General features: G+C 71.1%; 51 protein-coding genes, 3 tRNA genes and 2 pseudogenes (2 of these 56 cut by a window edge). 30 read left to right on the forward strand and 26 right to left on the reverse strand.

The window, feature by feature from the left end; all coding sequences use genetic code 11:
* Both AQJ11_RS17845 and AQJ11_RS17850 read right to left on the reverse strand, forming a co-directional pair.
* On the reverse strand, positions 1-177 hold the 5' end (the start) of the coding sequence (locus AQJ11_RS17845) for an aminopeptidase P family protein (protein WP_014673694.1). 1,308 nt of this gene lie to the left of the window's left edge; the window shows 177 of its 1,485 coding nt (coding positions 1-177); it begins with the start codon at positions 175-177; the stop codon falls past the left edge of the window.
* Positions 178-331: 154 nt separating this feature from the next.
* Positions 332-1,717, reverse strand: coding sequence for a PP2C family protein-serine/threonine phosphatase (locus AQJ11_RS17850; protein WP_059263694.1), 1,386 nt, complete (start codon positions 1,715-1,717; stop codon positions 332-334).
* 612 nt (positions 1,718-2,329) lie between these two features.
* Between AQJ11_RS17850 and AQJ11_RS17855 the strand changes: the two genes are divergently transcribed.
* Both AQJ11_RS17855 and AQJ11_RS17860 read left to right on the forward strand, forming a co-directional pair.
* Positions 2,330-2,995, forward strand: coding sequence for a bifunctional DNA primase/polymerase (locus AQJ11_RS17855; protein WP_014673692.1), 666 nt, complete (start codon positions 2,330-2,332; stop codon positions 2,993-2,995).
* 55 nt (positions 2,996-3,050) lie between these two features.
* Positions 3,051-3,647, forward strand: coding sequence for a hypothetical protein (locus AQJ11_RS17860; RefSeq protein ID WP_398723011.1), 597 nt, complete (start codon positions 3,051-3,053; stop codon positions 3,645-3,647).
* A 262-nt stretch (positions 3,648-3,909) separates the two neighbouring features.
* Here the strand turns inward: AQJ11_RS17860 and AQJ11_RS17865 are convergent, their stop codons facing one another.
* The 3 genes from AQJ11_RS17865 to AQJ11_RS17875 all read right to left on the reverse strand — a co-directional run bounded on the left by AQJ11_RS17865 (position 3,910) and on the right by AQJ11_RS17875 (position 6,574).
* On the reverse strand, positions 3,910-4,872 hold the full coding sequence (locus AQJ11_RS17865) for a DUF5926 family protein (RefSeq protein WP_059263695.1): 963 nt from the start codon (positions 4,870-4,872) through the stop codon (positions 3,910-3,912).
* Between the two features lie 147 nt (positions 4,873-5,019).
* On the reverse strand, positions 5,020-5,661 hold the full coding sequence (locus AQJ11_RS17870; protein WP_079082340.1) for an ATP-binding protein: 642 nt from the start codon (positions 5,659-5,661) through the stop codon (positions 5,020-5,022).
* Between the two features lie 85 nt (positions 5,662-5,746).
* Positions 5,747-6,574 carry a glycerophosphodiester phosphodiesterase gene (locus AQJ11_RS17875; RefSeq protein WP_014673687.1) on the reverse strand — a complete coding sequence of 276 codons (828 nt, stop codon included), beginning with the start codon at positions 6,572-6,574 and terminating at the stop codon, positions 5,747-5,749.
* A gap of 238 nt (positions 6,575-6,812) precedes the next feature.
* Here AQJ11_RS17875 and AQJ11_RS17880 point away from each other — a divergent pair, with 238 nt between their 5' ends.
* The 3 genes from AQJ11_RS17880 (at position 6,813) to AQJ11_RS17890 (ending at position 9,021) form a co-directional block, all read left to right on the forward strand.
* Positions 6,813-8,228, forward strand: a complete 1,416-nt coding sequence (locus AQJ11_RS17880) for a S1C family serine protease (protein ID WP_059263697.1) — start codon at positions 6,813-6,815, stop codon at positions 8,226-8,228.
* A gap of 76 nt (positions 8,229-8,304) precedes the next feature.
* Positions 8,305-8,389: transfer RNA gene (locus tag AQJ11_RS17885), tRNA-Ser, on the forward strand.
* A 227-nt stretch (positions 8,390-8,616) separates the two neighbouring features.
* Entirely contained in the window at positions 8,617-9,021 is a 405-nt protein-coding gene (locus AQJ11_RS17890; RefSeq protein WP_059263698.1) for a RidA family protein, read from the forward strand.
* A gap of 95 nt (positions 9,022-9,116) precedes the next feature.
* Here AQJ11_RS17890 and AQJ11_RS17895 read toward each other — a convergent pair whose 3' ends face one another.
* Positions 9,117-9,989 (reverse strand): bifunctional DNA primase/polymerase, encoded by an 873-nt coding sequence (locus AQJ11_RS17895; protein WP_059263699.1) that lies wholly within the window; start codon positions 9,987-9,989, stop codon positions 9,117-9,119.
* A 369-nt stretch (positions 9,990-10,358) separates the two neighbouring features.
* Between AQJ11_RS17895 and AQJ11_RS17900 the strand changes: the two genes are divergently transcribed.
* The 4 genes and pseudogenes from AQJ11_RS17900 to AQJ11_RS17910 all read left to right on the forward strand — a co-directional run bounded on the left by AQJ11_RS17900 (position 10,359) and on the right by AQJ11_RS17910 (position 13,454).
* Positions 10,359-10,670, forward strand: a complete 312-nt coding sequence (locus AQJ11_RS17900) for a hypothetical protein (protein ID WP_014673682.1) — start codon at positions 10,359-10,361, stop codon at positions 10,668-10,670.
* Between the two features lie 159 nt (positions 10,671-10,829).
* A pseudogene (locus AQJ11_RS51090) lies at positions 10,830-10,955 on the forward strand (lipid-transfer protein); the annotation flags it as partial.
* 147 nt (positions 10,956-11,102) lie between these two features.
* Entirely contained in the window at positions 11,103-11,660 is a 558-nt protein-coding gene (locus tag AQJ11_RS17905) for a SigE family RNA polymerase sigma factor (protein WP_014673681.1), read from the forward strand.
* A 138-nt stretch (positions 11,661-11,798) separates the two neighbouring features.
* Positions 11,799-13,454, forward strand: a complete 1,656-nt coding sequence (locus AQJ11_RS17910; RefSeq protein WP_059263700.1) for a long-chain fatty acid--CoA ligase — start codon at positions 11,799-11,801, stop codon at positions 13,452-13,454.
* Positions 13,455-13,582: 128 nt separating this feature from the next.
* On the opposite strand, the gene AQJ11_RS17915 is transcribed toward AQJ11_RS17910, so the two are convergent.
* On the reverse strand, positions 13,583-14,788 hold the full coding sequence (locus AQJ11_RS17915) for an MFS transporter (protein ID WP_014673679.1): 1,206 nt from the start codon (positions 14,786-14,788) through the stop codon (positions 13,583-13,585).
* Between the two features lie 128 nt (positions 14,789-14,916).
* Between AQJ11_RS17915 and AQJ11_RS17920 the strand changes: the two genes are divergently transcribed.
* Positions 14,917-15,498 (forward strand): TetR/AcrR family transcriptional regulator, encoded by a 582-nt coding sequence (locus AQJ11_RS17920; protein WP_208616546.1) that lies wholly within the window; start codon positions 14,917-14,919, stop codon positions 15,496-15,498.
* An 18-nt stretch (positions 15,499-15,516) separates the two neighbouring features.
* On the opposite strand, the gene AQJ11_RS17925 is transcribed toward AQJ11_RS17920, so the two are convergent.
* Positions 15,517-20,748 carry a PAS domain-containing protein gene (locus AQJ11_RS17925; RefSeq protein WP_107120841.1) on the reverse strand — a complete coding sequence of 1,744 codons (5,232 nt, stop codon included), beginning with the start codon at positions 20,746-20,748 and terminating at the stop codon, positions 15,517-15,519.
* Between the two features lie 226 nt (positions 20,749-20,974).
* Entirely contained in the window at positions 20,975-21,445 is a 471-nt protein-coding gene (locus AQJ11_RS17930) for an SSI family serine proteinase inhibitor (RefSeq protein ID WP_058081108.1), read from the reverse strand.
* Between the two features lie 166 nt (positions 21,446-21,611).
* On the opposite strand from AQJ11_RS17930, the gene AQJ11_RS17935 reads away from it, so the two are divergent.
* Both AQJ11_RS17935 and AQJ11_RS17940 read left to right on the forward strand, forming a co-directional pair.
* Positions 21,612-21,702, forward strand: a tRNA-Ser gene (locus AQJ11_RS17935).
* A 205-nt stretch (positions 21,703-21,907) separates the two neighbouring features.
* Positions 21,908-21,980: transfer RNA gene (locus AQJ11_RS17940), tRNA-Arg, on the forward strand.
* Positions 21,981-22,063: 83 nt separating this feature from the next.
* On the opposite strand, the gene AQJ11_RS17945 is transcribed toward AQJ11_RS17940, so the two are convergent.
* The 10 genes from AQJ11_RS17945 to AQJ11_RS17990 all read right to left on the reverse strand — a co-directional run bounded on the left by AQJ11_RS17945 (position 22,064) and on the right by AQJ11_RS17990 (position 28,969).
* The gene (locus AQJ11_RS17945; protein WP_059263703.1) at positions 22,064-23,302 is read right to left on the reverse strand and encodes a site-specific integrase; all 1,239 of its coding nucleotides are present in this window, start codon (positions 23,300-23,302) and stop codon (positions 22,064-22,066) included.
* Complete coding sequence (locus tag AQJ11_RS17950) at positions 23,299-23,505, reverse strand: helix-turn-helix domain-containing protein (protein WP_059263704.1); 207 nt, start codon at positions 23,503-23,505, stop codon at positions 23,299-23,301. The genes AQJ11_RS17945 and AQJ11_RS17950 overlap by 4 nt, the downstream gene beginning before the upstream one ends.
* Positions 23,502-24,800 (reverse strand): replication initiator, encoded by a 1,299-nt coding sequence (locus AQJ11_RS17955; RefSeq protein ID WP_208616555.1) that lies wholly within the window; start codon positions 24,798-24,800, stop codon positions 23,502-23,504. Before AQJ11_RS17955 ends, AQJ11_RS17950 begins: the two co-directional genes overlap by 4 nt.
* Positions 24,801-24,940: 140 nt before the next feature.
* Entirely contained in the window at positions 24,941-25,186 is a 246-nt protein-coding gene (locus AQJ11_RS17960) for a hypothetical protein (RefSeq protein ID WP_059263706.1), read from the reverse strand.
* Positions 25,187-25,211: 25 nt separating this feature from the next.
* Entirely contained in the window at positions 25,212-25,406 is a 195-nt protein-coding gene (locus AQJ11_RS17965; RefSeq protein WP_059263707.1) for a hypothetical protein, read from the reverse strand.
* Positions 25,407-25,422: 16 nt separating this feature from the next.
* Complete coding sequence (locus AQJ11_RS17970; protein ID WP_059263708.1) at positions 25,423-25,614, reverse strand: mobile element transfer protein; 192 nt, start codon at positions 25,612-25,614, stop codon at positions 25,423-25,425.
* A gap of 11 nt (positions 25,615-25,625) precedes the next feature.
* Positions 25,626-26,246 carry a DUF2637 domain-containing protein gene (locus tag AQJ11_RS17975; RefSeq protein WP_059263709.1) on the reverse strand — a complete coding sequence of 207 codons (621 nt, stop codon included), beginning with the start codon at positions 26,244-26,246 and terminating at the stop codon, positions 25,626-25,628.
* A gap of 34 nt (positions 26,247-26,280) precedes the next feature.
* On the reverse strand, positions 26,281-27,657 hold the full coding sequence (locus AQJ11_RS17980; RefSeq protein ID WP_059263710.1) for an FtsK/SpoIIIE domain-containing protein: 1,377 nt from the start codon (positions 27,655-27,657) through the stop codon (positions 26,281-26,283).
* On the reverse strand, positions 27,657-28,013 hold the full coding sequence (locus tag AQJ11_RS17985; RefSeq protein ID WP_059263711.1) for an SCO3933 family regulatory protein: 357 nt from the start codon (positions 28,011-28,013) through the stop codon (positions 27,657-27,659). The genes AQJ11_RS17980 and AQJ11_RS17985 overlap by 1 nt, the downstream gene beginning before the upstream one ends.
* Before the next feature lie 167 nt (positions 28,014-28,180).
* On the reverse strand, positions 28,181-28,969 hold the full coding sequence (locus AQJ11_RS17990; protein ID WP_059263712.1) for a GntR family transcriptional regulator: 789 nt from the start codon (positions 28,967-28,969) through the stop codon (positions 28,181-28,183).
* A 109-nt stretch (positions 28,970-29,078) separates the two neighbouring features.
* Between AQJ11_RS17990 and AQJ11_RS17995 the strand changes: the two genes are divergently transcribed.
* Genes AQJ11_RS17995 through AQJ11_RS18005 form a run of 3 tightly spaced genes read left to right on the forward strand, consistent with a single transcriptional unit; the run spans position 29,079 to position 30,335 of the window.
* A complete protein-coding gene (locus AQJ11_RS17995; RefSeq protein ID WP_059263713.1) occupies positions 29,079-29,486 on the forward strand; it encodes an NUDIX hydrolase in 408 nt (135 codons plus the stop codon).
* Between the two features lie 46 nt (positions 29,487-29,532).
* Positions 29,533-29,961 (forward strand): ATP-binding protein, encoded by a 429-nt coding sequence (locus AQJ11_RS18000; protein ID WP_059263714.1) that lies wholly within the window; start codon positions 29,533-29,535, stop codon positions 29,959-29,961.
* On the forward strand, positions 29,955-30,335 hold the full coding sequence (locus AQJ11_RS18005) for a hypothetical protein (RefSeq protein ID WP_059263715.1): 381 nt from the start codon (positions 29,955-29,957) through the stop codon (positions 30,333-30,335). The genes AQJ11_RS18000 and AQJ11_RS18005 overlap by 7 nt, the downstream gene beginning before the upstream one ends.
* A gap of 348 nt (positions 30,336-30,683) precedes the next feature.
* Here the strand turns inward: AQJ11_RS18005 and AQJ11_RS49255 are convergent, their stop codons facing one another.
* The 3 genes from AQJ11_RS49255 to AQJ11_RS49265 all read right to left on the reverse strand — a co-directional run bounded on the left by AQJ11_RS49255 (position 30,684) and on the right by AQJ11_RS49265 (position 33,147).
* Positions 30,684-31,877 (reverse strand): hypothetical protein, encoded by a 1,194-nt coding sequence (locus AQJ11_RS49255; protein ID WP_159061670.1) that lies wholly within the window; start codon positions 31,875-31,877, stop codon positions 30,684-30,686.
* Positions 31,878-32,026: 149 nt separating this feature from the next.
* Positions 32,027-32,623, reverse strand: a complete 597-nt coding sequence (locus tag AQJ11_RS49260) for a hypothetical protein (protein WP_159061671.1) — start codon at positions 32,621-32,623, stop codon at positions 32,027-32,029.
* Positions 32,624-32,664: 41 nt separating this feature from the next.
* A complete protein-coding gene (locus tag AQJ11_RS49265) occupies positions 32,665-33,147 on the reverse strand; it encodes a hypothetical protein (protein WP_159061672.1) in 483 nt (160 codons plus the stop codon).
* A 1,074-nt stretch (positions 33,148-34,221) separates the two neighbouring features.
* Here AQJ11_RS49265 and AQJ11_RS51095 point away from each other — a divergent pair.
* From AQJ11_RS51095 to AQJ11_RS18030, 6 genes and pseudogenes are all read left to right on the forward strand, one after another.
* Positions 34,222-34,419: pseudogene (locus AQJ11_RS51095) on the forward strand (XRE family transcriptional regulator); the annotation flags it as partial.
* A 133-nt stretch (positions 34,420-34,552) separates the two neighbouring features.
* Entirely contained in the window at positions 34,553-35,671 is a 1,119-nt protein-coding gene (locus AQJ11_RS18010; protein ID WP_208616556.1) for a hypothetical protein, read from the forward strand.
* Positions 35,672-35,977: 306 nt separating this feature from the next.
* Positions 35,978-37,153, forward strand: coding sequence for a glutathione-independent formaldehyde dehydrogenase (locus tag AQJ11_RS18015; protein WP_059263717.1), 1,176 nt, complete (start codon positions 35,978-35,980; stop codon positions 37,151-37,153).
* Positions 37,154-37,336: 183 nt separating this feature from the next.
* Positions 37,337-38,275: an SRPBCC family protein gene (locus AQJ11_RS18020; RefSeq protein WP_059263718.1), complete on the forward strand. Its 939-nt coding sequence runs from the start codon at positions 37,337-37,339 to the stop codon at positions 38,273-38,275.
* Complete coding sequence (locus tag AQJ11_RS18025; protein WP_059263719.1) at positions 38,272-39,447, forward strand: zinc-dependent alcohol dehydrogenase; 1,176 nt, start codon at positions 38,272-38,274, stop codon at positions 39,445-39,447. Before AQJ11_RS18020 ends, AQJ11_RS18025 begins: the two co-directional genes overlap by 4 nt.
* A 259-nt stretch (positions 39,448-39,706) precedes the next feature.
* Positions 39,707-40,384: a GAP family protein gene (locus AQJ11_RS18030; protein ID WP_059263720.1), complete on the forward strand. Its 678-nt coding sequence runs from the start codon at positions 39,707-39,709 to the stop codon at positions 40,382-40,384.
* A gap of 40 nt (positions 40,385-40,424) precedes the next feature.
* Here AQJ11_RS18030 and AQJ11_RS18035 read toward each other — a convergent pair whose 3' ends face one another.
* The gene (locus tag AQJ11_RS18035; protein ID WP_059263721.1) at positions 40,425-40,916 is read right to left on the reverse strand and encodes a MarR family winged helix-turn-helix transcriptional regulator; all 492 of its coding nucleotides are present in this window, start codon (positions 40,914-40,916) and stop codon (positions 40,425-40,427) included.
* Between the two features lie 87 nt (positions 40,917-41,003).
* On the opposite strand from AQJ11_RS18035, the gene AQJ11_RS18040 reads away from it, so the two are divergent.
* From AQJ11_RS18040 to AQJ11_RS18080, 9 genes are all read left to right on the forward strand, one after another.
* Complete coding sequence (locus AQJ11_RS18040; RefSeq protein ID WP_059263722.1) at positions 41,004-41,381, forward strand: HGxxPAAW family protein; 378 nt, start codon at positions 41,004-41,006, stop codon at positions 41,379-41,381.
* Between the two features lie 66 nt (positions 41,382-41,447).
* Positions 41,448-42,518, forward strand: coding sequence for a BRO-N domain-containing protein (locus AQJ11_RS18045; protein WP_059263723.1), 1,071 nt, complete (start codon positions 41,448-41,450; stop codon positions 42,516-42,518).
* A 121-nt stretch (positions 42,519-42,639) separates the two neighbouring features.
* Positions 42,640-43,512 (forward strand): DUF2797 domain-containing protein, encoded by an 873-nt coding sequence (locus AQJ11_RS18050; protein ID WP_107120843.1) that lies wholly within the window; start codon positions 42,640-42,642, stop codon positions 43,510-43,512.
* A gap of 94 nt (positions 43,513-43,606) precedes the next feature.
* The gene (locus AQJ11_RS18055) at positions 43,607-44,347 is read left to right on the forward strand and encodes a response regulator transcription factor (protein WP_041665962.1); all 741 of its coding nucleotides are present in this window, start codon (positions 43,607-43,609) and stop codon (positions 44,345-44,347) included.
* On the forward strand, positions 44,344-45,948 hold the full coding sequence (locus AQJ11_RS18060; protein WP_208616548.1) for a HAMP domain-containing sensor histidine kinase: 1,605 nt from the start codon (positions 44,344-44,346) through the stop codon (positions 45,946-45,948). The genes AQJ11_RS18055 and AQJ11_RS18060 overlap by 4 nt, the downstream gene beginning before the upstream one ends.
* Before the next feature lie 14 nt (positions 45,949-45,962).
* Positions 45,963-47,447 carry a bifunctional glycosyltransferase family 2/GtrA family protein gene (locus AQJ11_RS18065; RefSeq protein ID WP_059263725.1) on the forward strand — a complete coding sequence of 495 codons (1,485 nt, stop codon included), beginning with the start codon at positions 45,963-45,965 and terminating at the stop codon, positions 47,445-47,447.
* Entirely contained in the window at positions 47,444-49,612 is a 2,169-nt protein-coding gene (locus AQJ11_RS18070) for an ArnT family glycosyltransferase (RefSeq protein ID WP_107120844.1), read from the forward strand. The genes AQJ11_RS18065 and AQJ11_RS18070 overlap by 4 nt, the downstream gene beginning before the upstream one ends.
* A 63-nt stretch (positions 49,613-49,675) precedes the next feature.
* Complete coding sequence (locus AQJ11_RS18075; RefSeq protein ID WP_244218282.1) at positions 49,676-51,061, forward strand: MFS transporter; 1,386 nt, start codon at positions 49,676-49,678, stop codon at positions 51,059-51,061.
* Positions 51,062-51,346: 285 nt separating this feature from the next.
* On the forward strand, positions 51,347-52,105 hold the full coding sequence (locus AQJ11_RS18080; RefSeq protein WP_208616549.1) for a TetR/AcrR family transcriptional regulator: 759 nt from the start codon (positions 51,347-51,349) through the stop codon (positions 52,103-52,105).
* A 76-nt stretch (positions 52,106-52,181) separates the two neighbouring features.
* Here the strand turns inward: AQJ11_RS18080 and AQJ11_RS18085 are convergent, their stop codons facing one another.
* The 3 genes from AQJ11_RS18085 to AQJ11_RS18095 all read right to left on the reverse strand — a co-directional run.
* Entirely contained in the window at positions 52,182-52,649 is a 468-nt protein-coding gene (locus AQJ11_RS18085) for a PPOX class F420-dependent oxidoreductase (RefSeq protein ID WP_059263727.1), read from the reverse strand.
* Positions 52,650-52,704: 55 nt separating this feature from the next.
* Positions 52,705-53,526, reverse strand: a complete 822-nt coding sequence (locus AQJ11_RS18090) for a YceI family protein (RefSeq protein ID WP_014673646.1) — start codon at positions 53,524-53,526, stop codon at positions 52,705-52,707.
* 103 nt (positions 53,527-53,629) lie between these two features.
* Positions 53,630-56,001, reverse strand: partial view of an MFS transporter gene (locus AQJ11_RS18095; RefSeq protein WP_059263788.1) — the 3' portion only. Its footprint extends 100 nt past the window's final position; the window shows 2,372 of its 2,472 coding nt (coding positions 101-2,472); its start codon lies beyond the right edge, outside the window — the gene reads right to left on this strand; its stop codon occupies positions 53,630-53,632.

Below are 56,001 nucleotides of genomic sequence, written 5' to 3' on the forward strand. Positions count from 1 at the left end.
CGGCTCCAGGTCACGCAGTTCCGTGTCGGCCCAGCCGGACTTCATGTTCTCGGCAAGCTCGTCGGACACGCCCGGGTACAGGCCGTTCTTCCGCTGCTTGACGGTCTCCTCGGCCTCGGTCTCCGGGCCCTCCGCGGTGGCGGAGTCGGGGACAGCCGGGTTGAGCTCGTCGGACACGTGATCCTCCTCGGTACGCCAGTGATCTCCCCCGGGGCCCGCGACGCTCCTGCTTGTGGCCGAGCGGGGACCACCATCATCGTACGGTCGCACCAGGAGCGGACGGCGGCGGATGACCTGTTATGCCCGGTCATGCCAGCCGCCCGGAGCGCGCTCAGTCGAAGCGGGCCGCCAGCAGGACGACGTCCTCCTCGCTGTCGGCCGCGTCCAGGCCGTCCGGCAGGACCGCGCGCAGGACGTGGTCGGCGACGGCTCCCGGATCCTGCCGCGCCGCGCGCGGGACGCTCGCGGCGGCCGCGTGCAGCCGGGCGAAGGCCCGGTCCATCGGGTCGCCGGTGCGGTGCAGCAGCCCGTCGGTGTAGAGCAGGACCGTCTCCCCGGCCTCCGCCTGGATCTCCACGCTGGGCGCCTCCCAGCAGGCGAGCATGCCGAGCGGCGCGGAGACGGAGGTCTCGGCGAACTCGGTGCGCCGCTCGCCGATCAGCAGCGGCGGGCTGTGCCCGGCACCGGCCAGGGTGACCTTGCGCACGGCGGGCTCGCAGTAGGCGAACAGGGCGGTGGCCGAGCGGGCCGGCTCGGTCAGCCGCAGCAGCAGCTCCAGGTCGGACAGGACGGCGACCGGGTCCTCGCCCTCCATCACGGCGTACGCGCGCAGGGAGGCGCGCATCCTGCCCATGGCGGCCACCGCGCTCGGCCCGGAGCCGGTGACCGAGCCGACCGAGAGGCCGAGGGCGGCCTCCGGCAGCGGCAGGGCGTCGTACCAGTCACCGCCGCCGCGCGGACCCGCGCGGCGGCGGGCGGCGAGCCGGACGCCGGGCACCCGGGGCAGCCGGGCGGGCAGCAGTTCGTCGGTGAGGGTCGCCACGCACGCGCGCGTGCGCTCCACCTCCAGCAGCCGGGCGAGGTGCTCGGTGGCGTGCCGGACGTACAGGCCCACGAGGTGGCGCCGGCGCTCGTGCGGCTCGGCCGGTTCGTCGTAGAGCCAGACGACGGCGCCGAGGCGGCCGGCGGACTCGGTGGCGAGCGGGACGGCGTAGCTGGCGGCGTAGCCGAGGCGGGCGGCCACCTCGCGGTGGCGGGGGTCCAGGCCCTCCTCGGCGAACAGGTCCGGGTGGACGATCTCGGCGGTGCCGCCGGGGTCGTACGGCAGGGCGCCGCGCGGCACGGTCTCGATGTGGCCGAGGTCGGCGCGGCCGAGGCCGAGGCCGAGGGTGGTGCGCGGACCGTCGCCGTCGGCGGGCTCCAGGACGACCAGGCCGCGGCGGGCGCCGACCAGGGCGGCGCCGGCGCGCATCAGCTCGTGCAGGGCGGGATCGAGGGCGCTGGTGCGGGAGAGCCGCTCGGTGAGTTCGTGGAGGGTCGTGAGATCGGAGACCCAGCCGGCCAGCCGGTCCTGGAGCAGGGCGCCCGGGGCGGGGCTGTGCGGCGCGGGGACCGCGGGGGCGGGGCCGGAGGCGGGAGAGGCGGGTGCGGCAGTGTGGGCGGGCGGGGGAACCGTGGGATCGATTCCAGCCACTTTCGGAGGGTGCGGGGCGTTCATGGCGTCCGGCCCTCAGACCGGTGCGTATTGCTGAAAAGCATCGCAAACCCCCATGTCATTCTGCGCCGCTAGCAGTGTCTCCACATGTACACGCAGTCGTGAGGGGATGTCCAGCATTGTCCTGCGGGGATTCCTGGTGTCCATGAGGTTGGTGAGGGTTTTGCTCGAACCCCTTGCCTTACTGCCAAGTTGGCTCAAAACTGCCTTAGGTATCGGTTCATTGCGGTCGACTGGCCTTGCTCCACGGAGCGTCACAGCGGTCGTGATGGGTACGTACTCGGAGAAGGCCAGGGGTGGTTGGGGGCCACCCGGAACCTGGCGACGGACCCGGGCGTCATAGCCACCGACGGCCGAGCCCCATCCTCCCGTGGCGGAGGCGGAGAGAAATACGCGCGACGGCAAAACGCCAGACTTCGCCACCCCCGCGCCGCAGCCGTGCTTTTGACGGACGCACTATGGACGCGGACGCGGCCAACGCTCGACCCCCTGGGGTTCCCTCTGCCGTGCGCGGGGGTGTGATGCGCCAACAGGTACGCACAGTGAAGTGATCGACACATGGTGTGATGTAGCCCACGGTGTTGCCAGCGGTGCAACGGAAAGGAACGAGCGCTCATGCGCGAGATCCTCGGAAGGCGACGCAGGCTTCTGTCCAGGCGGAACGACGGGAAGCCCGAACTGATCGGCGCAGCTCTGACCTTCGCGGCGCAGTGGCAGTGGCCGGTGCTCCCCGGTGTGGCGCCGGACCCGCAGGGGCGGGCCCGCTGCGCCTGCCCCGACCCGGAGTGCACGGTGCCCGGTGCGCACCCCTTCGACCCCGGCCTGCTCGCCGCCACCACCGACGCGCGCATGGTGCGCTGGTGGTGGACCAACCGGCCGGCGGCCCCGATCATCCTGGCCACCGGAGGCAGGGCGCCCTGCGCGGTCAGCCTGCCGGCGCTCGCCGCCTCCCGCGCCCTGGCCCTGCTCGACCGGCGCGGCATGCGGCTCGGACCGGTGATCGCCTCGCCCACCCGCTGGGCGCTGCTCGTCAAGCCGTACTCCATGGAGCAGCTCGGCGAACTGCTCTACGCCAAGGACTTCGTCCCCGGCTCCCTGCGCTTCCACGGCGAGGGCGGCTATGTCGCGCTGCCCCCGTCCGAGACCGGCCAGGGCGCCGTCCGCTGGGAGCGCGCGCCGCTGCCCGGCTCGGCCGCGCCCTGGGTGCCGGATGTGGAGGCCGTCGTGGACGCCGTGGTCGACGCCCTCACTCGTACGGGTGTGAGCGCGCCCGAGTTGTAGGGGTGTCGGGCGCGGGCGGGGCGGGCGAGCCCCGCTCGCTCGTTATCGTCCGCGTATGCAGCGTCCACCCGGCGGCCACCGCGCCCCACGGCCGCACCGCGGCCGGCGCCGGCGCACCCATCGAAGGTCCGACCCCCGGCAGCTCCGTCTGCTCGCCCTCGCGGGCTTCGTGGCGGCCATGGTCGCGCTGCCGCTGGCCGTGGCCTCCGCGCGGCAGGCGGGCGACACCGGCCGGGCCGCCGTGCCGGCCGCCTCCCGCGGTGACGCCCCGGCCCGCCCGGACACCGGCAGCCGCTCCCCCCGCCTGCTCGGCCTCGGGCTCACCACCGCCGCCCGCTGCGGCCCCGAACTCACCTCGCCCGACGGCATCGAGGCGCAGACCTGTGTGCTGACGCAGGGCGAGGACACCTGGGCGCGCACCTACTACCGCAATGCCACCGGCCGGTCGCTGGACTCCGTGCTGAGCCTGATGGGACCGGGCGACCGGACCGTGCAGATGCGCTGTGCCACCGGGGCCGACGACGAGCCCGCCACCTGTGAGACGCCGCGCGAGCGCAGCCGGGGCGTACCGGACGCCTACACGGCCGTCACCGAGTTCGCCGAGCGCGGCCCCGAGGGGGCGCTGCTGCTCCGCTCCGGCAGCAACTCCTGAGCCGTCGAGGGGAGTTGGCGGGCGGCTGCGCGCTGCCCCGCCGTACGCGGGCATGGAAAGACCCGGTTGCTGGCGACGGGGGATGCACCAGCAACCGGGCTACTGGAACGGTAACAAGAGATCGGCGGTTCGCAAATTCCGGGTTGGCGATTCGGACACCGATTTCCCTGTCGGAACCGGGAGTTGTGACAGGAGTCACCTGCCGCACGGCCCGGTGTCACGGCTGACCGGCCGGTCAGCCGTGACACCCGCGCGCGGCGCGTCAGCTGAGCGTGACCTGCCGGTTGGTCAGGCCGCCGCGCGCCCGGCGCTCGTCCGGGGTCAGCGGCTCCTGGACGGCGAGGGCGGCGGCGAGGCGCTCGGCGAACTCGGCGGCCGGCTTCTCCACGTCCTCCGCGGTGACCCCGGTCGGCAGGTCCCAGACCGGCACGGTGAGGCCGTGAGCACGGAAGGAGCCCACGAGCCGGGTGCCCTCGCCGAGGCTGGACCGGCCCGCCGCGTGCAACCGCGCGAGAGCGTCCAGAAGCTGTTCCTCCGGGTGGGGCATGACCCAGCGCAGGTGGTTCTTGTCCGGGGTCTCGCACCAGTACGCGGCGTCCACGCCGGACAGCTTCACGGTCGGGATGGCGGCGGCGTTGGCCCGCTCCAGGGAGGCCGCCACCTCCGGCGTGGCGTTCTCCGCGTCCGGCACCCAGAACTCGAAGCCGCTGTGCACGACCGGCTCGAACGCGCCCTCCGGGTCGAGCAGGTCCTGGAGGCGCGGACCCTCGGCGGGGGCCCGGCGGCCCTGCACCGGGGTGCCGGGCGCGGCCTCCAGCGCACGCAGCAGCGTGTCGGCGAGGTCGCGGCTGATGTCACCGGACGCCGTGTCGTTCTGGAGGCCGATCAGCACCGAGCCGTCGTCGCGGCGCAGCGCCGGCCAGGCCATCGGCAGCACGGTGGCCAGGGTGACCGACGGGACGCCCTCGGGCAGGCCGCCGCGCAGGCTCAGCCCGGCCGTCGCGGCCGGGACCAGCTCGCGCAGCGCGACCCAGTCGCACTCGCCCGGCAGCCCCTCGAACGGGCGCTGCACCAGCTCCGTCGCGGCGTGCGCGGCTGCCCGGCCGTGGCAGGCCTTGTAGCGCCGGCCGCTGCCGCAGGGGCAGGGTTCGCGGGCGCCGACAACCGGGACCTCCCCGTCGATCAGCTGCGGCTTGACCTTCGTCTGGGGTCGCTTTTTGGCCATGGTGGGTGTCTCCCGGTTACGGCTCTTCTCGTACGTCCGGAGCCTAGCCGTTCGGACCATGACCGACGGGAACCTGTGGACAACGCACGCGCGCTCGACGCCGGTGGGCGAATCCGCGGACGGTGGACGGGTGACACGCCGCCTGGTTCAGTCCAGGTCGTCGAACACGTCGGCGAAGTCGAGCCCGGACAGGCCGGGCAGCGGCGCGGAGCGGGTGACGCGCGTAGCGAAACCCTCGCGGCGGCACCCGGCATCGGGATCGTGGACGTCCTCGTGGACCAGCGCCCAGACCGTCACCTCGCCCCGGACGTCGTCCCGGACGCCCCAGTCGTCGGCGAGCGCCGTGATGATGTTCAGCCCGCGACCGCCGTGCGCGGTCACCGAGGGTGTGGCCGGCGCCGGGCGGGTCGGGCCGCCGCCGTCCGTGACCTCCACGACCAGCCGCCCGCGCGCGTCGACCCGCCAGGCGGCGCGGACGTCCCCGTCCCCGGCCGACGCGTCCCCCAGGGGGCGCCCGTGCTTGCAGGCGTTGCTCAGCAGTTCGGAAAGGATCAGTACGGCGTCGTCGATGACCGATTCGGATACGCCACCGCTGCGCAGCTGCGCCCGCATCCGGTGCCGCGCCTTCCCCACGCCCGCAGGGCCATGGGGAACGGCCATGCTCGACGACGTGGGCACCTCCTGTGCCACCACCAACGCCACCCCCGAGACCTCCTTCGCCCCACGCCATGGGGTGGATGCCCTCTTGGCTTGTACCGGAAACCGGCCAATCCTCTTCCGGTGTCGCATTCGGTACGGGCGGACACGCGGCGAACGCGCCGGAGCACACCCCGTGACGGGCCCGCACGGGCGAGGGGGTACGGGGCCGGCCGGCTCAGCGGCCCAGTTGCCGCAGCACCGCGCGCGGGCGGTTGGTGATGATGGCGTCGACACCCAGTCCGACACAGAGGTCGACGTCCTCGGGCTCGTTCACGGTCCACACGTGGACCTGGTGACCGGCCCGCTTCAGCCGCTCCACGTAGGCGGGGTGACCGCGCACGATGCGGATCGAGGGGCCCGCGATGCGCACGCCCACGGGCAGCCGTCCGTCGCGCAGCCGGGGCGAGACGAACTGCATCAGGTACACCGTCGGCAGCGTCGGCGCCACGGCCCGCACGCGGTGCAGCGAACGCGCCGAGAAGCTCATGACCCGGACCGGCGACTCGGCGGCGGAGGCCGGCGCGTCCAGTCCGAACCGTTTCAGCAGGGTCAGCAGCCGCTCCTCGACCTGCCCCGCCCAGCGCGTGGGGTGCTTGGTCTCGATGGCCAGCTCCACCCGCCGCCCGGCGTCCGCGACCAGCCCCAGCAGCCGCTCCAGGGTGAGCACGGAGGTCTCCTCGCGGTCCTCCGGCCGGTGCTCCCAGTCGGGTTCCTCGTCCCGCCCGCGCCAGGCCTCGCGCGTCTTCCAGGAGCCGAAGTCGAGGGCGGCCAGATCTGCCAGTTCCAGCGCGGAGACCGCGCCGCGGCCGTTGGAGGTACGGTTCACCCGCCGGTCGTGGACGCAGACCAGATGGCCGTCCGCGGTCAGCCGTACGTCGCACTCCAGGGCGTCCGCGCCGTCCTCGATGGCCTTCCGGTAGGCGGCGAGGGTGTGTTCGGGTGCGTCCTCGGAGGCACCGCGGTGGGCTACGACCTGGAGGGAGTGCTGTCGGGCGTGGGTCACCGCGTCATGGTGCCACCGTCGCCGGGTACACGTGGCGGCGCGGGCGCGTCCGTGCGACGGACGGGGCATGCGGCATGCACGTTTATGAAACCTTTGCCCGGAAGATCCTCTATAAACCTATATAAAGACGGTCGCCGGACCCACAGCCACCGCTTATGGTGCTCTGACGGCCCGTGGGAAAAGCTGACCGCAGACCAGTGCGACCGATGACACCAGGCGTGGATCGAGGAGAAGACCTGTGAGCACCGAGAACGAGGGCAACGCGGTACCCCCGGCGCCGTCCGCGCCTCCCGTGCCGATGGCCTCTCCCGCCGCGTCCCCGCAGGGCCCCGCGCCCGAGGGGAACGCGCCGACGGCTCCGCTCCCGCCCGTGCCCCACGAGGCCCCGGCGGCGGACCACGGCCCCGCGTACCAGGGCGGCCCGGCCCCCGACGGCTCCTGGCCGCCTCCGCCGCCGGCCACCCCGGCCTACGCCGACGGCGGCTCCGGCGGCGCGGGCGCCGGCTGGGGAAGCACCTACCAGCAGCCCGCCCCCAAGCAGCGCGGCGGACTGGTCGCGGCGGTCCTGGTGGCCGCGCTGGTGGCGGGCGGCCTGGGCAGCGGCCTCGGCTACACCCTGGCCAAGGACCGGGACGACCGCGGCTCCACCACCGTCTCCGCGTCCGACGGCGGCGTCACGCAGGTCAAGCGCGCGCCGGGGACGATCGCCGGCGTGGCCTCCAAGGCGCTGCCCAGCACGGTGACCATCGAGGCGGAGAGCACCGACGGCGAGGGCGGCACGGGCACCGGGTTCGTCTTCGACACCCAGGGCCACATCGTCACCAACAACCACGTGGTGGCGGACGCCGTGGACGGCGGCAAGCTGACGGCCACCTTCCCCAACGGCAAGAAGTACGACGCCGAGATCGTCGGCCACGCGCAGGGCTACGACGTCGCGGTCATCAAGCTCAAGAACGCCCCCTCCGACCTCAAGCCGCTCGCCCTCGGCGACTCCGACAAGGTGGCCGTCGGCGACGAGACCATCGCCATCGGCGCTCCCTTCGGCCTGTCCAACACGGTCACCACGGGCATCATCAGCGCCAAGAACCGCCCGGTGGCCTCCAGCGACGGCAGCTCCAGCAGCAAGGCGTCGTACATGAGCGCCCTGCAGACCGACGCGTCCATCAACCCCGGCAACTCCGGCGGCCCGCTGCTGGACGCCTCCGGCGCGGTCATCGGGATCAACTCCGCGATCCAGTCCACCGGCAGCGGCGGCTTCGGCACCGGCCAGTCCGGCTCGATCGGCCTGGGCTTCGCCATCCCGATCAACCAGGCCAAGTACGTCGCCCAGCAGCTGATCAAGACCGGCAAGCCGGTGTACGCGCGCATCGGCGCGTCCGTCTCCCTGACGGACTCCAGCGACGGCGCGCAGATCACCGACCAGGGCACGGGCGGCTCCGCCGCGGTCGAGACGGGCGGTCCGGCGGACAAGGCCGGCCTCAAGCCCGGTGACGTCATCACCAAGCTGGACGACCACGTGATCGACAGCGGACCGACCCTGATCGGCGAGATCTGGACCCACAAGCCGGGCGACAAGGTGACGGTCACCTACAAGCGGGGCGGCCAGGAGCACACGGTGGACCTGACGCTGGGTTCGCGGGTGGGCGACAACTGACCCACGGGGGCCGTGCCCCCACACCCCGGCCCGCGCCCGGTACGCTGTACCCGCTCCGCCCCTGGTGGGCGGGCGAGGTGGGTTGCCCGAGCGGCCTAAGGGAACGGTCTTGAAAACCGTCGTGGCGCGAGTCACCGTGGGTTCAAATCCCACACCCACCGCAGGGGTCGTGGACCTGCTGTTCAGAAGGGGTGTCCCTCGTGAGGGGCACCCCTTCTTATTTCCTGGGGTCAAGCGAATCGCAACCGATTTCGTGCACGCAGAGTACATTTCGGCTTCGCTATGGAGCAAGTATTGCTTGCACGGGGAGTAATTGAACCGATAACTTCTTAGGGCAGGGGCCTGTCTTCAGCTCAAGGTCTCGCGCACTGTTCAAAGGGAGTGAGGCATGGGTTCTCAGATGAAGGCATTCGGTTTCGGTATGCCGTGGGAGTCGGCCTACGGGTACAGCCAGGCCGTTCAGGTCGGTGAAACGGTTTATGTTTCCGGGCAGTTGTCCCATGACCGTGACGGCAATTTCGTGGGCGCGGACGACTTCGAACTACAGGTCCGAACCACGCTGGAGAATCTGGACCTGGTGCTGAAGCAGTTCGGGGCCGAGCGCAGCCAGATAGTGGAAACCACGGTGCTGGTGAGGAACCTGCGGGAGAATTTCGACACGACAGCACGCCTCCACGCCGAATACTTCGGGGAACACCGGCCCACCAGCACGGTCATGGGAATTTCCGACCTGGCACTGCCGGACCAGCTCGTGGAGATCGGCGCGCTCGTACGTCTGGACGTGAAGCCATAGGCGGGCGGACGGACTGATTCCTTCGGAGGGCCGTCGCTGCTGGGACGGCCCCTCTGGGCTCCTGTTCCGGAGATGCCCGTGGCCCGGCGCCGGCCTCAGGGCCGGTGCCCCGTCAGCCGGGCCGCCGACGCGATCGTGGCGCGGGCCTCGCGTTCGGTCAGGCCGGTGTCGCGGGCGGCGGCCACGAGGGGGTCCGCCAGGGCGGGCCCGATGCCGTTCTCGTAGGCTCGGCAGGCCGCCCAGAACAGGCGGGTGTTGCGCTGCCCCTCGTGCGCGGCGAGCACGAACTGCACCAGTCCCTGTCCGTGGTCGCCCGCCGCCGGGCGGGTGGGGTGGGGCGCGCGGGGCGGGGGCAGCAGGAGCCGCAGGAGGGACGGGGGGCAGGAGGCCGGGGCGAGGCCGGCCGTGCCGGGCGCGGCGGTGTAGACGCCGTGGTCGGTGCGGGAGCCGGGGCCGACGAGGTAGCCGCCAGCGCCGCGGATGTCGATGCCGGGGGCGAGCCGGCCGGCCGAGTTCGGTACGACGGTGTCGGGCGGTCCGGTCAGCCAGAGGTGACGTCCGCCGCTCGGGGTGAGGACGACGACCGTCTCCGGGATCGTGAACAGATGGCGCAGGGCCAGTTCGCGCAGGGCGGCCGAGGAGTCCGTGCCGGACTTGGTGTCCAGGTCGACGCCGATCAGGTGGTACGGGGGCAGCCCGCAGGCGATGCCGTAGCCGGTGGCCCAGGGCGCGGCGGCGAAGAGCTCGCGGATGCGGACCGGGTCGGTGGAGGCGTCGTACACGCCGTGGCCGAAGCGGCCGCACTCGCCGTGGCAGGGCCGCCCCGGCGGGTTCGGGTCGTCGCGGTGCGGGGAGCGCAGGGCCGGGAGCTTCGTCCGGGACAGGGGGATCACGGCCAGTCCGCGTTCGGCGGCTGACAGGGCGTGTGCGAGGGCCAGCGTCGTGGCCTGCCGGTCGATGGTGGCCATGCTTCCATGTTCGTACACGCGTTCGAAAATGGGAAGGGCGGGAAGGCGTGACGCGCCGGTGACGGGTGGAGGGGGCGGAAGGGCGCCGGAACGGTTCATCCCCTGTGTCGCTTGAGGCCGGGAGGTCACGCGGAGCGTGGCTCAGGGGGCAGATGTGCCTAAAGGTGGCGATAGGGGTTTATCGACTTGCCGTCACGCTTGCGTGCGAATCGCTGCTTCCAGGACGGTTCGCCGGGGATCGGGTGGGCAACTCTGGAGGCGCGACGTCGTCCACGACAGTCCAGGCGGTCGGCCAACCGCCCTGTCACCAGCCGTAGTTCATGTACGTCCGGCCCTAGGGCCGCAGAATGCTTGGTTCTGGAGGAACACATGGCAAGCATCCGTACCGCCCGCGTTCTCGCCGCCGTCTCCGCTCTCCCGCTCGCAGCCGCCCTCTTCGCCGGCGTCGCGACGGCGGACAACGGCGCCCTCGCGGACGACGGATCGAACTCGGGCGTGGCGTCCGTCCTCGGCAGCGGCGTCGGCGACGACAACAACGGCAACTCGTCCACCACGAACCAGAACGCGGCGGGCTCCGGTGCCTCGAACCAGAGCAACACCGCCCAGGTCAACGGTTCCGCGCTCACGGCCATCCGGCAGGGCAACGGGAACGTCGACGTCAACTTCACGCGGCTCTGGTGAGCCGGGGGCGAGGGTCCTCGTGAGGAGGGCGCTCGCGGGGTGTGCTCCGGGGTCGCGACACGTCGGCGCGGCGGTGCTTCGGTACCGCCGCGCCGGCGTTTACCCGGTCCGGTCCGGCCGTCGCCGGCGAGGGCAAGGACCCGGTGAACGCGCCGATGGATTGCCGAGGCGGTCCGCCAACTGCGGGGCACGGCCGTGAACCAGGTCCCTGGGGCGGCCCGCACCCTGGTGACGGCCGGTACCGGGGTGCCGACATCGGGGCTGGTCCTGACGGCGGACGGCTGACCTCCTCAGGGTCGTACCCGCAGACGGGGCGCACCCGCACTCCACCTTCAGGAGGTGGAGGCAGCCCCACCCCTACAACCTGAGGGGGACCCCCCTTCGGGACCTGCGGCCGATCCGCGCCGGGGCCCGCGCTCCTAGCGTGGAGCCATGACCACACCCGTCTGCACCAGCGCCTCGGCCGCCGCCGCACCCGGGCGGCGGACTCCCGCCTACCCGTCGTTCGCGTCGTACGTGCGGGCCCGTCAGCCGGTCCTGCTGCGCACCGCGCGCTCGCTGACCGCGAACCCGAGCGATGCCGAGGACCTGTTGCAGACCGCGCTCGCCAAGACCTACGTGGCCTGGGAGCGGATCGAGGACCAGCGGGCGCTCGACGGCTATGTGCGCCGGGCGCTGCTGAACACCCGGACCTCGCAGTGGCGCAAGCGCAGAGTGGACGAGTTCTCCTGCGACGAGCTGCCCGAGCCGGAGCCCGTGCCCGGCGGCGACGACCCCGCCGAGCGGCAGGCGCTGCGCGACGCGATGTGGCGGGCGGTCCTGCGGCTGCCGGCCCGGCAGCGGGCGATGGTGGTCCTGCGGTACTACGAAGACCTCAGCGAGGCCCAGACCGCCGAGGTGCTCGGCGTGTCGGTGGGCACGGTGAAGTCGGCGGTGTCCCGCGCGCTGGGCAAGCTGCGCGAGGACCCCGAACTGGAACTGGCGCGCTAGCCGGGACCGGGCGGCCCGCCGGCCGGGATTTTCCTCCCGCTCAGTGACCCACCCCCTAGTGACATACCGCGTGGTATGTGCGCAGAATCAGCGCACCCCCCTACTACCGCGTAGGCAATGTCGCCCGGGAGGAACGCCGTGCTGGCCACCATGCAGGACGTACCGCTGCTGATCTCCAGGATCCTGACCCACGGGTCGACGGTCCACGGCTCGTCGCGGGTGACCACCTGGACCGGGGAACCCGAGCCCCACCGGCGCACCTTCGCCGAGGTCGGGACCCGCGCGGCACAGCTGGCGCACGCCCTGCGGGACGAGCTGGGAGTGACCGGCGACGACCGGGTCGCCACGCTCATGTGGAACAACGCCGAGCACGTCGAGGCGTACTTCGCGATCCCGTCCATGGGCGCGGTGCTGCACACGCTCAACCTGCGCCTGCCCGCCGAACAGCTGGTGTGGATCGTCAACCACGCGGCCGACAAGGTCGTCCTCGTCAACGGCTCGCTGATCCCGCTGCTCGCGCCGCTGCTGCCCAAGCTGCCCACCGTCGAGCACATCGTCGTGTCCGGGCCCGGCGACCGCGCCCCGCTCCAGGGCGCCACCGCCCGGGTGCACGAGTACGAGGAACTGCTCGCCGGCCGGCCGACCGGCTACGACTGGCCCGAGCTGGACGAACGCCGGGCCGCCGCCATGTGCTACACCTCCGGCACGACCGGAGACCCCAAGGGCGTCGTCTACAGCCACCGTTCCATCTACCTGCACTCCATGCAGGTCAACATGGCCCAGTCGATGGGCCTGACCGACCAGGACACCTCGCTCGTGGTCGTCCCGCAGTTCCACGTCAACGCCTGGGGCCTGCCGCACGCCACCTTCATGACCGGCGTCAACATGCTGATGCCGGACCGCTTCCTCCAGCCCGCCCCGCTCGCCGAGATGATCGAACACGAACGGCCCACCCATGCGGCGGCCGTCCCGACCATCTGGCAGGGCCTCCTCGGCGAGCTGCACGCCACACCGCGTGACGTCTCCTCCCTCACCCAGGTCACCATCGGCGGCTCGGCCTGCCCGCCCTCCCTGATGGCGGCCTTCGACGAGCTGGGCATGCGGGTCTGCCACGCCTGGGGCATGACGGAGACCTCCCCGCTCGGCACGATCGCCCGTCCGCCCGCCCACGTGGCGGGCACCGACGAGGAGTTCGCCTACCGCCTCACCCAGGGCCGCTTCCCGGCCGGCGTCGAGGCCCGCCTCACCGGCCCCGCCGGCGAACGCCTGCCCTGGGACGGCGCGTCGGCGGGCGAGCTGGAGGTGCGCGGCCCCTGGATCGCGGGCGCGTACTACAACGGCCCCGACGCCGAACCGCTGCGCCCCGCCGACAAGTTCAGCGAGGACGGCTGGCTGAAGACGGGAGACGTCGGCACCATCTCCCCCGACGGCTTCCTCACCCTCACCGACCGAGCCAAGGACGTCATCAAGTCCGGCGGCGAATGGATCTCCTCCGTCGAGCTGGAGAACGCGCTGATGTCCCACCCGGACGTCGCCGAGGCCGCCGTGGTCGCCGTACCGGACGAGAAGTGGGGCGAGCGCCCGCTGGCCACGGTCGTCCTGCGGCCGGGCGCGACCGCCGACTTCGAGACCCTGCGCGCCTTCCTCTTCGAGGAGGGCAACATCGCCAAGTGGCAGCTCCCCGAGCGCTGGACGGTCGTCGAGGCGGTACCGAAGACGAGCGTGGGCAAGTTCGACAAGAAGGTGCTGCGCCGGCGGTACGCGGACGGCGCGCTGGAGGTGACCACGCTCTGAGGCACCGTGGATCGGCCGGGGCGTCAGAGCCGGCCGAGGCCTCTCTGACGCTCCGCGGCCTGTGCGCGGCCGTCAGGAACTGGTGCTCCAGGTCCGCCCCACCCCTCCGCGAGCAGGTGCCGCGCGGCTCACCGCCCCCGCGCTGTCGTGGTCCAGCCCAGCACCAGCCACACCCCCGCCACCGCGCACACCCCGGTCCAGCCCCAGTGGCCGAAGGCCGGCCCCGCGACGGCGGAGGCGAGGGCGCCGCCGGCGAACCCGGAGACCACGTAGGCCGTGTTGGCGGTGGCCGGCGTGGACGTCGTCGTCAGCGCCAGGGTCTGGTTGGCGACATGGGAGGCGACCAGGGCCGCGTGTATCAGGATCGCGGCGGCGAACAGCGCCGCCAGCACATGCTCGCCGAACCAGAACAGCGGTACGGAAACGGCGGCCAGCACATACGCGGTGCCCACGACCCGCGCCGCGCCGAACCGGTCCACCAGGCCCCCCGCCAGCGGCGCCACCGCGCTGGCGGTCAGGCCGAAGAGGCCGAAGAGCCCGGCGGTCGCGGTGGACATGCCGTAGCCGTGGCCGGTCAGCAGCAGCGCGAGAGAGGTCCACAGGGCGCTCCACGCACCGAACATCCCCGCCTGCCGCAGGCACGCCCGCCACAGGTCGGGCGAGCGGCGCAGCAGCCCCGGCAGCTCCGCGATCCCGGAGAACAGCCCGCCCGCACGCACCCGCCGCTCGGCCGGCAGGGCCAGGGCGGTCGCCAGCCCGAGGGCGAGCGTCAGCACGGCGGACCCGCCGAACACCCAGCGCCAGCCGAGGGCCTGTCCGGCCAGACCGCCGACGACACGGGCGGCGACTATGCCCGTGAACAGCCCGGCGATCACGGCCGCGACATGCTGGGCGCGCCGGTTCTCCGGGGCGCGCGCGGCGACGAGCGGGACGAGCAGCTGCGGTACGACGGTCGCCGCGGCGGCCACGAACACGGCGGCGGCGAGGGCCGCGGTACCCGGAGCCACGGCCGCGACGAGCAGCGCGACGGCGGTGGCCACGGAAAGCCAGGCGACGAGCCGGCGCCGGTCGACCCGGTCGCCGAGCGGGGCGAAGAAGAGCAGGCCGGCCGCGTAGCCGAGCTGGGCGACCGAGGCGATCCAGGCCACGGCCGAGGGGGTCGTGCCGAAGTCGTGGGCGATCAGCGGCAGCAGCGGAGCCGCGAGGTAGATGTTGGCGGCCGTGACGGCGGTGCAGACGGCGATCAGCAGGAGGAAGAGGGAGCCGGAGGCGGACCGCTCGCGGGCGGGGGCCCGGAGTCCGGGTGCCTGGCGGGTGGTGAGGGCTGACGGCATGGGCGGGAGCTGCTCCTTAGTCGGTAACCAACCCGTTGGTTACTACCCTCCAACAGCCCGCACCGCCGTCGGAATTCCCCGCCCAACCAACTCGTTGGTCACCGTCTCGCCCGGCCTACCCTGTCCTCATGGCATCAGTGAGGGACCCCGAGGCCACCAAGGCCCGGATCTTCGAGGCGGCAGCCGCCGAGTTCGCCCGGCACGGCATCGCGGGCGCCCGCATCGACCGCATCGCTGCCGAGGCCAAGGCGAACAAGCAACTCATCTACGCCTACTTCGGCAACAAGGCGGAGCTGTTCAGCAAGGTCCTCGGCACCCGCTTGACCGACCTGGCGGCGGCCGTGCCCGTCGACCCGGACGACATGGACGGCTGGGTCGACCGCCTCCTCGACTACCACGCCGCCCACCCCGAACTGGTGCGCCTGCTCTTCTGGGAGGGCATGGAGTACGGCAGCGCCGAACTGCCCGACGAGGCGGCCCGCCAGGACCACTACGCCAGGAAGATCGCCGCGATCGAGGACGGCCAGGACCGGGGCGTCATCACGGACGCCATCCCGGCCGGCCACCTGCTGATCCTGCTCACCGCGCTGACCAACTGGATGACCGTGGTCCCGCAGACGCGACGCATCCTCGCCGGCACGCAGGACACCGACCACGACCGCCTGCGGGCCTCCATCAAGGAGGCGGCCCGCAGGCTGATCGCCTGTTAAACCGCTACCGCCGACCGGTCAGTTCGTGCCGATCCGGGCCAGCAGGTCCACGATCCGCGACTGCACCTCGCCGCTGGTCGACCGCTCGGCGAGGAACAGCACGGTCTCGCCGGAGGCCAGCCGGGGTAGGTCGGCCGGGTCGACGGCGGCGGTGTAGACGACCAGCGGGGTGCGGTTGAGCTGCCCGTTCGCCCGCAGCCAGTCCACGATCCCGGCGCGCCGGCGGTGCACCTGCATCAGGTCCATCACCACCAGGTTCGGCCGGAACTGCCCCGCCAGCGTCACCGCGTCGTTGTCGTTCGCGGCCCGCGCCACCTGCATCCCGCGCCGCTCCAGCGTCGCGGTCAGCGCCAGCGCGATCTCCGCGTGCTCCTCGATGAGCAGCACCCGCGGCGGATGCTGCTCGCTGTCCCGGGGAGCCAGCGCCTTCAGCAGGACGGCGGGGTCGGCGCCGTACGCCGCCTCCCGCGTCGCCTGCCCGAGCCCGGCCGTGACCAGCACCGGGACCTCGGCGGCCACGGCGGCCTGCCGCAGCGACTGCAACGCCGTCCGCGTGATCGGCCCGGTCAGCGGGTCCACGAACAGCGCGGCGGGGAAGGCCGCGATCTGGGCGTCGACCTCCTCGCGCGAGTGCACGATCACCGGCCGGTAGCCGCGGTCGCTCAGCGCCTGCTGGGTCGTCACGTCCGGCGCGGGCCACACCAGCAGCCGGCGCGGGTTGTCCAGCGGCTCCGGGGGCAGTTCGTCGTCCAGCGGCTGCGGACGCGGGGTGTCCGCCACCTCCACGGCCCCACCGGGACCGTCCAGCGGCTCCGGCCCCTCGGCGGCATCGGGCTCCGGGGCGCCTATGGCGTACGACCGCCCGCCCCCCTCGGTGCCCTGCGCCGGCCGCGCCTGCCCACCGAGCGAGGACTGCGGCACGGGTGCCGGGGCGGTGGGCGAGGGGTGCGGCAGGGACGGCTGCCCGGCGAGCGAGTTCTGGCCGCCGGGTGACGGCTGCCCGGTCGGCGTGGGGTGCGCGGACGCGGGTTCGGCGGACGGGTGCGGCCGGGCCGCCTGGTCCGGCTGCGACTCCTGGCCGTTGGGGGCCGGGTCGGGGCGCGTGCCCAGCTTGCGCCGCCGGCCCGAACCGCCCGGCGCGTGCGGCGGCGGGGTCGCCGTCGGCTGCTGCACCTGAGCGGCCTGCCGCGCGAACGGCACGCCCTGCCCGAGCGTACGGACGCTGATCGCCCGTCCCTGCGTCGAGTCCGGGTCGACGGGGGTGCCGGGGGCGGCTTCGGCGGGCAGCGGCGCCGCGACCCGCTGCGGCCGGCCACCGGCAGGGGCGCCGGGGGCGGGGATCCCGGTGCCGGAGGTGTCCCCGGTGCCGGGCCATTGCTGCGGGACGTCGGCCGCGGGGGTACCGGGGGCCGGGCTAGGGGTCCCCGCGCCGGAGGTGTCGCCCGAGCCGGGCCACTGCTGCGGGACATCGGCGGCGGGGGCGCCCGGAACCGGTGTGCGGGTCCCGGTGCCGGAGGTGTCGTCGGCGCCCGGCCACTGCTGCGGGACGCCGGGCGGCACAGGGGCGGCCGGCGCCCCCGCGGGCACCTGACCCGTGCCGGCCTCGGCGGGCAACGGCAGCGCACCCGGGGACGCCACCGGAGTGCCGGCGGCCGGGGTGCCCGGCTGTGCGGGCGCGAGGTGGGGAGCAGTGCCCTGGCCCTGCGGGGCGTGGCCGGGCGTGCCGTGGGCAGGCGTGGCCGAGGCCGGAGCCGCCGGGGCGGGCGCGGGCTGACCAGGGGCGACGGCGGCGGACGCGGGGTGGCCCGGCGCGCCCGGCGCCGTGGCACCGGGCTGGACGCCGGGGCCCGCGGGCACGGCACCCTGCGCCTGGGCGGCCGGCTGCCCGGCGGGAGCGACGGGGTTGCCCGGCCCGGCCGTCCCCTGCGCCGGAACACGGTGGGCCGGGGTCCCCTGACCGGGGCCCGGGGGTACGGCCGTCCCCTGCGGAACCTGGCCGGAAGCGGCCGGCGCCGGAAGGGGCTGCGCCGGGGTCTGCCCGGTCGCGGGCGCCACCGTCCGGGCCGCCTCGGCGGGCTGGGCCACGGCCCGGCGGCGCCGGCCGGTCGGGGCGCTGGTGGGATGCGGCTGCGGCGGGGTGTGGTCGTCGGCCTGGTCGAGCGGTACGGCGTCGTGTCGGCCGTCGTCACCCGGGACGCCCTCGACGGACACCGGCATCCGGGCGGGAACCTGCACCTGACCGGGCAACGGCCCGGCACCGGCCACCGGACCGGCGACGCCGGGCCTTCCGCCGGCTGCGGGACCGGCACCGGGGACGGCGGGTCCCGCACCGGGGACGGCCGGGGCAACGGCACCCGGAGCCACGGGCACGCCGGCGTCGGTGCCGGAGCCCGTGGGCGCGCCGGCACCCGGAGCGACCCCGGCACCGGGCGTCACGGGGCCAGCGGCAGGAACCCCGGCCCCAGGAGTCGCAGGAACACCGGTCCCAGGCGCCACCGGAACCCCGGCACCCGGAGTCACAGGGGCGCCCGTACCAGGAGCCGCGGCGGCGCCCGTACCAAGAGCCGCCTGGCCCCCAGCACCGGGAGCCACAGGAACACCGGTCCCAGGGGCCACCGGAACCCCGGCACCAGGAGCCACAGGGGCGCCCGTAGCAGGAGCCACAGGGGCGCCCGTACCAGGAGCCGCCTGGCCCCCGGCGCCCGGAGACACCGGCACCCCGGCGCCCGGGCCCGTGGCCGCGCCGTCAGCCGGCGGCAGCGGCCCAGCCGCACCCGCGCCCGTACCGGTTGCCATGGCGTCGGTCGCGCCACCGTCCGGGCCCGGCGTGTCCGGGGACCGGTCCGCCTCGGCCGGCGGGAGGGCGAAGACGGTACGCGCGCCGCCCGCCTCCTGTGCCGCGGCCCGCTCCGCCGCCGCGGCCAGCGCCCGTCGGCGCCGTCCCGTCGGCTGCGCACCCTCGGCCGTAGCCGCCTCGCCATCCTGCGCCGGCGCCACGGAGGCACCCTCGGCCGGCACCGCCCGCGCACCCGGCTCGCTGCCCGCCGCCGGAAGCGCCGCAGGCAGCGCGGCCTGCGGGGCACCGGAGTCGCGGCGGGCGCGTCGGCCCGTCGGCACGGGCACGCCCTGCGGCGGCACGGTGCCACCGAGTCCCGTACCCGAGGCGGCGGCCCCCGCGCCCTGCTCGGCCGAGGTCACCACGGACCCCTCGGACACGCCCTCGGCGGTGCCCTCACCGGCCCCGGCGTTGTCCGAGGGCCGACCACGGCGGCGTCCGGTCCCGCCGGAGGCGGTCTCCGCGCCCTCGGCGGGGACCGCGGCACCCTCCTCGACGGGCGCGGCGGCACGCCGCCGGCGCCGTCCGGTCGGCACGGGCGCCTCCGCCTCACCGGCGTCACCGGCGCCGGTCATGTCACTGTCCAGGAAGGCGTCCGTGGAGGCCCGCCGGGCACGCCGCCGGCCACCACCGGGGCCCTGCCCGGCCGCACCGGTGTCGTCCGCGCCGCCCTCACCGCCGTCCGGCACCCGAACGGCGACCGGTGCCGCGGCGGCACCGGCAGCCCCTGGCGCCCCTGCCGCGACCGCGCCCGCCCCGCCGCCGAGCGGTACTTCGAGCACGTACGCGCTGCCGCTCATACCCGGCACCTCGTGCGTCTGGAGCACACCGCCGTGGGCCCGCACGATCCCGCGCACGATCGGCTCGTGCACCGGGTCTCCGCCGGCGTACGGGCCGCGCACCTCGATGCGCGCGACCTCGCCGCGCTGCGCGGCGGCCACGACGACGGTGTTGTCCAGGTAACCGCCCGCCGAGACGGGCGTGTTGCCGGTGGCGTCCACCCCGGCGACGTCCGCCACCAGGTGCGCGAGCGCGGTGGCGAGCCGCTGCGGGTCGACCTCGGCCTCGATGGGCGGCGCGTGGACGGCGAACTGCACCCGCCCAGGCCCGATCAGCTCGACGGCCCCGTCCACACCGGCGGCGACGACGGCGTCCAGCATCACCTTCGTACGGGTGATGTCCTCGCTGCCCGCGTCCAGCCGCTGGTACCCGAGGACGTTGTCGATGAGGGTGGTGATGCGGGAGTAGCCGGCCGAGAGGTGGTGGAGCACCTGGTTGGCCTCGGGCCACAGCTGCCCGGCGTCGTCGGCGGCGAGCGCGGACAGCTCGCGGCGCAGCTCGTCCAGCGGCCCGCGCAGCGACTGCCCGAGCAGCGTGAGCAGCTGTTCGTGCCGCCCGGCGAGGGCCTCGTACCGGTCCTTCTCCCGCTCGGCGAGCGCCGCGTACCGCTCCTCGCCGGCCGCCAGCTCCTCCGTGTGCTGCTCGCGCAGCTCCTCGACCTCGGTGACATGCCGTTGGCGCAGCGCGGTCAGGTCGGAGGCGTGTTCCTCGGAGAGCCGTTCCAGCTCCTCGGCGTGCGCCTTCTCCAGCGCGGCCTTCTCCTCCACCAGGGCGTCGTACGGCCGCCGGTCGGTGAAGGTCATCACGGCGCCGACGAGCTGGTCGCCGTCGCGCACCGGCGCCGTGGTCAGGTCGACCGGCACCTTCTTCTCGCCCTTGGACCACAGCACCTGCCCGCGCACCCGGTGCTTGCGCCCGGAGCGCAGGGTGTCGGCGAGCGGCGACTCGTCGTACGGGAAGGGCGAGCCGTCGGCACGGGAGTGCAGCACCAGCGTGTGCAGTTCCTTGCCGCCCAGCTCACCGGCCCGGTACCCCAGTATCTGGGCGGCGGCCGGGTTGACGAGCACGATGCGTCCGTCGGTGTCGGTGCCCACGACACCTTCCGCCGCCGCCCGCAGGATCATCTCGGTCTGCCGCTGCGACCGGGCCAGCTCGGCCTCGGTGTCCACGGTCCCGGACAGGTCCCGGACCACGAGCATCAGCAGCTCGTCGCCGGTGTAGCCGTAACCGTCGTACGCCTGCTGCCCGTTCTCCAGATTCGCGCTGGTGACCTCGACCGGGAACTCGGTCCCGTCGGTCCGCCGCGCGACCATCCGGGTCGGTTTGGTCCGTCCCGTGGGATCCATGTGATCGGGCCGCCGCATGGAGCCCGGGATGAGCCGGGAGTCGAACTCGGGCAGCAGATCGAGCAGCCCGCGCCCCACGAGAGCCGTACCGGGCGTCTCGAAGGCCTCCAGCGCGATGGTGTTGGCGTTGACGACGGTTCCGTTGGCGTTGACCAGGACCAACGCGTCCGGCAGCGCGTCGAGTATGGCTGCGAGGCGAGCAGCGCCTCGGGATGGCCTGCTGCTCACGAGACGCCTTCCTCCCTGTTACCGCACCTTGCCGACCGCTCGGGCCATCTTGCCAACCGGCCCGCGACGTGTCACGCGAGGGAGTCTAAGGGCACGGGTCGCGCTCGCGGCGCCGGATGGGAGGGAGGTCCCACGAGGAAGTGACGGCGAACGCGTGACCGTATGCGCCGGATCCCCGAGTCCTCCCCGGGACCTTTACGGAACCAATGCGTCCGCCCGCCGCTCGCTACGCCGGTCCGCCCATGCGCGGCAGCAGGGGCACCATCCGGTCCCACCGCCCGATCTCGCACCCGTCGCCGCGGTCGTAGGAGGCGTCCACCGGGCGTCCGGCCCAGGTCCCGGTGACATGGGCGGTGGCCGGGCCGCCGTAGAGCATGGTGCAGGCGGAGCCGGGGGCCACCGGTGCGAAGGGGTCCTGCCCCCACCGCGTGTGCGCGTCGAGCACCCGGCAGGCCCCGGCGGCGTCCGGGTGCCGGCCGGCACTGGGATGGCAGCGCACCTCGTACGTCCCGTCCCGCCCCGCCCCGGCGTGCCGGACGACGACGGTGAGGTGATCACCCTGGTCCTCCGGCCGGACGGGCGGCGGCATGGCGCCGGCCGCGGCGGCGGGCACGGCGGTGAGGGGGACGAGGGAAGCGGCGGCGGAGAGCGTCGCGAGCAGAAGGCGCCGCCCGGCGCCCGGCAGCACAGAGTCCATGCCCCTTCCAACGCGCCCCCGCCCCAGACGTTGCGCCCCGCCGGGGGAGAAGCCCTTTGCCCTGCGGCCCAGGTGCCTAGTACCGTGGGGGGCGATTGGTGACGCGGCACTCGACTGTGTCATCATCTGCACGCACCACTCGCGCGCTCGCGTGAGCGGTTGTGCTGGAGGCGTCGCCTAGTCCGGTCTATGGCGCCGCACTGCTAATGCGGTTTGGGCCTTAAAGCCCATCGAGGGTTCAAATCCCTCCGCCTCCGCCCCGATCCCGAAGCCCCGGTCCCCAGGACCGGGGCTTCGGCGTTCACCGGCCTTCGCCGCCTCCCCGCCCCCCTGTCGACGTTTTCGCAGGTCACAAGGGGTCTGCGGATCGGATTTCACATGACGGCGGCAGTCATGTAATGTTCTTCCTGTCGCCGCGAGCGGGCCGAAAGGACCGGGAGCGGAGGCAAAACAAAAGAACAAGCACTCGTAGCTTAACGGATAGAGCATCTGACTACGGATCAGAAGGTTGCAGGTTCGAATCCTGCCGAGTGCACACAGGTTAGAGGCCCCGGATCACTCCGGGGCCTCTTGCGTTTCAGGGGCGTACAGCAGCGAAGTACAGCAACGGGGTCTGGATCAGCCGGTCTCGGTCCCGATACCGCCCATGGCGGCGGACAGCTTGCCGAGCGCGGCCCGCACCTCTTCCTCGCTGGCTTCGGCGTAGACCTCCATCGTCATGGCGATCTGCGAGTGCCGCAGGATTCGCTGGGCGACTTTCGGGTGGACTTTCAGGGCGACGAGGAGCGAGCTGCACGTGTGGCGCGTGTTCCGTAGCGGGATCACCCGGAGGCCGGCGCGCCGGGCCCGCAGGGCGAACATGCGGGTGAGGTTCCCCGGCTCGATCGGCGTCCCGTACTTCGTGGTGAAGATCAGCCCGCGAGTGTCCTGCCACAGCTCACCGGCCGCCTTCCGGTCCCCGGTCTGCTGGGCACGCCGCATCCGGAGCGCCCGAAGGCAGAACTCGGGGAGCGGAAGGAAGTCGTCGGACTCCTCCGTCTTGGTCTCCCGGTGGAGGATCTGTCGGCCCGCTCGCTGGATCTGGTGATCCACGTACAGCTCACCGGTCTCGAAGTCGATCGACTTCCAGGTCAGGCCCAGGACCTCACCGCGCCGCAGGCCGAGGCAGAGCACCAGGACCCAGGCGGCGAAGAGCGGATCTTCGCGAGCGAGGGAATCGGCGAGGAAACGCCCGGCCTCGACCACGGACCAGGGCTTGATCCGGCGCCGCCGAGGCTTGGGCACCTTGACCAAGGAGGCCACGTTCTTGCTGATCTCCTCCTCGGTGACGGCGTGGGTGAGCGCGGCCCGCAGGGCGTCTCGGGCGGCCTGGACGACCCGCCGGGACGGGTAGGCCTCACAGCACTCCCCGACGGCACAGCACCGCTGCCGTGCCTTGGCCCGCTTGGCGTCCTTGCCCTGGGCGCAGCACTGGCAGATGCCGGCCAGCTTGGTCAGCCACTCCCGGACGTCCCGGACGGTCAGCTTGTCGAGCCGCTTCCCGCCAAGGTGCGGGTTGATGTAGAGCCGCACGGAACCTTCGTACGACACGTACGAGAGTGGAGCCAGGTTGGGCTTCACGATCGACTCAAGCCAGTAGGAGAGGAACGCCTGCACCGTGCGGTGCCGGGTCTGCACCGGGCCCTTGCTGGCTTCACTGTGGAGCTTGATCCACTTTTCGTGGGTCTCCTCGCGCGTTTTGCCGTACACGTACTTCCGCTTGCGGTCGCCCTCCGGGGTCGTGACCCAGGCATAGGCCGCGAAGCCGTTCTTGTACGGGTAGATGGACCCCTCGCCGTTCGCGCGCTTCCCACTCATGCCGCCCACTCCTCGGTCTCGGAGGTGCAGCGGGCCACGTACTCGTCCACCCAGGCCGGGAGGATCCGGCGGTTGCGGCCGATCTTCACGGACCGGATTTCACCGCTGAGGATGAGCGCCTTGGTCTTGGAGAGGCCGAAGCCGAGCATCTCGGCGACTTCGGCCGTGGTGTGCCACTTACGGGTGATGGTCATCGTGGTCATGCGGTGGGTTCTCCTTCCGTTCCGGGGGCGGGTTCGAGGGATGCGGCAAGCCAGGCTTCGGTGTCGGACAGGCCGGTGCCGGCGAAGACCCAGTGGGCGAGGACGTAAGTCGTTTCGGGTTCCGGTCCGTTCGCCGCTGCTGCCTGTGCCCGGCGCCATTCGGCGCGGGCGTCGCGGAGGGCGCCGAGGGTGGTGGAGTAGCGGCGGGACTTGGTGGAGAAGTGGCCGCGGAAGCCGAGCATGTGTGCCCAGGCGCGCAGGCGGAGGTGTTCCAGGTCTTTGCGTGCGCCGAGGGTCCAGGCTGTTCGGATGAGGCGGCGTGCGTGGTCGCTGATGTCGAGTTGGGCGAGTTCGGCGGCGAACTTGAGTGGGCGGTCGAGGGCGCCGGTCGCGGTCTCGGCTCCCTTGGTGGCGTACTTGGCGATGTACGCCGCTACGGCCCGCTCGGTCAGCTCCTGGCCGTCGTTGAAGTCGGCGGAGCGGATGGTTCGGACGTCGAGCTGGCGGCCGAAGGCGAAGGTGTGGGCGCGGTCGTCGATGACCGGGCCGTCGACGCGGACCTTGGCAGCGGCGACGCGGATGGCGTCGGTGAGGAGTTCGGCCGTTGCCCAGGGCGGGGGCGGGGTGTCTCCGCCGCCGGGGCCGTCGAGGCGGATCACGGCGTGGAAGTGGACGGCTCCGCGCTTCTGGTACTCGGCGACCTTGGCGAAGGAGACGCGGGCGTGGTCGCGGAACCGGCGCTGTGACAGGCCCGCACGCTTGGCGACCTCTCGGCGGAGGTAGGTCGAGAAGCGCCGCCAGAGCTGTCCGGCGTGGGCGTTCCAGAGGACGGCCGTTTCGTAGTCGTAGGTGTCCGGGTTCAGCGGGGTGCCAAGGTTGTCGTCGTCCTGGTCGTGGTGGGTGCCACAGCGACAGGGGCGGCCGTCGGTGCGGCGGTTGTGCACCGGGCCGAAGCCGGGGGCGGTGAACGTGGCGAAGACGCGGGGATGGGCGGCGACGTGTTCTGGGGTGCCCTTGCCACCACGCAGTCCGGCGGTGATCAGATGGAAGGTGTCGCGGCGGTAGACCTCGGCGCAGGCCGGGCAGCGGGTGGTGCGGCGGTTGTTGCAGCGCACGAGGAGTTGGCCGGCCGGGAGAGTGGCCGAGTCGAGGTGGTGGAGGACGCGGCCGATCTCACCGGTGGTGGTGTCGACGCCGTACTCGGTGCGGTGGCCGTCGAGGCGGATCGGGTGGGTGCAGCCGCCGAGCCCGGTGAGCTGCCGGAGGATACCGGGCAGGGTGCCGTGTTCGGCCAGCCTTGCGAGTTCCGGGAGCGGGGGCGGGGTGGTGCGGGTAAAGATGGCGGTCTCCTTCTGGCTGGATCGGTCAGGAGGGAGGGGCCCGGGGCGGCCGGATGCTTGGCCGTGTCGTGGCCGCCCCGGGTCAGGCCGGCCGGTCAGTGCCGGTGCTGGTCGCGGACCAGGGAGCGCAAGACGACGGCGGCGACGGCCACGGAAATCGCCGTGATGGCGACGGCCGCCAGAAGCGCGGTGAGGACGACTCCACCGACGAGCACCGCCACGACCGTCTTCTGATCGATGGGGAGCGACGGCCGGCCGCGTCGGACCGGTGCCGGGCCGGTCGGGATGTGGGTGTGGGCGGACGGCGGGGTGGGGTTGTCCGGGTACTTGGGCAGGAACACGGTTGACCTCTCCTTATCTACTCGTCTAGTTATGTGAGCCGTTTACGACGCTCACGCCGGAGCGCGTACCGGACTCGATGGCGGGAGCCAGGAAGGTGTGCGAGAGCCAGAAGCCGAACAGGGCGATCAGGACAACGATCCAGGTGCGGACGCCGAGGAACTTGATCGCTCCCCAGGCGAAGAAGCCGAGGACGACGACGAGCGGCAGGCTGACGATCACGGTTGTCCGGGTCCTTTCAGCGGACGGGGCAGCGGTGGGTGCGGGCGGCCAGTTCGGCGGCAGCGCGGCTGTCGTAGTCGGCGGAGAAGCCGCAGCGCGGGGCGATGCAGGCCGCGGTGTGCTTCTCGTGGCCCCGGCCGTCGTAAGCGGTGCCGACCTGAACGGGGCCGATGCGGGTGACGTTGCGGAAGCTGCGGTTGGCGGACACGCGGTCTCCTCTCAGAGGTGGGCGGCGATGGCCTCGGCCATCGGAACCGGGACGCCGAGGCGGGCGCGGAGAGTGGGGGTGTCGATCGGGACGCCGGTACGGGCGTGATGCTCGGCGGCGACCTTGCGGGCGTGGGCGACCAGGGCGGAGGGGACGGGTACGGGCGGGTGCTGCGGTGGTGTCTCGATGGCGGGTTGTGCGGGTGGTTCGGGTGCGGCTTCGGACTCGTCCTCCTGGTCCTTGATGACCCCCGGTGCGGGGTCCGTCTTCGGCGCGGTGTGCGCGAGGAGGGTTCCGCCGAGGAAGGCGACGGCGGGCCAGCCCGCGACGAGGATGCGCAGCCAGGCCGGGACGTTGCCGAGGTCGAGGAGGCCGGCGGTGGCGACGTTGGCACCGAGGGAGGCGGCGAGGGCGATGACGAACCAGCACCAGGCCGCCGCTTTGCCATGACCCGAGCGCAGTCGACGCCAGGCGGCGACGAGCAGCAGGTCGACGGAGACGGGGTAGGCCCACGCCTTCCATCCGTCCTGTCCGGCCGCCACGGCGACGTCGTGCAGGTGGGCGAAGGACAGCGCGGCGGCGATGAGCGCTTGGACGAGCACCGCGTCGACGCGGGCCAGGTGGGCGCGCATGATGCGGCTCCTTCCGGAGTCAGGCGGGGGAAGGTCAGTCGGCTACCGGGTGAGGCAGGACGACCGGGGTCGCGCTCTCGACCGGACGCACGGGCACGTCAGGGCGGAAGGGTTTCAGCGCGGTGAGGTCGGGCACGAGGTTCGCCGCCCTGCGGCAGGTCTCGGCGGCATCGCCCAGGGAGAGGTACGGCGTGCGGATGCGGGACCAGCCGCCGGAGGTGTCACCGGCCACGGCCAGGCCGGGCCGTTCGGGGGCGATGGAGCAGGCGGCCATGACCGCTTCGGGGGCGATGTCGCCGAGCGCCATCTTGGCGGACGCTTCGTCGTTGACCCGATGGCAGACGCGGCCGGTGAGCTGGGCGCGGAGCATGGTCGCGCCCTTGCCGAGTTCAGCGCCGAAGCGTTGCCCGCACACCTCCAGGTACATGCCGGCCGCGCGGCCGAGCTGGGCGAGGCGGATGAGCTGCGTGACCATCTCGTCGCGCCGTTCCTCGTCCTTCCTCGTGGCGACCATGAAGAGTTCGGCCACCTCGTCCACGAACAGCACTACCGGCACCGGGCGTTCGTACTCGGGCAGGCCCCAGATGTCGGAGGTGATTTCCTCGTCCGCAGTGTCGGGGGCGATGCCCTGCCGGGCCTTGATCAGGTCGTATCGGTCCTCCATTTCCTTGACCAGCACCGGCAGCAGCTCTGCCGCCTGTTCCGGGTCGGTCGCGAGTGCGGAGAGCCGGGGCGCGAAGGGGGACAGCTCGACGCCCCGCTTGCAGTCGATCCCGACGAGGGCGACCGGCTGAGGAGCGAGTCCGGCGATGAGGTGCCGCAGGTACATGGACTTGCCGGACAGCGTGGCGCCCAGGGTGAGCTGGTGGGGAATGGTGCGGTAGTCGCGTACGAACGGCATGGCGTCCTCGCGCAGGGCGACCGGCACCTTGAGGAAGCCGCCCGCGACCTTGCGTGGCATTCGCACTCTCCGTAAGACGTCATAGCCGACAAGCCGCAGCTCGACGACTCCCGGCTTGACGGTCGTGACGTACACGGCGTGAACGCCCCAGGCGTGCCGCAGCCGCTCGGCGGAGGCGGCGAAGTCAGCCGGTTCCTGGCCCGGCGCCAGACGGAGGCGTATCCGCAGCCCGGTCGTGGTGGGCCGGATGAGGCCCCGACGCGGCGGTACGGGGCGAACCTCGCGCTGCGTCATGGCCTTCACGGCGAGCACCCGCAGCCGGGAGGGTGCCATGGTCAGGCCGCACGCCTCCATGACCGAGCCGTACGAGCTGAGCAGCCGGACCGTGGACACCGGCAGGCCGACCGTGGACCAGTACGCCGCCGGGTGCTTGGCCCGGGCGTAGGCGGCCCCGCCGCCGAGCGCGGCGACAGGACCACCCACTTCGAGGAGCGTCGTCAGGTCGGACATCAGGCGACGGCCCCGGTCGTGGCCGGGAAGGCGGCCGGAGTGACTGCAGCAGCGCGGTAGGCGATGCCGTGGCGCTGCTGACCGTTGAAGACGGACTCCCACGGCCGGGCGACGAGGCCCGGCAGCGAGACCGGCGCCCCGAGGGTCAGCCCCTCTGAGATGCCGCCTTCCGGGACGGTGACCTTGATGAGCGAGGACTCGCCGTCCTCGATGTAGACGACGCCGATGGTCATCAGCGCCTCACCGCTGTTGGCGTCCTTGGCGATCTCGCCCGTCTGCCGGTCTCGGACCTTCGGCTCGGGGGCCTCGGTGAGGAGGATCGTCGCTCCGGAGGTCTCCACGCGGATGGTGCGCAAGGCACACCCCTATCTACTCGTCTATACAAGGTGGGTGATGCGAACCCCTTGATCGGGATCACACAGTCACCTTGCCACACCACTCACCCACTCGTCTATACGAGTAAGCGTGTTGGGGTGTACGAGTTCGGGAGGACGTCCCCGCGCACCACCGCAAATCGTGACGATCAGGTCGCCGGAAGCTGGTACGAGAGGACGTAGGCGTCCGCTGCCATCACCGTGTCGCAGACCTCGACGGCCCGTCCTTCGGTGTCGAAGGCGGTCCGGATGAGATGGATGACCGGGACGCCAGCGGCCAGTCGGAGCGTCTTGACCTCTGCGGGCGAGGGCATCCGGGCGCGGATCTCTTCCTCGAAGTGGTCGAGGTGGTGGCCCAGTTCTTCGAGGCGGGCGTAGATGCCACCGGGGCCCGGGTTGGGTTCGGCGATGGGGGTCCCGCGGGCGATGTCGAGCGGGAGGTACGAGGTGGCGAACTCGACCGGCTTCCCGTCGAGCAGGTACCGGCGCCGACGCGCGAGAACTCGCCGCACGGACCCGAGCCGAGTGGAGATGTCCTGGCTGGCCTTCTCTTCCTTGACCTCCAGGCTGTCCACCTGGGGGTGACTGCCGGCCGCGTCGGCCTCCACGATGAACGCGGACTTGCCCTGTTCCCTGTGCCGCCGGGCGAAACGGTCCGAGGCGAGCCGCCGGACGGGGGGCCGTGGCCGTACGAAGACACCCCGGCCGTGCTCGGCGTGTACCAGACCCTCACCTTGGAGGATGGAGAAGGCGTTGCGGACCGTCATCCGGGACACCCCGAAGTGGTCGACAAGGTCGGCTTCGGAGGGCAGCTTCTCGCCCTCACGGAATCGCCCACGGTCGATGGCCTCGCGCAACTGGTCGGCGATCTGCCGGAAGACCGCACGATCGCTCGTGGGGTCGAGATCACCGAGCAGGCCCGAAGAAAGAGGGCTCACGTGAGTACTCCTTTAGGTATCTAGACGAGTGGGCGAGTGTTGTTGCTACGGTGGAGAGCCTAGCCAGCCGAGAGGGCCGAGGAACGTGAGCACTGAACGCCCGCACTCCGTGAGCGTCGCCGGGGTCGTCGTGAACGACCAAGGCCGGGCCCTCCTGATCCAGCGCCGGGACAACGGCCACTGGGAGCCGCCGGGCGGTGTCCTCGAACGCGAGGAGACCATCCCGGAAGCCCTCCAGCGCGAAGTCCTCGAAGAGACCGGCATCAAGATTGCCCTCCCGGCGACTCTGACCGGCGTCTACAAGAACATGAAGGGCCTGATTGTCTCGCTGGTCTTCCGCTGTGAAGCCGCCGACGGTGCGCCCACCACCGGTGACGAGACCCGCGCACTGCGCTGGGCCACCCGCGAAGAGGTCACCGAGCTTGCCGACGAGGCGTACGCGATCCGCGTCCTGGACGCACTCGACGCGACGACCCCGCCGGCCATCCGCGCCCACGACGGCGTGAAACTCGTCTAGCCCGAACCCGCTGCACATGGCGGCCTATCAGCACGAAGGAACTTGTATGCACGAGTATACGAGTACAGCCCGGGTCTGGGGACTGAGTTGCCCAGGATTCCCCGAAGAAGTGGGCCGGGCCCGCCGATGGACCCGTGACATCTTGCGCGGCTCCCCTTTAGCCGACGACGCCGAACTGATCGTGAGCGAGCTGAGCGCAAACGCGATCCTTCACACGGCGAGCGGCCGGGAGCACGGCAGCTTCCACCTGGCCGTCGCGGTCTCCGCTCAAGTGGTCGCCGTCTCGGTCACGGACGACGGCGGCACGGCCACGGCTCCCAAGGTCGAGCACCAGGACCAGGACGCCGAACACGGCCGGGGACTGGGCATGGTCAGCGCGATCGCCCATCGAGTCGTCGTGCACGACAGCGACCAGGGTCACACGGTCACCGCGGAGCTGTTTGCGGACACCCGACTGGGAGGCCACCCATGCTGAAGCCGCCTCAGTGGGGCTACTGGTGCGAGTGCTGGACCGAGGACCTGACCGAGCAGCGGGGGCCGGCACTGCTGGCATCGTTCGACGCCTACTCGGCACCCCAGGCCGACCGTTGGGTAGCGGTCGCGCTCCGCACGATCTCACCGGCCCTGGACGCGGACGCCTCAGACGAAGCGTGGGAGTGGCTGTACGAGGGCCGCATCGAGACCCGCCGAGCCCTGTTACGCGCCGAGCCGTGCACGGTGTCAGTGACCCACGCCAAGACCCGCATCACCTGGACGATCCGACCCGTGCTCTTCCTGCCACTCGCGCACCGCCAGGCAGCCGAACTTCCCGCATGTGCGTACGACTTCAAGCCCCGCCCGACAGACTGAGTTACAACTTTCTCTACTGGTTCAAGGCGGCTCGCTCCGCTCCCCGCACGCGGCCCGGCCCCCGGCCGGGCCTGCGCTCCTGTCTCCGCCCCGCTCCAGCCCGGCCGGCGCCCGTGCCGCGTGCACGGCAATCAGTCACCTGAGGCCAGAGAAGGGGTTACGTCGTGGCTGAGGCGGCCGGCTCCACGGCTTTACGGAGCCACTTTGGCGCGAGCCTCGAAGATCATGGCCCCAACGTCGTGCTTTACCGGGCAGGTCCACGACTGCCCGACGCGCCGGAAGCTTACGGGGCCATGATCACTCGCGCCAAAGCAGCGCCACCCCAAAGCCGCTCCACCGACCTCTGCGCTATCGAACCTCGGTTTTAGGCGGTTGCTGCTCCGATGGATAAAGCCAGTCATATCCATCTATCCAACCAATGACAGTCGGATTATCCGGGTGATCCGATATTTCGCCACCAGATTTGCCAACGGTCAACCCTAGAGACTGAACGTGATGGCGGAAAATTATCGTGCACGGCTTGGAGAGATACTGGCGATAATGGTCAGGAAGCGGCGAAAGAGATTCATGACCTTCGCTTAAATCAGAAAAGGCCACTCCGCCAGCCACCTCTTTGGAATGTCGATGCATTCTCTGTGCGACTTCATCGGCGTCGCGATATAGGACCTCCAGGTATCTCGCCAGGAATGATTCATGCACGACGTCAAAATACCGAACCGCCCCACTCAGATCTCGTCCACTTTTGCCACCTTCTGTTGGCTCCAAGTGACTGACCCTCACCCAAGGAAGCGCAATAAGCTCGTTCTCTCCACCGCTTTCGAATGCGCAGATCATGGGTGCCCTGACTACAGCCAGGTTGATGACGATCCGGGGGAACAGTAACGGGTGATCCCCGGTGGGCTTACTGAGTTCCTTGAGGTGATCAGCGGCCTTCAACAGCGGGAGAGTGAGCGACCTGTAAGCGTCTTCACCCGTGAGTTCCAATTTGGGACCACGCCTGATGGCCTTGGCGAAGGAAATTGCATATAGCGTAGGCGCGCCAAAGAATGGAACTTCGGCAAACTCTAGGGCGTCTCGGAGGTTCACCCACCACGAAAAACTGTCATCTTTTACCCCTTCCTCCTTCGCTGCGTTAGTAAAGACCCGAATATCTTGCTTATCAAGACCGTAAATCTCGGGAAATTCATTATGGGGGACAGGTGCAGACTTGCGCAGAAAGAAAATGTATGGCAAGTCACTTTGCTTGCACTCAACTAGAAGGTTCAGTCGCGTTCTGAGCTTCGAATCAGGATTGTCATAATCGTGAGGAAATGCGAGGTCGACCAGGATGTCAATAGATCTGGCTTGCCCTGACTCTCGGTCTATAAAAGCCCATTCTTCTTGCATCTTAAAGTCTCGAACATTGGCCACGGAGGCGGATCGAATGATGTCCGCGACAGTTGCTTGGAATGGGTACCCGGATTTCGAAATCACTTCCCGCAAGTCTTTTGCTGTGATACCTGCGTGGAGTTCTGCAAAAGGTGGAGTATTCTCGACGCTCATTTTCCCCCTAAAGCTAGATTCTCTTTACCTTACGAGGATCTACAGGAGCCGGATCGCAGGACCGCCAAGTTGTTTCGGACGAAGCGGCACATGGTGACAAGTCAGACCTCGTGCAGGCGGGCCGTCAGAGCCTGTATCGTTTTGCAGGCCTAGCCGTCAAGATTCGTGCATCTAATAATGCGCATTGCATCTTCGGCTTGCTTGATAAGTGCGTTGTACTTTTCATCACTAAGATCAAATGGCATGCCGTGAGCGATCCTATTCCTTGCCGAGATCAGCTCATGTAGTGATTCGCGGAAATCTGATCCCAGGTTATGCCAATGTGAATACTCATCCAGCATCTCACCCAGCGGGCGGGTTCGATAAGTGCGGCTTATATCGCGCTCTTCAAGGTCATCCCGAATGGCCCGCTCGATATTTAGCCACGCGTTTACGATTTCCCACTTCTGTGCATCCTTGGAGGTATCTTGAGGCAATGATGCCGCAGACAGGATCTTAGTGCCACGGTAGTTAGAGAAGCTCGTCAGGGTGGCCACCAAGGAAGTGAGCAGCCCAACCACGCTAGCGACCAGGCTTGCTGAATCGGCAGATCCTTTCGCGATTAGATAGCCCATCAACCCAGCTGCCGCAAAACTCGCCGCTGTAAGAACAAGCCGAAGGATGAATTTCTTTGAAACTCGAATATAGGCAGGACTGGAGTCGATCGAAAACCCTTGAGTAGCGAGTGCGACGTCTCTATCTGTCACGGTATTCGATTTCCGACTATCCGCAATAAGTCTCGCTTTTACTAGAACTTCCGTGCGATACTCTTGCGTCGCATGCTCCAACGCTTCTCGGGCACCCGCCGTAATCGTGTATCCGTGGGATTCGCTGCTAACGTTAGCCAGCCATCGTTACGCCCCAGGAAAAATGCAGCGATTCCGATAGTTGCGGATACGGCGAAGCCAATCGAGCCAGTAGCCTCGTTCAGGTTACCCGCAAATACACCGGCAATAACGGAAGCTGCGTATGAGACAAGCTGCATCGTGTGCTTCAGCTTAGGAATTCGCCGCTGAATATGCCCACGGCGCCCAAGCAGGTTCGCTTCCTGGATCATGCTATTCGTGATCATCGGGGCCCCGCCTCCGACATGGAGGCTCTCCTCCAACCGACCCGCCTCCCGGAGCACGTCCTCGCCGTACGCCTTCATGCACTCCTCAAGCGCTTGCCGAGCGGGATCCGCGAGCGACGAACTGCCCGCGACTTCGATAGTCAGATCGTCCGATGCCACAGGGGGCAGCTTAGGAGGCCGATGTTCTCCTGTCAGACGGATGGGCGTACGACCAAGCAATCGATGCCAAAGATGCACCAGCCCGCCCCCTCGCCGCGAGCCGAGCGTTCGGGGCGCAGAGGTTCGTGCCAGACCCGTGCCAGGTCGTGCGGGGAGTGGCGGGGAACACTGGGGTATCAGCAGACCGCCCACCGGGCGCCTACAGGGATCCGCCGCAGGTCAGTGCCGGAGGAAGCCCCGGCTGCCCTTAGCTTCCCAAGCTGAGGGCTCTGGAGCCCCGTCACGGGCCGGCCGCCCCGGCTCGCTCTGGTCGTCGACAGACCCGACAGCGTGGCTGAGGCCAGTGGGGTGCAGCGAGGCACACACGTGCCTGACTGGTCGGCGCACCCGCCGTCGTGGCTGGCTGTCGTTGGCTGGGGCACAGACAGGCTTGTATCGATTAGATCAAGCCAATACGGGGCGCTACGTTACCTCTCGGTACATGACATGGGAGTCATCCTGGTTCCCCCAATGCGACCTCACGGCGCAATCGCCGTAACCTGGCGTGCTTATCCCGCTGCGCGACACTTCCGAGAGTAATCGGGCCAAGTCGGTGTCGTGGCCGATCCTCGCTAGCCTCCTGCCCGTAGATGGAGGAGCCCACCTGGCCGCGCATGCTGGCAGGCCGAGCGGCAGGTGGGCGACTGAACCCGGAGGCTCAGCCATGAGTTTGTCCCTTGTAGAGCACTGCGTGTCAAACCCAGGACGACATCTGTGCGTAGTCACGATCCTCGTATTGGTCCTGCTCGTGTCGCCGACCTGCGCAAGGATGGTGGGCGCTTACGCAGACGCTAGGGCCTTCCTCGCACTGTTCCTCGCGGTCAGCGGTACAGCAACGAAGTACAGCAACGCCAGCAACCGCCCATGACCGACAGCCACTCCCCGGGGCCGATCGGTGGCCTCTATGACCCTCGCTGACCGATCTCTCTAGAGCTACGGATCAGAAGGTTGCAGGTTCGAATCCTGCCGAGTGCACAGCACGCCAGAGGCCCTGTGGATTACGCCACAGGGCCTCTGGCTTTTCCTGACGGCTGTCAACTTGTGGCTCTCCACGACCAGCGGGCGGACATCCCCGTGTGCGCCTTCGTGGACGACGGGTGTGCGGTCCGTATCGCGATCGGCGACCCGGACGGTACGAACGTCCAACAGCGGGGTCCGGAGGAGAGGTTCGGCCACGGGATCGAGTCCCGCTGCCGCCCCCTCATGCACCACCGCCCGGTCGATCAGCTACCGATGCCCATGGAACCGTTCTGTCCGTGTTCGCCGTCCGGCGGCGGGCAAGCGTGTCCGGGGGCGCCGGCGGTATCCCGGGGCCATCCTGGAGGCACTGGTGATCGCCGGGACAGCCGACGAGGAGGGTCCGGTCATGCGGGAGTCGTCGCAGGGCGTCACGGTCGTGGCCCTCCTGGCGGATCCGGACGCGCCGACGGAGATCGCGCGGCATATGGCCCGGGTACTCCCTGCTCGGCTCGCCGACAGGTCGGGCCAGGGGCGACGGTTCGACGTCGAGGTGGTCAGCGAGCCCTTCACCGCGGGGACCGAGGACCTGTCCACGTTGACCCGCCGGATCAAGGACCGCGGGAGCGGGGAGCATTGGGACGTCGTCGTGGCCCTCACCGACCTTCCGCTGCACTCGTACGGGCACAAGCTCGTGGTGGAGCTGAGTCACGAACACGGCATGGCACTGCTTTCCCTTCCGTCGCTGGGGGGCCTGCGTCTTCGGAGAAGGGCCCTGCGCGCGGTCGAAGAAGTCGTGCTCAGCTTGGCGGCTCCGCGAGCCACTCGGGCCGAGGAGCCTCCCCAGTGGCAGTCGCTGGGACGTTTCGCCGGTCGTCTTGCGCCCATTCGTCCGGGCCCGATCGGTGAGGAGGAGACCGCGGATCTCCGGTACGTCGTCAGCGGGCCACGCGGTTACCTGAGGGTGCTCGGCGGTATGGTCCGCGCCAACCAGCCGTGGCGCTTGGTGCCGGGCCTGTCGAAGGCCCTGGCCGCCGCACTCGCCACGGGAGCGGTCGCCACCGTGAACTCCACCATCTGGAGCCTGTCCGAGGCCCTGAGCACGTCGCGTCTGGTGATCGCCATGGTCGGGTCCGTCGCGCTCATGATCGGCTGGCTGGTCGTGGACGCTCACCTGTGGCACCGGTCAGTGGAATCCTCGCCGGAGGAGAGGAAGAGGACGGCTCTCTACAACGCGTCCACGGTCCTGACCGTGGGCATCGGGGTGCTCGTCTGCTATGCCGGTTTGATGGTCGTCAACTTGGTGTGGGCGCTCTTCCTCCTCAACGACCGCGTCTTCGCCTCCATGACACGGACCCCGCTGCACGCCACGGACTACTGGACGCTGTCCTGGTTCGTCGCTTCGGTCGCCACGGTGGGCGGCGCGCTGGGATCGGGCCTGGAAAGCGACGAGGCGATCCGGGCAGCCGCCTATTCCAAGCGGGAACAGGAACGTCGCCGCATGCTGGCGGACGATCACGGTGACTAGCCGGTGATCTGAGCCGGACATGCGTCTTCGCCCGGTGGTCGGCCGGGTGTGAAGGATGGGCTGATCGATCGGGGAACGGTTGTTTCGCGTCGGAGGCGACGGGGACCCGCACGGCGTGCCGCCGGAGTGCCGACGCTCCGCCTGGCGGGCCGGCGGCGACCACCGTTCCACCTGATCCGGGCGAACGGCCCGCAGAGGTGTGCCGCAGCCACGGACCCCGTCGTAGCACTTCCAAGAGTCAGGCCGCTTGCGCCGTCTCCATCACCGCCGTGCCGCGGTCACGTCGCGGCACCAAGGGAAGTCATCATGAAAGCAGCGGTATATGAAGGACCGCGAACGGTCACGGTGAAGGACGTACCGGACGCGAAGATCGAACACCCCTGCGACATCATCGTCAGGATCACCACCACCAACATCTGCGGTTCGGACCTGCACATGTACGAGGGCCGCACCTCGTTCGAGTCCGGCCGCACCCTGGGACACGAGAACCTGGGCCAGGTGGTGGAGGTCGGCCCGGCCGTCCGCAAGGTCCAGGTCGGCGAGTACGTGGTCCTGCCCTTCAACATCGCCTGCGGCTTCTGCAAGCAGTGCGAGCAGGGCCTGACCAACTACTGCCTGACCATGCAGCCGGAACCGGCCCTCGCCGGAGCCGCCTACGGATTCGCCGACATGGGCCCCTACCAGGGCGGCCAGGCGGAACTGCTGCGCGTGCCCTACGGCGACTTCAACGCGCTGCGTCTGGGCGAGGACGCCGCCGAGCGGCAGACCGACTACGTGATGCTCGCCGACATCTTTCCCACCGGCTATCACGCCACCGAGATGGCCCACGTCAAGCCGGGCGACCAGACCGTCGTCTTCGGGGCCGGTCCCGTCGGGCTGATGGCGACCTACTCCGCCCTCCTCAAGGGCGCCGGCCGCGTCTGGACGGTCGACCACCAGCCCGACCGGCTGCGCAAGGCGGAGGAGATCGGGGCCATCCCGATCAACACCGCCGAGCAGAACCCCGCGGAGGTCGTCAAGGAGGCCACCCTCGGTCTGGGCGCCGACAACGGCTGCGAGTGCGTCGGCTACCAAGCACACGATCCCCAGGGACACGAGGACGCCAGCCTCACGCTCAACGGCCTGATCGACTCGGTCCGGTTCACGGGCGACATCGGCGTGGTGGGCGTGTTCCTGCCCCAGGACCCCGGCGGCGCGGAAGCCCAGGGGGAGCTGGAGGCGCAGGGCAAGGTCCCGATCGACTTCGGCTTGATGTGGTTCAAGGGCCAGCACATGGGGACCGGGCAGGCGCCGGTGAAGAAGTACAACCGGGCGCTGCGGGACCTGATCGCCGGCGGGAAGGCGAAGCCGAGCTTCGTCGTCTCCCACGAGCTCAGCCTGGACGAGGCCCCCACCGCCTACGAGCACTTCGACGCCCGTGACGAGGGCTGGACCAAGGTGGTCCTGCACCCCGACGGACACGGCAACGGCCACAAAAAGTAAGGACCCCGTGGGCCGCCGGCCGACTGCTCTGCGGGACCAAGCCGCCGGCGAGCGGTGTCCGGCCCCGGCTTCGGCCGGGGCCGGACGGGCCATTGCCGCCTGCGCTCCTGTCCTGCCTGAGCAGCGGCGACCGCACTCAAGCGGCCAGCCTTCCGTTCACCTCACCGCTCGTGAGGAGCACCCATGCACACAGACACCTCTTCCGCTTCCCGCCTCCGGCACGATCCGCTCGTGCGCGGCCTCGGCTGGGCCAGTGCGCTCCTGGGCGTGCCGCAGGTCGTCGCCCCGGCGGGTTTCGCCCGGGCCCTGGGCGTGGGCGACGCCTTCCGGCACCGCTCGGCCACGACCGCCGTCGGGGTACGCGAGCTGGCGGCGGCGACCGGGCTGCTGGGCCGACCGCATCCCGCCTGGCTCTGGGGCCGCGTCGGCGGCGACCTCATGGATCTGACCATGCTGACCCGGGCCCTGAAGAACCACGACGGCCGCGGCCTGGGCCGCACCGTCGCCGCGACCGCCGCGGTCACCGCCATCACGGCCACGGACGTCTACGCGGCCGTGACCCGCACCCGTAGGAGCACCCCCATGGAACTGACCGCGGCCACCACCGTCACCCAGCCCCCGGACGAGGTCTACGCCCTCTGGAGGGACCTGGAGCGACTGCCGGACTTCATGGCGCACCTGGACGAGGTGCGCGTCACCGGCCCGCGCACCAGTCACTGGCGGGCCGGCGCGCCGTTCGGCGAGGCGGTCGAATGGGACGCCGAGACCACGCAGGAAGTCGCCGGCCGGCTGATCGCCTGGCGGTCCGTGGACGGCGCCGACATCGACAACTCCGGCGAGGTCCGCTTCGAGCCCGCCCCCGGCGGCCGGGGCACGGAGATCCGGGTGACCCTGCGCTACGACCTGCCCGGCGGAGCACTGGGCAAGGCCGTGGCGCGCTACTTCGGCGAGGAACCGCACCAGCAGCTGGACGACGACCTGCGCCGCTTCAAGCAGATCGCGGAGACCGGCGAGGTCGTCCGCTCCGAGGGCGCACCCGGCGGCAAGCGGGCCCGCGGAGAGTTCCCGCAGCACCCGGCGCGACCGCTGACCGAGGACGAACTGAAGGAGGCCCTGGCATGAAGGCGAACTGCTGGACGGGACGCAACTCGGTCGAGGTGCAGGACGTTCCCGAACCCTCGATCCTGAACAGCCGCGACGCCATCGTGAAGATCACCTCGACGGCGATCTGCGGCTCCGACCTCCATCTGCTCGACGGCTACGTCCCCACCATGCAAAAGGGCGACATCATGGGCCACGAGTTCATGGGAGAGGTCGTCGAGGTCGGCGCCGGCCTCACCGACGGCAAACTGCGCGTCGGCGACCGGATCGTCGTGCCCTTCCCCATCGCCTGCGGCGCCTGCGCGTCCTGCCGCGCGGAGCTGTACTCGTGCTGCGAGAACACCAACCCCAACGCCGGCATCTCGGAGAAGTTCTTCGGCCACCCCACCGCCGGGATCTACGGCTACTCCCACCTCACCGGCGGCTTCGCCGGGGGCCAGGCCGAGTACGCCCGTGCGGTGCTCGCCGACGCCAACGTCCTCAAGATCGAGTCGGACCTCAGCGACGAGCAGGTGCTGTTCCTGTCCGACATCCTGCCGACCGGGTACATGGGCGCCGACATGTGCGACATCCAGGAAGGTGACGTCGTCGCCGTCTGGGGCGCCGGTCCGGTCGGCCAGTTCGCCATGGACAGCGCCCGGGTCCTGGGCGCGGAGAAGGTCATCGCGATCGACAAGGAGACCTACCGGCTCGACATGGCCGCCGCCCAGGGCTACACCACCGTCAACTTCGAGGACACCGACGTACGCTCGGCACTGCTCGAACTCACCGGTGGCCGGGGCCCCGACAAGTGCATCGACGCGGTCGGCATGGAGGCCACACACGGCGCCTCCCACGTCCACCTCTACGACCGCGCCAAGCAGGCGGTCCGCTCCGAGACCGACCGGCCGCATGCCCTGCGCCAGGCCATCCTGTCCTGCCGCAGCGGCGGTGTGGTGTCGGTCATCGGCGTCTACGGCGGACTGATCGACAAGTTCCCGGCGGGTGCCTGGATGAACAGGTCCCTGACCCTGCGCACCGGGCAGTGCCACGTGCAGAAGTACATGAAGCCGCTGCTCGGGCTGATCGAGCAGGGCAAGATCGACCCCACCAGGGTCATCACCCACCGGCTGCCCCTGACGGAGGCACCGACCGGCTACGACCTGTTCAAGAACAAGAAGGACGGCTGCGAGAAGGTCGTCCTCACGCCGTGAGGGGCCCGCGCCGATGAGTTTCGCTGGTTGAGTTTGCGGCGCGCGGTGGAGGAGTGGCGGTGGACCTCTCCACGGGCCCGCATGGTGGTGCCCAGAGGGGCGTGCTCGGCGGTGGCCCTCCAGGGGTGTGAAGGACAGTGAGTCGCGGCGCGCCCTTCCGCGCGGGAACCCCCGCGCCGGGCAGGCCGGAACACGCGCCTCTTCCCCGCCGGAGCACTGCTCAACGGGATCGCCACCCTGACCTCGGCTGGAGGCAGCCATGGGCGCAGTCCTCGGTGACGTGCTGGGTTTCGCGGCCGGCGTCGCGGTCAGCCCGCTTCCGGTCATCGCCGTCATCCTCGTCCTCGCCACGCCCCGAGGACGTCTCAACGGCATCCTCTTCACCGTCGGCTGGATCCTCGGGCTCTGCGTACTGGGCGCCGTGACGCTGGCGGTCGCCTCCCCGGCGGATGCCTCCGCGCACGAGCACCCGGCCACCTGGGTCGGGGCCCTCAAGCTCGCCCTCGGCCTGCTCCTCCTCTTCTTCGGTGCCCGGCAGTGGCGGCGGCGCCCGAAGGACCCCTCGCAGGCGAAGCTGCCGAAGTGGATGGGCGCGATCGACCGCCTCACTCCGGTCAAGGTCTTCGGACTCGGCACGGCCCTGGCCGCCCTCAACGCCAAGAACGCCCCGCTGACCATCGCCGCGGGTGCCGCCATCGGCTCGGCCGGCCTCCCGGTCGGGCAGCAGATCGCGTCACTGGCGATCTTCGTCGTGATCGCCACGCTCGGCCTGCTGGTCCCGCTCGGGGTCTTCCTGCTCGGAGGGGAACGGGCGAGGACCACGCTCGGGAACTGGAAGGACTGGGCAGCTCAGCACAATGTCGCCGTGATGGCCGTCCTGTTCTTCGTTCTGGGGCTGAAACTGCTCGGAGACGGCATCTCCGTCCTCACCTCCTGACGGCCCATGGCCGGCCGGCGGTCCCGGCGGCTTCGACCAGTCAGCACTCCTCGGCGGGGTCGTTGCGGTTCAGCTTCTCCAGGTATTCGTGGGCCAGCGCCGTGGCGCGGGTGAACCAGTCGGTGATGACCGCCAGCTCCTTGGGGGAGTAGTCGGAGAAGAGGGCCGTAAGGCGCTTGTAGTGGCCCGCGTACACCGCCTCGACGCGGGTGACGGCGTCCGGTACGGCGGCCACGCGGACCCGGCGGCGGTCGGTGGGGTCGGGGCGGCGGGTGACGTAACCGGCGCGTTCGAGGCGGTTGAGGATGCCGGTCACCGCGCCCGTGGTGACGTGGGCGCGGGCCGCGAGGTCGCCTGCCGTCAGCAGCTCGTCGCCGGCCTCCAGGACGAAGGCGAAACAGGTCAGGTCGGTGACGTTCAGTCCCAGCCGCCGGGCCAGCTCCTGCTGTCCGATGAGGTGGGCGGCGATGAGGTGGTCCATCGCCGACAGCGCCTGGGCCGGAGTGGCGGGCGGGCGCGGCGTGCCGTGCATCTTTCGAAATCCCTTAGGTCGTGAGATATTCGGAGTGTAAATTTCTTAGCCCGTGAGGGAACTGGGTCGTCCCCTGGAGGCGGTTCCATGAGTCTGTACGACGAGGGTCACACGATCGCCGGCTGGACCGGCGCCGCCATCGCGACCACGGGAGGCGCCGTGGCGGGGCTGGGGGTCTGTACGGCCTCCCTCCCCGTGGTCGGCGCCGGGCTGGCCGTGGTGGCGGTGAGCGTCCTGGTGACCTGGGCCCTGCATCTGTCCGGCTGGGGCAAGCCGCCCGGGGTGCGACCACGCGAGCAATGGGGGATGCGGGTCCGGGACACACAGGCGCGGGACGGGCACGCGGGGTGCGTCGGGTGCCGGCTGGCGGGGCGGGGGCGGAAGCGGTCGGCCGGGGCGCCGGCTGTGGTTCCGGCCTCGGGTGCGGTTCCTGCCGAATCGATCCCTCTGTCCCCTATCGAGTGAACGAGCTTTCTTCGAACGGCAGTTGCCGATCGCCGACCCTAGCTTCCGGGGTGGAGGTGATGCTCGATGAACGAGCAGAACGACACCCCGTCGGAGCAGCCGACGGGAGCGAAGCAGGACGCGATCGACATCAACGACTTCGTGTTCGCGGCCACGGGGGCGCGGGTGCGGAGGCTGACCCTGCCGAGCGGGGAGCACTGGTTCCCGGCGGTGGACGTCGGAGTGCATCTCGGCTACGTGAACACGCGGCAGGGCGTCCATTGGCATGTTGCAGCAGATTGCGAGCGCAGCCTCGGCGACCTTGTGCGAACCGTCTATGGGACAGAGACTTCGCGCAACATTGCAGGTCACGGCCTCAAAAAGTCGATGCGCATGGTGAATCTCCGTGGACTCATCCAGCTCGTCAACGGTTGCACCAAGCCGGAGTGCGCACCGTTCAAGGAATGGGTGAGCGAGGTCATCGAAACCATCCAGCGCGACGGTTCCTACGTGCTCGACCCCGCCCCCGTACAACCCTCCCCGGACGGCACCACCGCCTACCTCATGCCCCAGCAGGTCGCCGACGCGATCGTCCGGTTGGAGGAACGGAACATCCGGGCGGACGAGGAACTGGCGGTCGCGCGGATCGAGCGGATCGAGCAGATGCGCCGGACCAACGAGCACCTGGGGCGCATCACCGATCAGCTGGGGCTGACCAACGAGCACCTGGGGCGCGTCAGCGACCATCTGGGCCGGACCAACGACCACCTCGGCCGCGTCAACGACCGCCTCGGCACTCTCGCCGACCGTGTCGGTGGTGTGCACGACGTGCTCGGGCGGCTCGCCGACTCGCTGGACGTCATCGCGGACCGGCTGCGGCCGGCCGGTCCCGCCCGCTCGGCGGTGACTCCTCAGCGGCTCCTCGCGACCTGGCGGGCGAAGAACCTCGTCGTGACCGAGGACGTGCACGCCGTGGCCGCCTACCTCGCCCCGGCGCTGGTCCACGGGCCGGTGCACTGCCGGCTGGAGGAGGTCGCGGACCGGACGGGGCTCACGCTCGACCGGGTCCACGACTGCGTGCGCATGCTGCTCAAACGGGGGTGCATGCGGCAGGCGGGAGTGGGGGCCGGGGGCCTGCCGGTGTACGTGCTGCCGTAGCCGAGCACCTGAGGAAGGCCCGAAGTCGCAAAACGTAGTTGCGGCTTCGGGCCTTCGCCCACCGTACCCCCGCTCATCGCCCTCGGGCAGTTGTCAGACCCACGTCCTACCCTCAGGAGTGATGGCACAGGTCTGGAAGTGCACGGGACTGCGGTGGGCGGCAGGTGGTCCGGTGCTGGAGTGGGACGGTGGGCGGCGCAGTGCGCTGCCCCGGGGGAAGCGGGTCGCCTTCGCGGTGCCGGAGGGGGGAGGGCGTACGTGTGCGGGGGCGCGGGGGCATGCCTGTCCGGTGCGGGCCGCGGTGCCGGGGCGGAGTACGGGGGCCCGGTGCGAGGAGTGCGCGCGGCTGGACCGGGCGCACTCCGTGGCCGCCGACACGATCGCCGACGATCCACGGCCGTACCGGGTGTATCTGGCGTGGTTCGGGCCGGGGATGGTGAAGGTCGGCATCACCGCCGTCGAGCGGGGGCCGGCCCGGCTGCTGGAGCAGGGCGCGGTCTGCTTCAGCTGGCTCGGAACCGGTCCGCTGATGGCCGCCCGGCGCACCGAGGAGCTGTTGCGGGCGGCGTTGCGGGTGCCGGACCGCATTCCGTACGCCGAGAAGCGGGCGGTGCGGTCGGCGCTGCCGGGGACGGAGGCCGAACGGGCCGCCGAGGTGCGGGAGCTGCACGCGCGGGCCGTCGCGCTCAGCGGATGGCCGGAGTCGCTGCGGCCCGAGCCCTGCGAAGTGGGCGACCAGGTAAGGGCTTTCGGGCTCGGTGCGGGGGCGGAGGCGTTCGGGGAGGTGGTCGCACTCGTTCCCGGCGGGGGTGTGAGCGGTGAGCTGGTCGCGGTCGCCGGGCCCGACCTCCATCTGGCGGTCGGCGGTCGCGGGGCCGTCGTGCTGGACACGCGGCTGATGACCGGCTGGGAGCTGGTGCCGTCGGAGTCGGCGGCGGCCGGATGCGCGTTTCCCGTGCGGGAGTTCAGAAGGGAACCCGACGGGTTGTTCTGACCCGGGCGTTCCCTGAGAGGCGCCTGTGCGTTTCTCAGGGAAATCACAGATTCGTGAAAGCGTGTTCTCAGAGGGCACCGACAAGGTGTCCAGCATGACCACGACCTCGCCCCAGGGGCGCACCGAACTGCTGAGGCCGGACGGGAGCCCCGTCCGCGTGCTGGTGGTGGACGACGAGATGTCGATCACCGAACTGCTGAGCATGGCCCTTCGCTACGAGGGCTGGCAGATCAGGAGTGCGGGGGACGGACAGGGGGCCATCCAGACGGCCCGTGAGTTCCGTCCCGACGCCGTCGTGCTCGACATGATGCTGCCGGACATGGACGGGCTGAGCGTCCTCGGCCGGCTGCGGCGTGAGCTGCCCGATGTGCCGGTCCTCTTCCTCACCGCCAAGGACGCGGTGGAGGACCGTATCGCCGGGCTCACCGCCGGCGGGGACGACTACGTCACCAAGCCGTTCAGTCTCGAAGAGGTCGTCGCGCGGCTGCGCGGGCTGATCCGCCGGTCGGGGGCCGCCGACCGGCGGTCCGACTCCGTGCTCGTCGTGGGCGATCTGACCCTGGACGAGGACAGCCACGAGGTGTCCCGGGGCGGGGAGAACATCCATCTGACCGCCACCGAGTTCGAGTTGCTGCGCTTCCTCATGCGCAACCCCCGGCGGGTGCTGAGCAAGGCGCAGATCCTGGACCGCGTGTGGTCGTACGACTTCGGCGGGCAGGCCAATGTGGTCGAGCTGTACATCTCCTATCTGCGGCGGAAGATCGACGCCGGGCGGGAGCCGATGATCCACACCCGGCGGGGGGCCGGTTATCTGATCAAGCCCGCCGTGTCATGAGCGGGCGGCGACGGCCGGGTCCGCAGCGGCGGCGGAAGCGACGAGTCCGACAGCCGCGCACGTTGCGGACGCGGCTCGTCGTCGCGTCCGTGACGCTGATCGCCGTGGTGTGCGCCGTGATCGGCACGGTCACCACGCTGGCGCTGCGCTCACACCTGTACGAACAGCTCGACGGGCAGGTGGCGGAGGCCGGCAAGCGCCTGTCGGGACCCGTGAAGCCCGGCGGCATGAACGATTCCGGGCTGACGGACCGGCTCACGGGCTTCGTCAAGGGGCCGACGCAGCGGAAGACCATCGCCGCCGAGGTCGGGCCCGACGGCACGGTCACCCGGGCGGTCATCGCCAGGCGGGCCGACACCGACGACGGCCCCTTCCAGCGGAACGACGCAGTCCCCCTCAGCGACGAGCAGAAGGCCGCCCTGGGCAAGGTGCCCACCACGGGCACGCACACCGTCGTCATCCCGGGCCTGGGCGAGTACCTCGCGCGGTACGTCGCCGGAGCCGGGGGCACCTACTACGTCGCCCTGCCGACCGAGACGGTCGGCAACACGATCGACACCCTGATCCTCGTGGAGATCAGCGTCACCGCCGCCGGTCTCGTCGCCGCGGCCATCGCGGGGTACGTGCTCGTCGGCGTCGCCACCCGGCCCCTGCGCAAGGTCGCCGCCACCGCCACCCGGGTGTCCGAACTGACGCTGCACACCGGCGAGGTGAACCTCAGCGAGCGGGTCCCGGAGTCGGAGTGCGATCCGCACACCGAGGTCGGCCAGGTCGGTGCCGCGCTCAACCGCATGCTGGACCACGTCCACGGCGCCCTGCACGCCCGGCAGCAGAGCGAGACGCGGGTACGGCAGTTCGTCGCCGACGCCAGCCACGAACTGCGCACGCCGCTCGCCTCCATCCGGGGGTACGCCGAGCTGACCCGGCGCGGGCGGGAGCAGGTCGGCCCCGACACGCGGCACGCCCTGGGGCGGATCGAGTCGGAGGCGGGGCGGATGACCCTGCTGGTGGAGGATCTGCTGCTGCTCGCCCGGCTGGATGCCGGACGGCCGTTGCAGTTCGAGCAGACCGATCTCGTCCCGCTCGTCGTGGACACCGTCAGCGACGCCCGCGCGGCCGGCCTGGACCACGTCTGGCGGCTCGAACTGCCCGATGAACCGGCGCCGGTGTCGGCGGACGCGGCCCGGTTGCAGCAGGTGCTGGTCAACCTGCTGGGCAACGCCCGCAGTCACACGCCGCCCGGTACGACGGTCACCGCGCGGGTGCGGCGGAGCGGGCCGTGGATGTGCGTGGACGTCGAGGACAACGGGCCGGGGATCCCGGCGGAGTTGCTGCCGCACGTCTTCGAGCGGTTCGCCCGCGGGGACTCGGCGCGCTCGCGCGCCACCGGGTCCACGGGGCTCGGGCTCGCGATCGTGCAGGCGGTGGCCGCCGCGCACGGCGGTGCCGTGACCGTGGACAGCGTGCCCGGCCGCACGGTGTTCACCGTGCACCTGCCCGCCCTCGGCCCGGCCGTGCCCCGGCAGCAGCCCGCAACGCGCCGGGGATCGGACTCACAGGCACAGCACAGTGCCACCACATCGCTGCGACAGGGGAGTTGAGAAGAGTCGGTGCCATGCGAACCGACTCTTCTCCCGGCACCCTGCCGGCGCGGGAGCACCTCCCGGCCGGAGACGCCGGTACGCCTGTCCTGGACGTAGTGATCCCCGTCTACAACGAGGAGAAGGACCTCCAGCCGTGCGTCCGCAGACTGCACGAGCACCTCACGCGCACCTTCCCGTACGCGTTCCGCGTCACGATCGCGGACAACGCGTCCACGGACACCACCCCGCTGGTGGCGGCGCGGCTGGAGGCGGAGATCCCGGAGGTCCGCAGCGTCCGCCTGGAGCAGAAGGGGCGGGGGCGGGCGCTGCGGACCGTGTGGTCGGCGTCGGACGCCCCGGTCCTCGCCTACATGGACGTCGACCTGTCCACCGACCTCAACGCCCTGCTGCCGCTGGTGGCGCCGCTGATCTCCGGTCACTCCGACCTGGCGATCGGCTCCCGGCTCGCCCGCACCTCCCGGGTCGTGCGCGGCCCCAAGCGGGAGTTCATCAGCCGGGCCTACAACCTGATCCTGCGCGGCTCGCTCCAGGCCCGCTTCTCGGACGCGCAGTGCGGGTTCAAGGCGATCCGGCGCGATGTGGCGCAGGTGCTGCTGCCGCTGGTGGAGGACACCGGGTGGTTCTTCGACACGGAGATGCTGGTGCTCGCCGAGCGGGCCGGGCTCCGGATCCACGAGGTGCCGGTCGACTGGGTCGACGACCCCGACTCCACCGTGCACATCGTGAAGACCGCGACCGACGACCTGAAGGGCGTGTGGCGGGTCGGCAAGGCGCTCACCACCGGTTCGCTGCCGCTGGACCGGCTGACCCGGCCCTTCGGTGACGACCCGCGCGACCGCGAGCTCACCGACGTGCCCCGGGGACTCGCCCGCCAACTGGTCGGCTTCTGCGTCGTGGGCGTCCTGTCGACCCTCTTCTACCTGCTGCTGTACAGCCTCTTCCGGCAGTTCTGCGGCTCGCAGCCCGCCAACGCGCTGGCGCTGCTGGTCTCGGCCGTGGCCAACACGGCCGCCAACCGCCGGCTCACCTTCGGGGTGCGCGGCCGGGGCGGTGCGGTACGGCACCAGGCGCAGGGCCTGGTCGTGTTCGGTATCGGTCTCGCGCTGACCAGCGGTTCGCTCGCCGCCCTGAACGCGGCCACGGACAGCCCGGCGCACTCCACCGAACTGGCGGTGCTCATCGCGGCCAACCTGGCGGCCACCGTGCTGCGGTTCCTGCTCTTCCGCGCCTGGGTCTTCCCGGAGCGCCGGGAGTCCGTCCCGTCCCCGGTGGCCGCCCCGGCCCCCCGCACGGCGGCTCCGTACGCACCCGCCCCCCGCACGGCGGCTCCGTACGCACCGCTCCCGCAGCGGCCGGTCGCGCCGCCGCAGCCGTACCAGACCACTCAGTTCCGCGCCGGTGAGGCCGCGGACGGCAACTGGAGCGGCGTCACCGACGCGACCATGCGGTTGCAGCCGGTGCGCCCTCATGACACCGACCCGGGGGATGCCCGATGACCACGCACTACGACCCGCCGACGACGGGGCACGGCGCCGCGGCCGACTGGGGACCGCCGCCGACCGCGCCCCCGCGGGGCCCCCAGGCGGGTGAGCCGAGGCAGCCGTTCGTACGGAGACTGTGGCGCGGCCGGCCCGAGGACCCCCGCTGGGTGCGCCCGGCCCTGCTCGGCCTGCTCGCCACCACCCTCGTGCTGTACGTCTACAACCTCAGCGCCTCGGGCTACGCCAACTCCTTCTACTCCGCGGCCGTCCAGGCGGGCAGCAGGTCCTGGAAGGCGTTCTTCTTCGGCTCGCTGGACGCCGGCAACGCGATCACCGTGGACAAGCCGCCGGCCTCGCTGTGGCCGATGGAGCTGTCGGTCAGGGTCTTCGGCCTGGACTCGTGGGCGATCCTGGCGCCCGAGGTGCTGATGGGCGTGGCGACGGTCGCCGTCGTGTACGCGGCCGTACGCCGCCGGTTCAGCCCGGTGGCCGGTCTGACCGCGGGCGCGGTGCTGGCGCTCACGCCGGTCGCGGCGCTGATGTTCCGGTTCAACAACCCGGACGCGATGCTGGCCCTGCTGATGTCGGTGGCCTGCTACCTCGTCGTCCGGGGTCTGGAGGACGGCCGTACGAAGTGGCTGGTGTGGGCCGGGGTCGCGATCGGCTTCGCGTTCCTCGCCAAGACGCTCCAGGCGTTCCTGATCCTGCCGGCGCTGGCGGTCGTGTACGCGGTGTGCGCGCCGGTGCCGCTGCGGAAGCGTTTCGGTCAGCTGGCCGCGGCGACGCTCGCGCTGGTCGTCTCGGGCGGCTGGTGGGTCGCGGTCGTCGAGCTGTGGCCGGCGTCGTCCCGCCCGTACATCGGCGGCTCGCAGAACAACAGCTTCCTGGAGCTGACCTTCGGGTACAACGGGCTCGGCCGCCTCAACGGCGAGGAGACCGGCAGCGTGGGCGGCGGCGGTGGCGGCGCGGGCGGCTCCGGCATGTGGGGCGAGACCGGCTGGGACCGGATGTTCAACTCCGAGATCGGCGGCCAGATCTCCTGGCTGCTGCCCGCGGCGCTGATCCTGCTCGTCACCGGCCTGGTGGCCACCCGCAAGGCCCGCAGGACGTCCGTCACCCGCGCCTCGTTCCTGGTCTGGGGCGGCTCGCTGCTGATGACCACGGTGGTCTTCAGCTACATGGCCGGCATCTTCCACCAGTACTACACCGTGGCTCTCGCCCCCTATCTCGCGGCCGTCGTCGGCATGGGCGCCGGGCTGCTGTGGGAGCGGCGGCGACAGCCGTGGGCGTCGATCGCGCTCGCCGCGTCCGTGGTCGCGGCGGCGGCCTGGGGGTACGTGCTGCTCAATCGCACCCCCGACTACCTGCCCTGGCTGAAGTGGCTGGTCCTGGTCGGCGGGCTGACCGCGGCGCTCGGCCTGGTCTTCGCCGGCCGGATCTCCCGGCGACTGGCGCTCGGCGTGGCGGCGGTGGGTCTCGTGGCCGCGCTGGCCGGACCCACGGCGTACACCCTGAGCACGCTCCAGGAGGGCCACACCGGTTCGATCGTCACGGCAGGCCCGGCGGGCGCGAGCGTGATGGGCGGCCGGGGCGGGGGTCCCGGTGGCGGTATGCGGGGCGGCTTCGGCGGCGGGATGCCGGGCGGACAGGGGCAGCGGAACCAGCAAGGTCAGCAGGGCAACGGCTTCCCGGGCGGCGGCTTCGGCGGGGGCACCCCGACGCAGCCGGGGCAGCAGGGCCAGCGGAACGGCAATGGCTTCGGCTTCCCCGGCGGCCGGACGGGTGAGGGCGGCATGGGCGGCGCCGGTGGCGTCGGCGGCCTGCTGAACGGCGCGAGCGTGTCGTCCGAGGCCGAGAAGCTGCTGGCGGAGGACGCCTCGAAGTACACCTGGGTCGCCGCGTCCGTCGGCTCCCAGAACGCGGCCGGCTACCAGCTCGCCACCGGCGACCCGGTGATGGCGATCGGCGGCTTCAACGGCACGGACCCGTCCCCGACACCGGCCCAGTTCAAGAAGTACGTCGAGGAAGGGAGGATCCACTACTTCATCGCCGGCGGCGGCATGGGCGGCGGCAACGGCGGCACCGCCTCGCAGATCAGCTCGTGGGTCCAGAGCACGTTCAAGAAGGTGACGGTGGGATCGGCGACCTTCTACGACCTCACGCGGAAGGCGAGCGACTGAGGGCAGCCGACTGACCGGGAAATGCGTTGTACACCGTATAGCGGCAGCTATACGGTGTACGGCATGTCCACCCCCCAAGGCCACCCCCAACGCTGGCTGATCCTCGGCGTCATCTGTCTGGCGCAGCTCACCGTGCTGCTCGACAACACGGTCCTGAACGTGGCCATCCCCTCCCTGACCCGCGAACTCCACGCGCAGACCTCCGACATCCAGTGGATGATCAACGCGTACTCCCTGGTGCAGTCGGGCCTGCTGCTCACCGCGGGAAGCGCCGCCGACCGCTACGGCCGCAAGAAGATGCTGATCACGGGGCTCGCCCTGTTCGGCGTGGGTTCGCTCGTGGCCGGACTCGCCGACAGCACCGGCCGGCTGATCGCCGCGCGGGCCGGGATGGGCATCGGCGGCGCGCTGTTGCTGACCACCACCCTGGCCGTGGCGATGCAGATCTTCTCCCCCGAGGAGCAGCCGAAGGCGATCGGCATCTGGAGCGCGGTCAACGCGCTGGGCTTCGCCGGCGGCCCGCTGATCGGCGGCTTCGTGCTCGACCACTTCTGGTGGGGCGCGATCTTCCTCGTCAACATCCCGGTCGCGGCGCTCGGCCTGGTCGCGGTGGTGGCGCTCGTACCGGAGTCGAAGAACCCCCGGGGTGACCGCCCGGACCTGCCGGGCGCGGTGCTGTCCACCATCGGCATGGCCTCGCTGGTGTACGCGATCATCTCCGGGCCGAGCCACGGCTGGACGTCGGCGCGCGTGCTCGGCACGGCGGCCGTGGCGGTGCTCGTGCTGAGCGCCTTCGCCTGGTGGGAGAGCAGGGCCGACGAGCCGATGCTCGACCTCCACTTCTTCCGGGACCCGCGCTTCACGGGGGCGGTCGCCGGGGCGGTGCTCATCGTGTTCGGCATGGGCGGCGCGTTGTTCCTGCTGACACAGCACCTTCAGTTCGTGCTCGGGTACGGGCCGCTGGAGGCCGGCCTGCGGACCGCTCCGCTGGCGCTGACCGTGGTGGCGCTCAACTTCACCGGGCTGTCGGCGAAGTGGTCGGCACGGCTGGGCACGCCGGTGTCGATCGCGCTGGGGATGGTGTGCATGGCCGGGGGCCTGGTGTCGATCGCGGAGGTGGACTCCGGGGGCTACGCGGGGACCCTGCTCGGGCTGCTGCTGATCGGCGCGGGCTGCGCGGTGGCGAACCCGGCGATGGCGCACGCCATCATGAGCGCGATTCCTCCGGAGAAGGCGGGGGTGGGGGCCGGGATCAACGGCACCCTCGCCGAGTTCGGCAACGGGCTCGGGGTGGCCGTACTGGGCGCGGTGCTCAGCTCTTCGGTCGCGTCCGGGGAGCCCCTGTCCGCGGCCCTGGGGGCCGGTCAGCTCGTGGGGGCCGTCGCCGTGCTGGTCGGGGGGTTCGTGGCAGCGGGACTGCTGCGGCGGGCGGAGCGGGTGTCCGCCTAGGTCCTGTCGTTTGGATCAGGCCGGCTACAAGGAGCGGTGCCATCGAGCCGAGCCGAGCGGGGCCTGGTGCGTGCAGATGCAAGGCGGAGGAGGGCGACAACGCGGAGCGTTGGCAACCGACGACAACGCGGCAGATGTGCGTGCCAGGCCCCGCGACGCCGGGATGATCCAAACGACAGGGCCTAAGTGCTCGGGGGCAGGGGTAGTCGGGCGACCGTGGTACGTCGTGGTCGCCCACATCCCCCTTAGGTTGGGACAGTGAGCGGAATCGAGGAAGGGCCGCCGGTGACGAAGCAGGCAGGTCGGTCGGCACGGGACAGCGTGTGGCTGGAGGGCAGGGCCCGGCGCGGTGGGCGCAGCGGGCAGCCGTCCGGGCTGGACCGGGAGCGGATCACCGCGGCGTCCGTGCGGCTGCTGGACGCCGAGGGCCTCGCCAAGTTCTCCATGCGGCGGCTGGCGGCCGAGCTGAACGTCACCGCGATGTCCCTGTACTGGTACGTCGACACCAAGGACGACCTGCTCGAACTCGCCCTGGACGCGACCTACGCCGAGCTGCGGCTGCCCGACCCGGACAACGCGGACGAGGACTGGCGGGACCAGCTGCGCGCGCTGGCCACCGCGTACCGGGCGCAGCTGGTCCGCCATCCGTGGCTGTCCCCGCTGGCCGGGCGCTTCCTCAACATCGGCCCGAACTCCCTGGCGTTCTCCCGGGTGATCCAGCGGGTCGTCCGCCGGGCCGGGCTGCCGGCGCACGGGGTGACCGGGGCGATCTCGGCGGTCTTCCAGTTCGTGTACGGCTTCGGCACGATCGAGGGTCACTTCCTCACCCGGATAGCGGACACCGGGCTGAGCCCCGACGAGTACTTCGAGCAGGCCATGTCCATGGTGGACGAGGTCCCCGGGACCGCCGACGTGATGAGGGAGTCCAAGGACCTCATGGCGGCGCGCGGCGGCGACACGGTGGCCGAGATGCTGGACCGTGACTTCACCTTCGCGCTGGACCTGCTGATCGCGGGCATAGAGGCGATGGTCACCCGCGGCTGACTCCCCCTCGGCCACGGGCCGCCGCCCGCACGGCGTCAGCCCGGGGCGGCGACTACTCGGCGGACCGGGATGGCGGCTACTCGGAGACCAGTCGTGCCGGGAAGCCGCCGGTCGCCACCGGGCCCCATCGTTGCGGGGTCACCCGGATGATGGACTTGCCCTGCTTGATCATTGCCTGGCGGTACTCGTCCCAGTCGGGGTGTTCGCCGGCGATGTTGCGGTAGTACTCCACCAGCGGTTCCACCGAGTCGGGCGTGTCGATGACCTCGGCCGTGCCGTCGATCTGGACCCAGGGGCCGTTCCAGTCGTCGCTGAGGACGACCAGGGCGACCCGGGGGTCCCGCTTGGCGTTGCGGGTCTTGGCCCGCTCGGGGTAGGTCGAGACGACGATCCGGCCGGAGTCGTCGACGCCGCAGGTCAGCGGGGACGCCTGGGGGGAGCCGTCGGCCCGGCGCGTGATCAGCAGGGCGCGGTGCCGGGGGCGTACGAAGTCCAGCAGCTCGTCCAGCGACACACGGGTGTTGGTAGCGATGTTCGGTGCCATGGGGGCAGCCTAGGGGCAGCGGGTGCCCCGGTGGCTGACCCTGCTGTGCCTATGTCTACGCCTGGGGCAGGGAGTCGCCCTGCACCGCCTGGATGTCCAGCTCCACCTTCAGCGTGGTGCCGATGGCGGCGATGCCCGCCTGGAGGACCTGGTTGTAGTTCATCGCGAAGTCCTCGCGGTGCAGCTCGGTGGTGGCCCGGAACGCGGCCCGGGTGCCGCCCCACGGGTCGGCGCCGGTGCCCAGGTAGGCCAGGTCCAGGTCGACGGGGCGTACCACCCCGTGCAGCGACAGTTCGCCGTGCACGGTCCAGCGGTCGGGGCCGGCCTGCGTCAGTCCCGTGGAGCGGTACGTGATCTCGGGGTGGTTCTCGACGTCGAGGAAGTCCGCGGAGCGCAGGTGCGTGTCGCGCATGCCGTTGCCGGTGTCGATGGACGCGGCCCTGATCACCGCCTCCACCCGGGACTTGGTGACGTCGTCGGGCGCGATCTCGATCGTGCCGCCGAACTCCGTGAACCGGCCGCGCACGCTGGAGATGCCCAGGTGCTGGGCGACCGCGGCGACGGAGGAGTGCGCCGGGTCGACGGTCCAGGGGCCGGGCGGCGGCAGCTCGGTGCCGCCCTGCCGGGCCAGCGTGACCGTGCCGACCTCGGCCCGGCCGCTCGCGGTGACGATCGCGCTGGACGCGGCGGGCGCGTAGCCGACGGCCGTCACGATCACGGTGTACGCCCCCGGCGCCAGCTCGGTGGTGTCCCGTACGGCCCCCTCGGCGTCCGCCTCGGCCCGCAGCACCTGCGTGCCGGTCATGTCGGTCACCGTGACGACCGCGTGCGACACGGCCCACCCGTCCCGCGTACGGATCTTCGCGGTCAGTCCCATCCCGTTTCTCCCTGAAAAAAGCTCAAAAAATGGTCGTATGAGACCGGCCCGTGGCGGGCGCGCCCTCCGCTCAAGGCGCGCGCCGCCACGGGCCGGGGGTGAACTACTCGCCGGGGTGGGCGAGTTCGATGTCGTGGCCGTCGGCTCCGGCGCCGGAGACGGTCAGGGCCGTCGCCACCGGCGGGTAACCCGTCGCGATGACGGTGTACTCGCCGCTGTCCAGGTCGGTGAAGGCGTACGCCCCGTCCGTGCCGGTGGTGGCGGTGCCGACCACGTTGCCGGCCTGGTCGACCAGGGTCACCCGGGCGTCGGCCAGCGGGCCGTGCGGGGCCCGGACGACACCCTGGAGCCGGGCGCCGGCGTCCAGGTCGACCTCGATCCGGGTGACGCCGGTGGCGCCGACCTCGACCGGCAGGGCGCGCGGCCGGAACCCGCTCGCGTTGACCGCGACGGTCACGGTGCCGGGCACCAGGTCGGTGAGGGCGAAGTCGCCCTGCTCGCCGGTGGCGGCGGTGGCCAGCAGGTCACCGCGGACATCGGTGACGATCACCATCGCGTCCTTGACCGGCAGCGCGCTGCCCGCGGCCCGGACCACACCGGTCAGCCCGCTGGTGCCGCTGAGCAGGATGTCGTACGACAGCGGTTCCTCGCCCACCACGACGGTGGAGGCCTGCGGCTGGTAGCCGTCGGCGGAGGCGATCAGGACGTAGCTGCCGGTGCCCGGGGCGTCGAGCGTGTAGGAACCGTCGGCCTGGGCGACCGCGCGGCCCAGCTGGCGGCCGGACAGCGAGATCAGGGTGACCGCGGCCTGCGGGACCGGAGCGCTCTCGGCGCCGCGGACGAAGCCGTGCACCGGGGTGCCGCCGGAGCCGCCGGAGCCGCCGGGCTCGGCGATCGTGGCGACGGCCGCCATCGGCCGGGTGGCGGTGGCCGTGCCGTCGGAGGCGGTCTCGGTGGTGGCGGCGACCGCGGCCGGGACCGGTGCGGCGGCCGGGGCCTGCGCCTCGGCGACGGCCGGCGCGGCGGCCGGGTCGGTCACGGGGGCCTTGCCCTCGGCGGCCTGTGCGAGCGCGCCCTTGGTCTTCAGCGGGACCTCCTTGATGAACAGCGTGATCAGGAAGGCGATGGCGGCGAGGCAGCCGGCGATCATGAAGACGTCGGCGATGCCGTGGCCGTAGGCGCTCTCCAGCAGCGTCCGGATGGGCTTCGGGAGCGCGTTCATGTCCGGGATGCTGTCGGTCGAACCGGAGCCGCCGGCCAGGGCCTTCTGGTACTTGGGGCTGAGGTCGGCGACGCCGTCCTGGACGTAGTGGGTGATCCGGCGGGACATCACGGCACCCAGCGCGGAGACGCCGACCGCACCGCCGAGGGAGCGGAAGAAGGTGACCGTGGAGCTGGCCGAGCCGAGGTCGGCGGGGGAGACCTGGTTCTGCGTGGCGAGGACCAGGTTCTGCATCATCATGCCGATGCCGAGACCCAGCAGCGCCATGAAGATGGCCATCTTCCAGTAGTCGGTGTTGTACCGGATGCCGCCGAGCAGCAGCAGGCCGGCCGTGACCAGCACGCCACCGCTGACCAGCCACGCCTTCCAGCGGCCGGTGCGGGTGATGAACTGACCCGAGACGGTCGAGGAGACGAACAGACCGCCGATCATCGGGATGGTCAGGACGCCCGACATGGTCGGGGACTTGTCGCGGGCCAGCTGGAAGTACTGGCTGAAGAAGACGGTGCCGGAGAACATCGCGATACCGACGAACAGCGAGGCGAGCGACGCCAGCGTGATCGTGCGGTTCTTGAACAGGCGCAGCGGGATGATCGGCTCGCTCGCCTTGGACTCGACGAGCACGAACAGCGCGCCGAGGACGATCGAACCGCCGACCATCGCGTAGGTCTGCCAGGACAGCCAGTCGTACTTGTCACCGGCGAAGGTGACCCAGACCAGCAGCAGGGAGACGGCCGCGGAGATGAGGGTCGCGCCGCCCCAGTCGACCTTGACCTCCCGCTTGACCACGGGCAGGTGCAGGGTCTTCTGGAGCACGATCAGCGCGAGGACGGCGAAGGGGACGCCGACGTAGAAGCACCAGCGCCAGCCCAGCCAGGAGGTGTCGGTGATGACACCGCCGAGCAGCGGACCGCCGACGGTGGCGACGGCGAAGGTGGCACCCAGGTAGCCGGAGTACCGGCCGCGCTCACGCGGGGAGATCATCGCCGCCATGACGATCTGCGCCAGGGCGGACAGACCGCCGACGCCGATGCCCTGGAACACCCGGAAGGTGATGAGCATGCCGGGGTTCTGCGACAGGCCGGCCGCCATCGAGGCGACCACGTAGATGATCAGGGCTATCTGGACGAGAGCCTTCTTGCTGTACAGGTCGGCGAGCTTGCCCCACAGGGGAGTGGCCGCGGTCATCGACAGCAGGGCGGCGGTGACCACCCAGGTGTAGGCGGACTGGCCGCCGCCGAGGTCCCCGATGA

This window comes from Streptomyces corchorusii (genome assembly GCF_001514055.1).
Taxonomy (GTDB): Bacteria; Actinomycetota; Actinomycetes; order Streptomycetales; family Streptomycetaceae; genus Streptomyces; species Streptomyces olivaceoviridis.

Bases quoted from the DNA above. Each gene is read 5' to 3' on its own strand.
- AQJ11_RS17850 (WP_059263694.1), bottom strand. From the start codon at position 1,717: ATGAACGCCCCGCACCCTCCGAAAGTGGCTGGAATCGATCCCACGGTT.
- AQJ11_RS17855 (WP_014673692.1), top strand. From the start codon at position 2,330: ATGCGCGAGATCCTCGGAAGGCGACGCAGGCTTCTGTCCAGGCGGAAC.
- AQJ11_RS17860 (WP_398723011.1), top strand. From the start codon at position 3,051: ATGCAGCGTCCACCCGGCGGCCACCGCGCCCCACGGCCGCACCGCGGC.
- AQJ11_RS17865 (WP_059263695.1), bottom strand. From the start codon at position 4,872: ATGGCCAAAAAGCGACCCCAGACGAAGGTCAAGCCGCAGCTGATCGAC.
- AQJ11_RS17870 (WP_079082340.1), bottom strand. From the start codon at position 5,661: ATGCGACACCGGAAGAGGATTGGCCGGTTTCCGGTACAAGCCAAGAGG.
- AQJ11_RS17890 (WP_059263698.1), top strand. From the start codon at position 8,617: ATGGGTTCTCAGATGAAGGCATTCGGTTTCGGTATGCCGTGGGAGTCG.
- AQJ11_RS17895 (WP_059263699.1), bottom strand. From the start codon at position 9,989: ATGGCCACCATCGACCGGCAGGCCACGACGCTGGCCCTCGCACACGCC.
- AQJ11_RS17900 (WP_014673682.1), top strand. From the start codon at position 10,359: ATGGCAAGCATCCGTACCGCCCGCGTTCTCGCCGCCGTCTCCGCTCTC.
- AQJ11_RS17905 (WP_014673681.1), top strand. From the start codon at position 11,103: ATGACCACACCCGTCTGCACCAGCGCCTCGGCCGCCGCCGCACCCGGG.
- AQJ11_RS17915 (WP_014673679.1), bottom strand. From the start codon at position 14,788: ATGCCGTCAGCCCTCACCACCCGCCAGGCACCCGGACTCCGGGCCCCC.
- AQJ11_RS17920 (WP_208616546.1), top strand. From the start codon at position 14,917: ATGGCATCAGTGAGGGACCCCGAGGCCACCAAGGCCCGGATCTTCGAG.
- AQJ11_RS17930 (WP_058081108.1), bottom strand. From the start codon at position 21,445: ATGGACTCTGTGCTGCCGGGCGCCGGGCGGCGCCTTCTGCTCGCGACG.
- AQJ11_RS17945 (WP_059263703.1), bottom strand. From the start codon at position 23,302: ATGAGTGGGAAGCGCGCGAACGGCGAGGGGTCCATCTACCCGTACAAG.
- AQJ11_RS17950 (WP_059263704.1), bottom strand. From the start codon at position 23,505: ATGACCACGATGACCATCACCCGTAAGTGGCACACCACGGCCGAAGTC.
- AQJ11_RS17975 (WP_059263709.1), bottom strand. From the start codon at position 26,246: ATGCGCGCCCACCTGGCCCGCGTCGACGCGGTGCTCGTCCAAGCGCTC.
- AQJ11_RS17980 (WP_059263710.1), bottom strand. From the start codon at position 27,657: ATGTCCGACCTGACGACGCTCCTCGAAGTGGGTGGTCCTGTCGCCGCG.
- AQJ11_RS18000 (WP_059263714.1), top strand. From the start codon at position 29,533: ATGCACGAGTATACGAGTACAGCCCGGGTCTGGGGACTGAGTTGCCCA.
- AQJ11_RS18005 (WP_059263715.1), top strand. From the start codon at position 29,955: ATGCTGAAGCCGCCTCAGTGGGGCTACTGGTGCGAGTGCTGGACCGAG.
- AQJ11_RS49255 (WP_159061670.1), bottom strand. From the start codon at position 31,877: ATGAGCGTCGAGAATACTCCACCTTTTGCAGAACTCCACGCAGGTATC.
- AQJ11_RS18010 (WP_208616556.1), top strand. From the start codon at position 34,553: ATGCGGGAGTCGTCGCAGGGCGTCACGGTCGTGGCCCTCCTGGCGGAT.
- AQJ11_RS18015 (WP_059263717.1), top strand. From the start codon at position 35,978: ATGAAAGCAGCGGTATATGAAGGACCGCGAACGGTCACGGTGAAGGAC.
- AQJ11_RS18020 (WP_059263718.1), top strand. From the start codon at position 37,337: ATGCACACAGACACCTCTTCCGCTTCCCGCCTCCGGCACGATCCGCTC.
- AQJ11_RS18025 (WP_059263719.1), top strand. From the start codon at position 38,272: ATGAAGGCGAACTGCTGGACGGGACGCAACTCGGTCGAGGTGCAGGAC.
- AQJ11_RS18030 (WP_059263720.1), top strand. From the start codon at position 39,707: ATGGGCGCAGTCCTCGGTGACGTGCTGGGTTTCGCGGCCGGCGTCGCG.
- AQJ11_RS18035 (WP_059263721.1), bottom strand. From the start codon at position 40,916: ATGCACGGCACGCCGCGCCCGCCCGCCACTCCGGCCCAGGCGCTGTCG.
- AQJ11_RS18040 (WP_059263722.1), top strand. From the start codon at position 41,004: ATGAGTCTGTACGACGAGGGTCACACGATCGCCGGCTGGACCGGCGCC.
- AQJ11_RS18045 (WP_059263723.1), top strand. From the start codon at position 41,448: ATGAACGAGCAGAACGACACCCCGTCGGAGCAGCCGACGGGAGCGAAG.
- AQJ11_RS18050 (WP_107120843.1), top strand. From the start codon at position 42,640: ATGGCACAGGTCTGGAAGTGCACGGGACTGCGGTGGGCGGCAGGTGGT.
- AQJ11_RS18055 (WP_041665962.1), top strand. From the start codon at position 43,607: ATGACCACGACCTCGCCCCAGGGGCGCACCGAACTGCTGAGGCCGGAC.
- AQJ11_RS18060 (WP_208616548.1), top strand. From the start codon at position 44,344: ATGAGCGGGCGGCGACGGCCGGGTCCGCAGCGGCGGCGGAAGCGACGA.
- AQJ11_RS18065 (WP_059263725.1), top strand. From the start codon at position 45,963: ATGCGAACCGACTCTTCTCCCGGCACCCTGCCGGCGCGGGAGCACCTC.
- AQJ11_RS18070 (WP_107120844.1), top strand. From the start codon at position 47,444: ATGACCACGCACTACGACCCGCCGACGACGGGGCACGGCGCCGCGGCC.
- AQJ11_RS18075 (WP_244218282.1), top strand. From the start codon at position 49,676: ATGTCCACCCCCCAAGGCCACCCCCAACGCTGGCTGATCCTCGGCGTC.
- AQJ11_RS18085 (WP_059263727.1), bottom strand. From the start codon at position 52,649: ATGGCACCGAACATCGCTACCAACACCCGTGTGTCGCTGGACGAGCTG.
- AQJ11_RS18090 (WP_014673646.1), bottom strand. From the start codon at position 53,526: ATGGGACTGACCGCGAAGATCCGTACGCGGGACGGGTGGGCCGTGTCG.